50 protein-coding genes (1 of these 50 only partly in view) are annotated in these 56,141 nt (G+C 66.4%); 25 read left to right on the top strand and 25 right to left on the bottom strand.

Annotated features, from left to right (window positions below; genetic code table 11):
- The first annotated feature begins 33 nt into the window (after positions 1–33).
- The 8 genes from AC07WS_RS20515 (at position 34) to AC07WS_RS20550 (ending at position 7,712) form a co-directional block, all read left to right on the top strand.
- Complete coding sequence (locus AC07WS_RS20515) at positions 34–2,223, top strand: 4Fe-4S binding protein (protein WP_494730866.1); 2,190 nt, start codon at positions 34–36, stop codon at positions 2,221–2,223.
- A 32-nt stretch (positions 2,224–2,255) separates the two neighbouring features.
- Entirely contained in the window at positions 2,256–3,497 is a 1,242-nt protein-coding gene (locus tag AC07WS_RS20520; RefSeq protein ID WP_494730961.1) for a nitrous oxide reductase family maturation protein NosD, read from the top strand.
- Positions 3,478–4,431: an ABC transporter ATP-binding protein gene (locus tag AC07WS_RS20525; RefSeq protein ID WP_494730867.1), complete on the top strand. Its 954-nt coding sequence runs from the start codon at positions 3,478–3,480 to the stop codon at positions 4,429–4,431. The genes AC07WS_RS20520 and AC07WS_RS20525 overlap by 20 nt, the downstream gene beginning before the upstream one ends.
- Positions 4,415–5,239, top strand: coding sequence for an ABC transporter permease subunit (locus AC07WS_RS20530; protein ID WP_494730868.1), 825 nt, complete (start codon positions 4,415–4,417; stop codon positions 5,237–5,239). The genes AC07WS_RS20525 and AC07WS_RS20530 overlap by 17 nt, the downstream gene beginning before the upstream one ends.
- Positions 5,236–5,754, top strand: a complete 519-nt coding sequence (locus tag AC07WS_RS20535; protein WP_494730869.1) for a nitrous oxide reductase accessory protein NosL — start codon at positions 5,236–5,238, stop codon at positions 5,752–5,754. Before AC07WS_RS20530 ends, AC07WS_RS20535 begins: the two co-directional genes overlap by 4 nt.
- An 88-nt stretch (positions 5,755–5,842) precedes the next feature.
- Positions 5,843–6,169: a c-type cytochrome gene (locus AC07WS_RS20540; RefSeq protein WP_494730870.1), complete on the top strand. Its 327-nt coding sequence runs from the start codon at positions 5,843–5,845 to the stop codon at positions 6,167–6,169.
- A gap of 44 nt (positions 6,170–6,213) precedes the next feature.
- Positions 6,214–7,239 (top strand): FAD:protein FMN transferase, encoded by a 1,026-nt coding sequence (locus AC07WS_RS20545; protein ID WP_494730871.1) that lies wholly within the window; start codon positions 6,214–6,216, stop codon positions 7,237–7,239.
- Positions 7,240–7,325: 86 nt separating this feature from the next.
- Positions 7,326–7,712, top strand: coding sequence for a VOC family protein (locus tag AC07WS_RS20550; protein WP_494730872.1), 387 nt, complete (start codon positions 7,326–7,328; stop codon positions 7,710–7,712).
- A gap of 12 nt (positions 7,713–7,724) precedes the next feature.
- Here the strand turns inward: AC07WS_RS20550 and AC07WS_RS20555 are convergent, their stop codons facing one another.
- The 3 genes from AC07WS_RS20555 to AC07WS_RS20565 form a co-directional block, all read right to left on the bottom strand.
- A complete protein-coding gene (locus AC07WS_RS20555) occupies positions 7,725–8,558 on the bottom strand; it encodes an AraC family transcriptional regulator (protein WP_494730873.1) in 834 nt (277 codons plus the stop codon).
- Positions 8,555–9,181 (bottom strand): YbhB/YbcL family Raf kinase inhibitor-like protein, encoded by a 627-nt coding sequence (locus AC07WS_RS20560; RefSeq protein ID WP_494730874.1) that lies wholly within the window; start codon positions 9,179–9,181, stop codon positions 8,555–8,557. Before AC07WS_RS20560 ends, AC07WS_RS20555 begins: the two co-directional genes overlap by 4 nt.
- Positions 9,182–9,275: 94 nt before the next feature.
- Positions 9,276–10,484 carry an acyltransferase family protein gene (locus tag AC07WS_RS20565; RefSeq protein WP_494730875.1) on the bottom strand — a complete coding sequence of 403 codons (1,209 nt, stop codon included), beginning with the start codon at positions 10,482–10,484 and terminating at the stop codon, positions 9,276–9,278.
- Between the two features lie 183 nt (positions 10,485–10,667).
- On the opposite strand from AC07WS_RS20565, the gene AC07WS_RS20570 reads away from it, so the two are divergent.
- Positions 10,668–12,899 (top strand): putative bifunctional diguanylate cyclase/phosphodiesterase, encoded by a 2,232-nt coding sequence (locus AC07WS_RS20570; RefSeq protein WP_494730876.1) that lies wholly within the window; start codon positions 10,668–10,670, stop codon positions 12,897–12,899.
- A gap of 107 nt (positions 12,900–13,006) precedes the next feature.
- On the top strand, positions 13,007–13,411 hold the full coding sequence (locus AC07WS_RS20575) for a bacteriohemerythrin (protein WP_494730877.1): 405 nt from the start codon (positions 13,007–13,009) through the stop codon (positions 13,409–13,411).
- 13 nt (positions 13,412–13,424) lie between these two features.
- On the opposite strand, the gene AC07WS_RS20580 is transcribed toward AC07WS_RS20575, so the two are convergent.
- Genes AC07WS_RS20580 through AC07WS_RS20600 form a run of 5 tightly spaced genes read right to left on the bottom strand, consistent with a single transcriptional unit; the run spans position 13,425 to position 17,813 of the window.
- Positions 13,425–13,889 (bottom strand): DUF4405 domain-containing protein, encoded by a 465-nt coding sequence (locus AC07WS_RS20580; RefSeq protein WP_494730878.1) that lies wholly within the window; start codon positions 13,887–13,889, stop codon positions 13,425–13,427.
- Between the two features lie 3 nt (positions 13,890–13,892).
- Positions 13,893–14,717: an FAD:protein FMN transferase gene (locus AC07WS_RS20585; protein ID WP_494730879.1), complete on the bottom strand. Its 825-nt coding sequence runs from the start codon at positions 14,715–14,717 to the stop codon at positions 13,893–13,895.
- Entirely contained in the window at positions 14,714–15,250 is a 537-nt protein-coding gene (locus AC07WS_RS20590; protein ID WP_494730880.1) for an FMN-binding protein, read from the bottom strand. Before AC07WS_RS20590 ends, AC07WS_RS20585 begins: the two co-directional genes overlap by 4 nt.
- A 1-nt stretch (position 15,251) precedes the next feature.
- Positions 15,252–16,574 (bottom strand): putative porin, encoded by a 1,323-nt coding sequence (locus AC07WS_RS20595; protein WP_494730881.1) that lies wholly within the window; start codon positions 16,572–16,574, stop codon positions 15,252–15,254.
- A gap of 15 nt (positions 16,575–16,589) precedes the next feature.
- Entirely contained in the window at positions 16,590–17,813 is a 1,224-nt protein-coding gene (locus AC07WS_RS20600) for a cytochrome-c peroxidase (RefSeq protein WP_494730882.1), read from the bottom strand.
- A gap of 269 nt (positions 17,814–18,082) precedes the next feature.
- Here AC07WS_RS20600 and AC07WS_RS20605 point away from each other — a divergent pair, with 269 nt between their 5' ends.
- The 3 genes from AC07WS_RS20605 (at position 18,083) to AC07WS_RS20615 (ending at position 22,266) form a co-directional block, all read left to right on the top strand.
- On the top strand, positions 18,083–20,302 hold the full coding sequence (locus AC07WS_RS20605) for a TonB-dependent receptor (RefSeq protein ID WP_494730883.1): 2,220 nt from the start codon (positions 18,083–18,085) through the stop codon (positions 20,300–20,302).
- Positions 20,303–20,312: 10 nt separating this feature from the next.
- Positions 20,313–21,398: a metallophosphoesterase family protein gene (locus AC07WS_RS20610; RefSeq protein ID WP_494730884.1), complete on the top strand. Its 1,086-nt coding sequence runs from the start codon at positions 20,313–20,315 to the stop codon at positions 21,396–21,398.
- Positions 21,399–21,525: 127 nt separating this feature from the next.
- On the top strand, positions 21,526–22,266 hold the full coding sequence (locus tag AC07WS_RS20615; RefSeq protein ID WP_494730885.1) for a substrate-binding periplasmic protein: 741 nt from the start codon (positions 21,526–21,528) through the stop codon (positions 22,264–22,266).
- Here AC07WS_RS20615 and AC07WS_RS20620 read toward each other — a convergent pair.
- Both AC07WS_RS20620 and AC07WS_RS20625 read right to left on the bottom strand, forming a co-directional pair.
- Positions 22,250–24,475 carry an ATP-binding protein gene (locus AC07WS_RS20620; RefSeq protein ID WP_494730886.1) on the bottom strand — a complete coding sequence of 742 codons (2,226 nt, stop codon included), beginning with the start codon at positions 24,473–24,475 and terminating at the stop codon, positions 22,250–22,252. The genes AC07WS_RS20615 and AC07WS_RS20620 overlap by 17 nt on opposite strands.
- 9 nt (positions 24,476–24,484) lie before the next feature.
- Complete coding sequence (locus tag AC07WS_RS20625) at positions 24,485–25,636, bottom strand: pyridoxal phosphate-dependent aminotransferase (RefSeq protein WP_494730887.1); 1,152 nt, start codon at positions 25,634–25,636, stop codon at positions 24,485–24,487.
- 134 nt (positions 25,637–25,770) lie between these two features.
- Between AC07WS_RS20625 and AC07WS_RS20630 the strand changes: the two genes are divergently transcribed.
- Entirely contained in the window at positions 25,771–26,925 is a 1,155-nt protein-coding gene (locus AC07WS_RS20630) for a branched-chain amino acid ABC transporter substrate-binding protein (RefSeq protein ID WP_494730888.1), read from the top strand.
- A gap of 109 nt (positions 26,926–27,034) precedes the next feature.
- Here the strand turns inward: AC07WS_RS20630 and AC07WS_RS20635 are convergent, their stop codons facing one another.
- Positions 27,035–29,278 carry a TonB-dependent receptor domain-containing protein gene (locus AC07WS_RS20635; protein ID WP_494730889.1) on the bottom strand — a complete coding sequence of 748 codons (2,244 nt, stop codon included), beginning with the start codon at positions 29,276–29,278 and terminating at the stop codon, positions 27,035–27,037.
- Positions 29,279–29,430: 152 nt separating this feature from the next.
- On the opposite strand from AC07WS_RS20635, the gene AC07WS_RS20640 reads away from it, so the two are divergent.
- From AC07WS_RS20640 to AC07WS_RS20660, 5 genes are all read left to right on the top strand, one after another.
- Complete coding sequence (locus AC07WS_RS20640; protein WP_494730890.1) at positions 29,431–29,820, top strand: OsmC family protein; 390 nt, start codon at positions 29,431–29,433, stop codon at positions 29,818–29,820.
- Positions 29,821–29,990: 170 nt separating this feature from the next.
- The gene (locus AC07WS_RS20645) at positions 29,991–30,410 is read left to right on the top strand and encodes a DUF6036 family nucleotidyltransferase (protein ID WP_494730891.1); all 420 of its coding nucleotides are present in this window, start codon (positions 29,991–29,993) and stop codon (positions 30,408–30,410) included.
- A gap of 4 nt (positions 30,411–30,414) precedes the next feature.
- Positions 30,415–30,801, top strand: a complete 387-nt coding sequence (locus AC07WS_RS20650) for a hypothetical protein (protein WP_494730892.1) — start codon at positions 30,415–30,417, stop codon at positions 30,799–30,801.
- Positions 30,802–30,948: 147 nt separating this feature from the next.
- Positions 30,949–31,989 (top strand): choice-of-anchor J domain-containing protein, encoded by a 1,041-nt coding sequence (locus AC07WS_RS20655; protein WP_494730893.1) that lies wholly within the window; start codon positions 30,949–30,951, stop codon positions 31,987–31,989.
- Positions 31,986–33,398 carry a PA domain-containing protein gene (locus tag AC07WS_RS20660; protein ID WP_494730894.1) on the top strand — a complete coding sequence of 471 codons (1,413 nt, stop codon included), beginning with the start codon at positions 31,986–31,988 and terminating at the stop codon, positions 33,396–33,398. The genes AC07WS_RS20655 and AC07WS_RS20660 overlap by 4 nt, the downstream gene beginning before the upstream one ends.
- Before the next feature lie 12 nt (positions 33,399–33,410).
- Here AC07WS_RS20660 and AC07WS_RS20665 read toward each other — a convergent pair whose 3' ends face one another.
- Positions 33,411–33,749, bottom strand: coding sequence for a PilZ domain-containing protein (locus AC07WS_RS20665; RefSeq protein ID WP_494730895.1), 339 nt, complete (start codon positions 33,747–33,749; stop codon positions 33,411–33,413).
- Between the two features lie 40 nt (positions 33,750–33,789).
- Positions 33,790–35,202: an MFS transporter gene (locus AC07WS_RS20670; RefSeq protein ID WP_494730896.1), complete on the bottom strand. Its 1,413-nt coding sequence runs from the start codon at positions 35,200–35,202 to the stop codon at positions 33,790–33,792.
- Between the two features lie 78 nt (positions 35,203–35,280).
- On the opposite strand from AC07WS_RS20670, the gene AC07WS_RS20675 reads away from it, so the two are divergent.
- Positions 35,281–36,138, top strand: a complete 858-nt coding sequence (locus AC07WS_RS20675) for a LysR family transcriptional regulator (protein WP_494730897.1) — start codon at positions 35,281–35,283, stop codon at positions 36,136–36,138.
- Here AC07WS_RS20675 and AC07WS_RS20680 read toward each other — a convergent pair.
- Positions 36,135–37,049, bottom strand: coding sequence for a LysR family transcriptional regulator (locus AC07WS_RS20680; protein ID WP_494730898.1), 915 nt, complete (start codon positions 37,047–37,049; stop codon positions 36,135–36,137). The two genes, AC07WS_RS20675 and AC07WS_RS20680, sit on opposite strands and share 4 nt — an antisense overlap.
- Positions 37,050–37,181: 132 nt before the next feature.
- Here AC07WS_RS20680 and AC07WS_RS20685 point away from each other — a divergent pair, with 132 nt between their 5' ends.
- From AC07WS_RS20685 to AC07WS_RS20695, 3 genes are all read left to right on the top strand, one after another.
- Entirely contained in the window at positions 37,182–37,913 is a 732-nt protein-coding gene (locus AC07WS_RS20685) for an SDR family NAD(P)-dependent oxidoreductase (protein WP_494730899.1), read from the top strand.
- Between the two features lie 11 nt (positions 37,914–37,924).
- Positions 37,925–38,137, top strand: a complete 213-nt coding sequence (locus AC07WS_RS20690; protein ID WP_494730900.1) for a 2-hydroxymuconate tautomerase family protein — start codon at positions 37,925–37,927, stop codon at positions 38,135–38,137.
- Positions 38,138–38,234: 97 nt separating this feature from the next.
- Positions 38,235–41,171 carry an eCIS core domain-containing protein gene (locus AC07WS_RS20695; RefSeq protein ID WP_494730901.1) on the top strand — a complete coding sequence of 979 codons (2,937 nt, stop codon included), beginning with the start codon at positions 38,235–38,237 and terminating at the stop codon, positions 41,169–41,171.
- Positions 41,172–41,179: 8 nt separating this feature from the next.
- On the opposite strand, the gene AC07WS_RS20700 is transcribed toward AC07WS_RS20695, so the two are convergent.
- Together AC07WS_RS20700 and AC07WS_RS20705 are read right to left on the bottom strand one after the other, a co-directional pair.
- On the bottom strand, positions 41,180–41,845 hold the full coding sequence (locus AC07WS_RS20700; RefSeq protein ID WP_494730902.1) for a Crp/Fnr family transcriptional regulator: 666 nt from the start codon (positions 41,843–41,845) through the stop codon (positions 41,180–41,182).
- Positions 41,842–42,561, bottom strand: a complete 720-nt coding sequence (locus AC07WS_RS20705; RefSeq protein ID WP_494730903.1) for a helix-turn-helix domain-containing protein — start codon at positions 42,559–42,561, stop codon at positions 41,842–41,844. The genes AC07WS_RS20700 and AC07WS_RS20705 overlap by 4 nt, the downstream gene beginning before the upstream one ends.
- Positions 42,562–42,699: 138 nt before the next feature.
- On the opposite strand from AC07WS_RS20705, the gene AC07WS_RS20710 reads away from it, so the two are divergent.
- Positions 42,700–44,433: a putative bifunctional diguanylate cyclase/phosphodiesterase gene (locus AC07WS_RS20710; RefSeq protein ID WP_494730904.1), complete on the top strand. Its 1,734-nt coding sequence runs from the start codon at positions 42,700–42,702 to the stop codon at positions 44,431–44,433.
- On the opposite strand, the gene AC07WS_RS20715 is transcribed toward AC07WS_RS20710, so the two are convergent.
- The 4 genes from AC07WS_RS20715 to AC07WS_RS20730 all read right to left on the bottom strand — a co-directional run bounded on the left by AC07WS_RS20715 (position 44,423) and on the right by AC07WS_RS20730 (position 49,618).
- Entirely contained in the window at positions 44,423–45,586 is a 1,164-nt protein-coding gene (locus AC07WS_RS20715; RefSeq protein WP_494730905.1) for an esterase-like activity of phytase family protein, read from the bottom strand. The genes AC07WS_RS20710 and AC07WS_RS20715 overlap by 11 nt on opposite strands.
- A 35-nt stretch (positions 45,587–45,621) precedes the next feature.
- Positions 45,622–46,803 (bottom strand): NO-inducible flavohemoprotein, encoded by a 1,182-nt coding sequence (gene hmpA / locus AC07WS_RS20720; RefSeq protein WP_494730906.1) that lies wholly within the window; start codon positions 46,801–46,803, stop codon positions 45,622–45,624.
- Between the two features lie 105 nt (positions 46,804–46,908).
- A complete protein-coding gene (locus AC07WS_RS20725) occupies positions 46,909–49,185 on the bottom strand; it encodes a TonB-dependent receptor (protein ID WP_494730907.1) in 2,277 nt (758 codons plus the stop codon).
- Between the two features lie 73 nt (positions 49,186–49,258).
- Complete coding sequence (locus AC07WS_RS20730) at positions 49,259–49,618, bottom strand: DUF2946 domain-containing protein (protein WP_494730908.1); 360 nt, start codon at positions 49,616–49,618, stop codon at positions 49,259–49,261.
- Positions 49,619–49,713: 95 nt separating this feature from the next.
- On the opposite strand from AC07WS_RS20730, the gene AC07WS_RS20735 reads away from it, so the two are divergent.
- Complete coding sequence (locus AC07WS_RS20735) at positions 49,714–51,783, top strand: TonB-dependent receptor family protein (RefSeq protein ID WP_494730909.1); 2,070 nt, start codon at positions 49,714–49,716, stop codon at positions 51,781–51,783.
- A 9-nt stretch (positions 51,784–51,792) separates the two neighbouring features.
- Here the strand turns inward: AC07WS_RS20735 and AC07WS_RS20740 are convergent, their stop codons facing one another.
- The 5 genes from AC07WS_RS20740 to AC07WS_RS20760 form a co-directional block, all read right to left on the bottom strand.
- Entirely contained in the window at positions 51,793–52,020 is a 228-nt protein-coding gene (locus tag AC07WS_RS20740) for a hypothetical protein (protein WP_494730910.1), read from the bottom strand.
- 157 nt (positions 52,021–52,177) lie between these two features.
- On the bottom strand, positions 52,178–52,630 hold the full coding sequence (locus AC07WS_RS20745) for a DUF29 domain-containing protein (RefSeq protein WP_494730911.1): 453 nt from the start codon (positions 52,628–52,630) through the stop codon (positions 52,178–52,180).
- A 57-nt stretch (positions 52,631–52,687) separates the two neighbouring features.
- The gene (locus tag AC07WS_RS20750; protein ID WP_494730912.1) at positions 52,688–55,060 is read right to left on the bottom strand and encodes a hypothetical protein; all 2,373 of its coding nucleotides are present in this window, start codon (positions 55,058–55,060) and stop codon (positions 52,688–52,690) included.
- On the bottom strand, positions 55,057–55,788 hold the full coding sequence (locus AC07WS_RS20755) for a hypothetical protein (protein ID WP_494730913.1): 732 nt from the start codon (positions 55,786–55,788) through the stop codon (positions 55,057–55,059). The genes AC07WS_RS20750 and AC07WS_RS20755 overlap by 4 nt, the downstream gene beginning before the upstream one ends.
- A gap of 48 nt (positions 55,789–55,836) precedes the next feature.
- Positions 55,837–56,141: the final stretch of a catalase gene (locus AC07WS_RS20760; RefSeq protein WP_494730914.1), read on the bottom strand. Its footprint extends 1,147 nt past the window's final position; the window shows 305 of its 1,452 coding nt (coding positions 1,148–1,452); its start codon lies beyond the right edge, outside the window; the stop codon is at positions 55,837–55,839.

Below are 56,141 nucleotides of genomic sequence, written 5' to 3' on the forward strand. Positions count from 1 at the left end.
GCGCCGTTGCGCGCGGCGCGGCCTCCTGAGACTATGATTTCCACGACCTCCCTTAGTCGCATCCTGCTGGCCCTGTTCGCCGCCTTGTTGTGCGGCGCGCCCGCCGGCGCGGCCGTCTACGACGCCGAATTGTCGCCAGGCCTGATGCATGGCCCCGACCTGTGCGCCCATGTCGCCTGCGGCGACGTCATGCCCGAGGCGACCCGCTACTCGCAACGCATGGGATCGCCGCAATATGTGCAAGCCTTCCGCACCAAGCCCGGCAGCGCTGAGCAGCTGATCGGCTATGTCTTCCTGTCGACCGACGTGGTCGATATTCCCGCCTATTCCGGCAAGCCCGTGGTCACGCTGATAGGCATGGACGTGCACGGCATCATCACCGGCGTGCGCGTGCTCAAGCATTCCGAGCCCATCCTGCTGGCCGGCATCCCCGAATCCGCTCTGCTCGATTTCATCCATCAATACGTGGGCCGGCACGGCGACGCCAAGCTGGAGATCGGCCGTGGCGGCGACGGCAGCGCCGGCCTGGACGCCATCAGCGGCGCCACCGTCACGGCGATCGCCGAAAACCAGGTGATCTCGCGCAGCGCCTACGAGATCGGCCGCCAGGTCGGCATCTTCACCACGGCGGCGCGGCCGCCGGCGCACTTCACGCCGATCGACGAGCGCCTGAACTGGCGCAAGCTGGCCGACGAGGGCGCCATCTCGCACTTGCTGATACCGGCTGCCGACGTGGGCGTCGACCCTGCGGCCGGCCCCTACCTGGACCTGTATTTCGGCTACCTGAACACCCCCAGCATCGGCAACAGCCTGCTGGGCGAGGGCGCCTACAAGCGCCTGATGCAAACGCTGGGGCCGGACGAGCACGCCATCTTCATCATCGGCGAGGGCCAGACCTCGTTCAAGGGCTCGGGCTTCGTGCGCGGCGGCATCTACGACCGCATCCAGGTGCGCCAGGAGGCGCAGACCTTCACCTTCCGCGACACCGACTACCTGAACCTGTACCACCTGCAGCCGGCCGACGTGCCGGCGTTCACGGAATCGGCGATCTTCATCGTGCGCTCACCGGGCTTCAACCCGGCCTGGCCGTGGACGCTGGGCGTGCTGGCCAACAAGCGCGACGCCGCCGGCGTCAAGACCTTCGCGCGCTTCGACCAGCAGTACTGGCTGCCGGCGCGCTACCTCGAAGGCGGCCATCCCGAGGTGGTGGTGGCGCGTCCCGCGTGGCAGGCGATCTGGCTGGGCCGCGTGCCGCAGCTCGCGCTGTTCGTGGCGTTGCTCGCCGTCACCGCCGTGCTGTACGCGATACGCGACCGCCTGGTGCGCGCCTCCACCCGCCGCCACAAGCCGTGGATCAGCCGGCCGCGCCTGGTGCTGTGGATGTTCAGCGTCGGCTTCGTCGGCTTCTACCTGAAGGCGCAGCCCAGCGTGACGCAGGTGATGACCTGGGTGCATTCGCTGCTGCACCAGTGGAAGTGGGAGCTGTTCCTGTCCGATCCGTTCATCTTCCTGTTCTGGTGGTTCATGATCATCACCGTGCTGGTGTGGGGACGCGGCCTGTTCTGCGGCTGGCTGTGCCCGTTCGGCTCGCTGCAGCACCTGGCGCTCAAGCTGGGCAGTGTGATCGGGCTCAAGCGTTGGCAGGGGCTGCTGCCCAAGCGCCTGCATGACCGCCTCAAGTGGGTCAAGTATATGATCTTCTTCGGCCTGCTGGCGGTGTCGCTGTGGTCGATGGAGACGGCCGAGCGCCTGGCCGAGATCGAACCGTTCAAGACTACCTTCCTGGTCGGCGTGTGGAACCGCAGCTGGCCGTTCTGGATCTTCATCGGCGGCATCGTCGGCCTGTCGATGTTCAGCGAGCGGCCGTATTGCAAGTACCTGTGCCCGCTGGGCGCAGGGCTTGCGCTGCCAGGCCGCTTCAGGATGTTCGGCCTGAAGCGCAAATCCGAATGCGAGACCTGCCACGCCTGCGCCGCCGGCTGCGGCTCGCACGCGATCGACGCCAAGGGCCGCATCGACCAGACCGAGTGCATGCTGTGCCTGGACTGCATGGTCATGTACTACGACGACCACGCCTGTCCGCCGCTGGTCAAGGAACGCAAGCAGCGCACGGCCAAGGGCCAGGCGCTGACTCGCATCGGCGCGGACGGCTATTTCGTCTCGCTCGAAAGCTTGCGCGGCACCTTGCGCGATGTCTCGGCCTCCGGCAAGGAGCAGCCGTGAACACCGGGCGAAGGCGGCCGTTGCTCGGGCTGATGCTGGCGGCCGGCCTGGCGCTGTGCGTGGGCGCGGACGCGGCCGTGCTGCGGGTGCGCGCCGGCGAGTCGATCGCGGCGGCCATCGCCCAGGCCCGTTCCGGCGACACGGTGCGAGTGGAAGCGGGCCGCTACGTCGAACACCTGCGCATCGACAAGCCGCTGACGCTGCAGGGCGTCGGCCGTCCCGTCATCAGCGGCGCCGGCAGCGGCGACGTGATCCGCGTCAGCGCGCCCGGCGTCACGCTGGCCGGGCTGGTGGTGCGCGACAGCGGCATCGACCTGACGGCGCAGAACGCTGGCATCTACGTACTGCCGGGCAGCCACCGCCTGACCGTCGCCGACTGCGAGCTGGTCGCCGACCTGTTCGGCATCTGGCTGGAACGCTCGGACGACGCGCAACTGCTGCGCAATGTGGTCACCGGCCGCAGCGACCTGCAATCGGCCGCGCGCGGCAACGGCATCCAGGTGTACGACACGCGCGGCGCGCAGGTCATCGGCAACCAGATCAGCTACACGCGCGACGGCATCTACGTGGACGTCTCGCGCGACGCGCTGTTTCGCGGCAACCGCATCCACCACGTGCGCTACGGCACGCACTACATGAACACCAACCACAGCACCTGGGAAGGCAACGAGGTCTACCAGAACCGCGCCGGCCTGGCGCTGATGGAGGTGCGCGACCTGATCGTGCGCCACAACGTCGCCTGGGGCAACGCCGACCACGGCATCATGCTGCGCACCATCCAGGACTCGGTGATCGAGGACAACGTGGTGGCCGGCAACGACCGCGGCTTCTTCATCTACGACGCCGAGTACAACATCGTGCGCCGCAACCTGGTGATCAACAACCGCACCGGCGTGCACCTGTCGGCCGGCTCGTCCAACAACAAGGTCGACGACAACGACTTCATCGGCAACGAGGAGCAGGTGCGCTTCGTGGCCGCGCAGGATGTGCAGTGGGGCCGCAGCGGCGGCAACTACTGGAGCAACTACGGCGGCTGGGACCAGAACGCCGACGGCATCGGCGACCTGCCGTACGAGGCCAACGACGTGGTCGACCGCCTCAGCTGGCAGTACCCGCTGATGAAACTGCTCAGCGCCAGTCCCGCGCTGCAGACGCTGCGCTTCGTCGCGCGCCAGTTCCCGCTGCTGCGGGCGCCGAGCGTGGTCGACCAGCATCCGCGCATGCGGCCCGCCTCCCACGATTGGAAAAAATGGCATGACATCTACCCACATTGAATCTGGCCCCGCCGTGTCGCTGGCCGGCGTCGGCCAGCGCTTCGGCGCGGTGACCGCGCTGCATGACGTCACGCTCGACATCGCGCGCGGCGAAATGTTCGGCCTCATCGGCCACAACGGCGCCGGCAAGAGCACGCTGTTCAAGCTGATGCTCGGGCTGATCGCGCCCAGCAGCGGCACGCTGCATGTGCTCGGCCAGCCCACCGGCGCGCCGGCGTTCCGCCAGGCGCGGCGGCGGATCGGCTACCTGCCGGAGAATTTCGTCACCTACGACAACCTCAGCGGCAGGGAAGTGCTGCACCTGTTCGCCGACCTGAAGCGGGTGGCGCGCGGCGCCTGCCCGGCGTTGCTGGAGCAGGTCGGCCTGTCGGCCGCAGCCGACCGTCCGGTGCATGGCTATTCCAAGGGCATGCGGCAACGGCTGGGCCTGGCGCAAGCGCTGCTGGGCGACCCGGACCTGATCTTCCTCGACGAGCCGACCAACGGCCTCGACCCGCAAGGCATCGCCGACTTCTACGCCATCCTGCGTGCGGTGCGGGCGCGCGGCGCGACCATCGTCATCACCTCGCACATCCTGGCCGAGATCCAGGACCGGGTGGACCGGCTGGTGATCATGCACGGCGGCCGCATCGCCGCGCAGGGCACGCTGGCGCAGCTGCGCAACGGCATGGCGCTGCGCCTGGGCGTGGTGGCGACCGTGCCGGAAGCGGCCCAGACGGCGGCGCTGGCCGCGCTGGCCACGGTGCCGGGCGACCCGTCCGGCGCGCCGACGCTGGAGCAGGAGGGCACGCGCTTCGAGGTGCGCTGCGCCGCCGCCGACAAGCTGGCGGTGCTGGCCGCGCTGCTGCCGCACGCGCGCGACATCGCGCTGCACGAGCCCACGCTGGAACAAGTGTTCCTCGGTTATGGAGGCGCATATGCCAGCTCCCATTGAATGGCGCCAGGTGGGCATCATCGCCGCCAAGGAGTGGCGCGACCGTTTGCGTAACCGCTGGGTGCTGGCGGTGGCGGTGGTGTTCGCCGTGTTCGCGCTGGCGATCGCGTATTTCGGCGCGGTCCAGCAGGGGCAGGTGGGCTTCCACGGCGTCGAGGCGACCATTGCCAGCCTGGCCAGCCTGGTCATCTACCTGGTGCCGCTGATCGCGCTGCTGCTGGGCTACGACGCCATCGTCGGCGAGCGCGAGCGCGGGGCGCTGGAGCTGCTGCTGTCGATGCCGATCAGCCGGCTCGAAGTCCTGTGCGGCAAATACCTCGGCCTGGCCGCGGCGCTGACCACGGCCACCGCGCTCGGTTTCGGCGTCGGCCTGCTGCCGCTGTCGTCCGGGCTGACCGTGGCCGAGGGCGAACGCTACGCGCTGTTCGTCGCCAGCGCGGTGCTGATGGGGATGGCCTTCCTGAGCATCGCCGTGCTGGTCTCGGTCATCGCCAGCGACCGCGTGCGCGCCAGCGGCGCCGCGCTGGCCCTGTGGTTCTTCTTTGTGCTGGTGTTCGACTTGCTGCTGATGGGCGCGCTGGTGTTGAGCCAGGGCGGCTTGAGCAGCGGGGCCTTCGCTGCGCTGCTGATGCTCAACCCGGCCGATGTGTTCCGGCTGCTGAACGTCTTCAGCTCGGACCAGGCGCAGGGTATGTACGGCCTGGCCACCGTCATGCCGCCCGCCTGGACCCAGCCGGCGGTGTTGCTGGCGGTGATGCTGGGCTGGATCGTCATGCCGTTTTATTTTGCTTACAGGAGATTTCGATGAAGCTTACCCGTCGCCCGCGCTGGCGCCTCTGGCTGGTCGCCGCCGCGCTTGCAGGATGCGGCCAGATCGCCCCCTTGCCGCAGGCGCAGGAACCGGGCGCCGACACCGCCTGCGCGCTGGATGGCATGTTGTTGCAGGACTACGCCGGCGCCAAGGGCCAGATCCGCTATGCCGATGGCAAGACCGATTATTTCTGCGACGTGATGGAGCTGCTGGGCGCGATGCTGGCGCCGGAGCAGCATCGCAGCGCCAACGCGCAGTACGTGCAGGACATGGGCGCGGCCGACTGGCAGCACCCGCAAGGCCACTGGATCGCCGCGCGCGACGCGATGTACGTGGTCGGCAGCCGCGCCCGTGGCTCGATGGGGCCGACCATCGTGCCGTTCGCGCGGCAGACCGACGCGGCCTCGTTCGCCAAGCGCGACGGCGGCCAGGTGCTGCGCTTCGCCGACCTCCGCGTGTCGATGCTGGGCTCGTCGCACGCCGCCGCCCCGCATGCAGACATGGCGCAATGACGGCCACCCGAATCCGGCCGGTGTCGGCCGGGATTTACGTCAGCGCGGCATGCCGCGCTGGTTCAACCACCCGCAACAAAGAGGTTTAATGATGAAAGCAATCCATATCTTCGCAGCGCTGCTGATCGGCGGCGCCACTGCCGCCGCCACGGCCGCCAGCGCGCCGGCCGACAGCGCCAAGGGCGAAAAGATCTACAAGGCGACCTGCATGGCTTGCCACGGCGCAGCCGTGCTCGGCGCTCCCAAGTTCGGCGACAAGGCCGCGTGGACGCCGCGCGTCGCCAAGGGCAAGCCGGCGCTGTACACCAACGCCATCAACGGCTTCAAGATGATGCCGCCACGCGGCGGCAATCCGGCCTTGAAGGATGACGAGGTCAAGGCTGTGGTCGATTACATGATCGCGAAGAGTAACTAAACCGGTGGGGCGCCGTCTGCGGCGCCCCGCCAGCGGAGGCTAGCATGTTGTGGAATTTTGTCAGGCGCGCCGCCGTGCTGGCGGCCGTGCTGTGGCTTGCCGCGGGCTGTGCGCGGCAGGAACAGCGTTATGTAACCCAGGGCCATGTGTTCGGCACCACGGTCGAGGTGACGATCTATGGCGGCTCCAAGCAGCACGCCGACGCGGCGGCGGGCAAGGTGCTGGCTGAGTTCGACCGGCTCCACCGCAAGCTGCACGCGTGGGAGCCGAGCATGCTCACCGGCCTGAACGCGAGCATAGAGCGTGGCGAGCCGTTTAAGGGCGATGAGGAAATGGTCGGCCTGCTCAAATCGGCTGCCAGGCTGTCGGCCAGTTCGGACCAGCTGTTCAATCCGGCCATCGGGCATTTGATACGGCTGTGGGGCTTCCAGAGCAGCGACATCTGCGCCCACGCGCCGACGGCCGAGGAGGTGCGGCGCTGGGTCGATGCGCGGCCCAGCCTGGCCGATCTGCGCTTCGACGGCACGACGATTTCCAGCGTCAATCCGGCGGTGATGATCGACCTGGGCGGCTATGCCAAGGGTTATGCGCTCGACCGCGCCGCCGCGATCCTGCGCGCCGAGCATGTCGAGGCGGCGCTGGTCAACATCGGCGGCAATGTGCTGGCGCTCGGCCAGCCGGGCGCGCGTCCGTGGCAGGTGGGCATCCGCGATCCGCGCGGCAAAGGCACGCTGGCCCTGGTGACGCTGCACGACAACGAGGCGATCGGCACCAGCGGCGATTACGAACGCTACTTCATGAAGGACGGCAAGCGCCGTCCGCACATCATCGATCCGCGCACCGGCTATCCGATCGACCTGGTGGCCTCGGTCACCATCATCGCCTCGGGCGGCAGCGACGTCGGCCTGCGTTCGGACGGCAACTCCAAGCCGCTGTTCATCACCGGGCCCGCCGGCTGGGAGGCGATGTCGCGCCGCCTGGGGCTGGACGAGGTGATGATGGTCGACACCTCGCGGCGTGTGCTGCTGACGACGGCGATGCGCAGCCGCCTCGAAGGATCGGTCCAATAATCTTGATCGGGCGCCGACATGAAGGTATTATCGATGAGGCAATAACGGCGCACGACGCGCCGTTTGCCTACCTTGAGGAGTCCTAAATGAAACGTGTCACCGGCATAGGCGGTGTGTTCTTCAAATCGCCGGACCCGAAGGCCCTGGCCGAGTGGTACCGGGTCCACCTTGGCCTCGATATCGGGCCGTGGGGCGGCGCCGCCTTCGACTGGTCCGGCCCGGACAATCCGGGCGGCAAGGGCACCACGGCGTGGAACGCGTTCAAGGCCGACACGGATTATTTTGCGCCGAGCACGGCGAGCTTCATGATCAACTACCGCGTGGCCGACCTGCACGGCCTGCTCGCCGCGCTGCGCGAAGAGGGCTGCCGCGTCGAGGACAAGGTCGACGAATCGGAGTACGGCAAGTTTGGCTGGGTGCTGGATTTGGACGGCAACAAGGTCGAGCTGTGGGAGCCGCCCGAAGGCCAGTAAGCACGCGCCGCTTCAGCGCACGTGGGAGGGCGGGCAACCGTAGCGCTCCCTGAAGCGCGACGAGAAGCGCGCATGCGCCTGATAGCCGCAGGCCTCGGCGACCAGCGGTATGCTCCAGCCCGTTGTCTGCAGCAGCGCCATTGCGTGATGCATGCGCACCTCCAGCAGCAGCGCGTCGAAGCGCAGGTTCTGGGCGGCCAGGCGCCGCCGCAGCGTCGCCTCGCTCATCGCCAGTTCGCGGCCCGCCAGGGCGGCGGTCCAGGGCCGGGCGGGTGCTGCGCTCAACAGGCTGGTCAGCAGGTCGGCGACGTTCTGGCTGCCGGGCCGCGCAAAGCGGATGCCGCGATCGGCCAGCGCCAGCAGCAGGCCGACCAGCCGGTGCATCATCGCGCGTTCGCTGACGGCTTGGTCGCCGATGGCGCGGACGCAGTGGTCCAAGGTTCCGGCCAGGTCGTCATCCAGCGGCACCGGGCTGCAATAGGCCAGCGCCGGTGTGGCGGCTTCGTCCGGTTCGTAGCGCTTGTAGAATTCCTGTATCGCTTCCGGCCCGATGGCGAGCAACTGCGAAGCAAAGCGCTGCTCCGGCCCGCCCGGCAGTTTCCGCAGATCCGCGCAGGCGTTCTTGGCCACGGCCAGCAGCGTGGATGTCCCCTCCAACAGCAGCGGAGTTTCGCCGTTGTCCAGGCTCAGGCTGCCCGACTTGACCAGCAGGACGGTCGCCTCCATGAAACGAAAACCACGCGCGCGTTGCGGTTCCCGCAGGCTCGGTTGCGCCAGCATGCACAGGCCGCGGCGCGCGACCGGCATGCCGGAAGGCAGCGTCCACTGGCCGCCGTCCCGTTTCACAGCAGCTTGGGATTGAGCGTGTAGGTGCCGGTCAGGCTCGCTTCGGCCAGCACGTGGCCGGCGATGGCGTTGCGCACGCTTTGGCCGTCCAGCGCCATGTCCTGCGGCAGCGACGGGATGTCGAGCGCATACAGCGTGAAGACGTAGTGGTGCAGCAGCGTGTCGTTCCACGGCGGGCAGGGACCGTCGTAGCCGTAGTAGTTGCCGCTCATCTGAGCGTCGCCGGCGAACCAGTTGGTGTAGTCGTTGACGCCATGGCGCATGCCGCCGGGCGCCGCCGGTCCCGCCTTGCCGTGCGGCGTGACGCCGTCGCCGTGGCTGCCGGCGGCTATCTCGCGGGTGGCGGCCGGAATGTCCAGCAGCAGCCAGTGGAAGAAGTCGACGCGCGGCAGGCCGGCCGGCACTTCGCGGCCTTCCTGGTTCACGTCGTCACCGCGGCTGGGCACGTCCGGGTCGTGGCAGATCAGCGCGAAGGACTGGGTGGCGGCCGGCGCCCCGTCCCACGCCAGGTGCGGATTGCGATTGCCGGACAGGGCGATGTGGCTGCCGGGGGCGATCACCGCGAAGGCGAACTCGCCGGGAATCGGCTGCTGGTCGGAGAAGCTGTTGCTGGTCAGTTTCATGGTTGGGCCATTTTCTCAAAGTTGGATGGTGAAATTATAGAGGGCCGGCGTCGCCCGTACCGCACCGATCCAGTCAGAAATGGCGCCATTCCAATCAATTTGACGGCTTTGGGGCGGTGGCCGTGCGCGCGGTCATGCGCCGCAGCCAGGCCGTAACCCGCCCCGTCTGCTGCATCGCGGGCGCTTCGATCAAGCGGAACGTGATGTGGCTGACCACCACCACGACCGGGGTCGCGATGAGGATAGTCAGCCAGTGCATCGACGCCGACATGGCCTTGGCCGCCGGCAGGCCGATGACGAAGTTGAACGTGACAAACAGGATCAGGCCATGCAGCAGATAAATGCTGTAGGCGGTCTCGCCCAGCGCGCGCGAGGTGGCGTTGGTGAGCAGGCCGAACAGGCTGTTGCCGCAGGCGATCAGCGCGAACGTGATCGACAACAGGCCCAGCGGCACGATGCCGTGCGCGGAGTTGAAAAAATTGACCGCGACGAAGGTGGCGCCGATGGCGATCAGCGAAGCCGTCCTGGTCCGGGCAAACCGGCGCACGCCGTCGAAGCGGGCCAGCACCGCGCTGGCCATGCCGATCGGGAAGATGATCAGGCTGTTCATCTTGTCGAAGGCCAGGCAGAAGCCGACGATGGCCAGCACCGACAGCAGCAGGTAAAACGCCGAGACGCGCGCCCTGACCAGCAAGGCCAGCAAAGGCAGCGAGAAATAGAACAGCCATTCGTACGGCAGCGACCAGGTCACGCCGGAAATGATGATGAAGGTCGATTCGACGCCGTTGATGTTGGGATTGCCCAGGATCGTGAAGCTCAACCAGGTGAACACTTCGCGCAGCAGCTTGCCATAGCTTTCCGCCAGCACGCCCTTGGTGAGCACGGCGACGATCAGCAGCACCAGCCCGATCGCCACCAGGTAGAGCGGGGTGAGGCGCAGCACGCGGGAAACGTAGAGCTTGCCCCAATCTATGGGCTTGTCCCTGCCGCCCAGCAGCTTGGCGAAGAACAGGAAGCCGGTGATCATGAAAAAGAAGGCGACGCCGCTCTGGCCCAGGTGGGTGTAGAGATTCGACGGCGGCAACTTCCACTGCCCCGTATGCAGGTAGAAATACCAGATCACCGAGTGGTGCAGGAACACGAAAAACGCCAGATAGCCGCGCAGGCCGTCGATGGTGGAGATGCGCTCCGGCTCGGCGGCGACGGCGTAGTGTTTTGCGAGCACATAGGTGGTGATCCACGCCAGTACGATGGCGGCGATGGCGGGTAAGGGGCTGACCGGATTCATGTAGGAAAATGGCAATAAAAAATCATGGACGCATGATAGATGATAAAGACGCTCCGGGGCCGAAATTTATTATTGCCATCCGTCAATCTTGCCGTGGACGCGGCCACGGATGCAGTCGTGGAAAATTGATTTGAATCAAATCTTTTGTTGATTTGAATTAGTATTCTTGCAGAAACAAGATTGAGCCGAGGCGTAGTCATGACCCACCACCAGAGACCACGAGCCACGCCCCGCGCGGAGGACGCGCGTTGCGATTTTTCCAGCCTGCCGCCGGAAGGGAAGCTGTCGAGCGCGTTGCGGCCGGCGGCGCCGGGTCCGGACGGCGGCTGCCTGAACGCCGCCTGCGCCGTGTTCGACGCGCTGCACGAGCAGATCGCCGTGCTGGGCAAGGACGGCGCCATCCTGGCCATCAACGCCGCCTGGCGCCATGCCAGGCAGGTGCGGCCGCTGCCGGGGCAGCCCAAGCTGTCGCCGGACATCGGCAGCGACTACCTGGCCGCCTGCCGCGACGCCGAGGGCCTGGAGGCCGACGGCGGCGCCAAGGCCGAGGCCGGCGTGCGCGAGGTGCTGGCCGGGCGCAGCCGTCAGTTCCAGATGGAGTATCCCTGCCATACGCCGTCCCAGCAGCGCTGGTTCTGCATGACGGTGTCGCCGATGGCGCATAACTGGCAGGGCGCGCTGGTGGTGCACGAGGAGATCACCGAGCGCCACCTGGCCGACACCCATCTGCGCATCGCCGCCATCGCCTTCGAATCGTCCGAGGGCCTGATGGTCACCGACAGCCGCGGCGTCATCCTCAAGGTCAACCAGGCGTTCACCCGCATCACCGGTTACACGATGGGCGAGGCGGTGGGGCGCACGCCGCGCATGCTCAGCTCGGGCCGGCACGATGCCGACTTTTACCGCAACATGTGGCAGGCGATCGCCGACAGCGGCAGCTGGTCGGGCGAGATCTGGAACCGCCGCAAGAGCGGCGAGGTGTATCCCGAGCACCTGAGCATCGCGGCGGTGCGCGACGCCGACGGCCACATCAGCAACTACGTCGCGGCGCTGAGCGACATCACTCTGAGCAAGGCCGCCAGCGACGCCATCCGCAGCCTGGCGTTCTACGATCCGCTGACCCGCCTGCCCAACCGCCGCATGCTGCTGGAGCGGCTGCGGCAGGTGCTGGACGCGAGCAAGCTGCACGACCGCTACGGCGCCCTGATGTTCATCGACCTCGACAACTTCAAGACGCTCAACGACACGCTGGGCCACAACATCGGCGACCTGCTGCTGCAGCAGGTGGGCACGCGCCTGCAGGCCTGCCTGCGGCAGGGCGACACGGTGGCGCGCCTGGGCGGCGACGAGTTTGTCGCGCTGCTGGAGGGCCTGGGCCGCGACGAGCCGGGCGCGGTGGCCCACGCCGAGGCGGTGGGGGCGAAGATACTGGCCGAACTGAACCGGCCCTACACGCTGGGCGCGCACCAGTGCCACAGCACGCCGAGCATGGGCGTGACGCTGTTCCACGACGGCTGGCCGGCCCAGCCGGAGGAGCTGCTGATGCAGGCCGACATCGCCATGTACCAGGCCAAGCAGTCCGGCCGCAACGGCATGCGCTTCTTCGACCAGAAAATGCAGGACAGCATCAGCAGCCGGGCGCGGCTGGAGGAAGCGCTGCGCCACGCGATCCGCGAGCAGCAGTTCGAGCTGTACTACCAGGTGCAGGTCGACAAGACGGGCGAGGCCATCGGCGCCGAGGCGCTGATCCGCTGGCGCCTGGCGGACGACAGCTACATGGCGCCGGACAGCTTCATCCCGGTGGCGGAGGAGACCGGGCTGATCGTGCCGATCGGCCAGTGGGTGATGGAAACGGCCTGCGCCCAGTTGCGCGTCTGGCAGGGCGAGCCGGGCATGGAGCATCTGGTGATGGCGGTCAACGTCAGCGCCGCGCAGTTCCATCAGCGCGACTTCTGCGACCAGGTGTGCGAGACCTTGCGGCGCCACGGCGTCGCCCCGGCCTTCCTGAAGCTGGAGCTGACCGAGGGCATGCTGCTGGAGAATATCGAGGACACCATCAACATCATGCAGCAGCTGCGCCACATCGGCGTGCGCTTCTCGCTGGACGATTTCGGCACCGGCTACTCCTCGCTGCAATACCTGAAGCGCCTGCCGTTGAGCCAGTTGAAGATCGACCGTTCCTTCGTGCGCGACCTGGCCAGCGACAGCAGCGACCAGGCCATCGTGCTGACCATCATCGCCATTTCCCTCAGCCTGGGCCTGGACGTCATCGCCGAGGGGGTGGAGACCACCGAGCAGGCCGCCTTGCTGGAGCAGCTGGGCTGCCACCGCTACCAGGGCTATCTGTACGGCCGCCCCCTGCCCGCCGACCAGTTCCGCCTGTGGCTGGCCGAGCGCGCCAGCATCGAGGAGCGCACCGCAACCCAGTGAGCGAGCGGGATTTATTTGATCTGCATCATGGATTTGGCCGCGCCATCCGCCCATAGTCATGCTTGGCCGCGCAGCGTGCGCCGGCCCGAACCACAAAGAGGGTAATCATGGAAGAAGAAGGCTGGAGCCCGGACATGGCGCTGGGCATACCGTTGTTCGACGAGGCGCACGAGGCGCTGGCGGAGCAGATCAAGACGCTGATGCACAGCAGGGACGAAGACTTCGCAGCCGGACTGGAACAATTGGTGGACTGCCTGGAGGCCGATTTCCGCCACGAGGAAACGCTGATGGAGGCGATCGAGTATCTCGCGCTGCACAGCCACCGCGAGCAGCATGCGCGCGTGTTGAGCAAGCTGAGCCAACTGGATTTGAACGACCTGAAGAGTTGCCGCACGGCCGTCGGGTTGGTGCTGCCGTGGTTCCATGCCCATCTGGCCACGGCCGACACGGCGCTGGCGATCGCGTTGCAGATGAGCGGCCTCGATCTCGACGAGGCGGCCAAGGCCGGCTAGCGGCCTGCCGGAATCAGGGCCGGTGCGCGGCGCGGCGGCCGAGCACCACGTGCAGCACGAACAGCAGGGCGGCGGCCAGGCCGATGGCCCAATGGATCGCCGACCACGCGGGACGGTCGCTCTCGCCCGCCAGATAGTACAGGCCGAAGCCGCTGGCGGTCAGCAGCGCCATCGCGCCTATCATGCCCCATCCGGTTTGCAGATTGCGCCCGGCCTTGAGCGCGCGGCGGATGTGCGCGTTCATCAGGCTGCCGAGGAAGAACAGCATCGCCATCGCCGCTGCGCCATGCAGCTTCATCGACCATGGCTCCAGCGGATTGACGCTCTCGCCGAATTGTCCGACCGTGCGGAAGAAGTAGCGCGCCAGCAGCCACGCGGCGCCGCTCAGCAGAAGCGCGGCGAAGCTGGCGTAGATACAGCGGCGGTGCCAGCGCTCGACGCGCAGGTTGACGTGGGGGCGGGATCGGTGAGTATGCATCGGCTAGATTATAAACGCTGCCGCCTGAAAACCGGCCAGCGCCGGATGCCGGGCGTCGCCGCTGGCCAGCACCACCTTGGTCAGCGCGTCGGCGGCGGCGCAGCGCGGCGCCCGCACCGACACGCTGGTGGGCGTCACCAGCGGCTCGCCGCTGCGGCCGTCCACCAGCGCGCTCACTTGCCGGCCGTCGTGGCGGCGCGCCGAAAAATAGGACGCCGACGTCGCCAGCGCTTCGTCGCGCAATGCCACTTGCATGGCGGTGCGCTGCGGCGCCTGCGGATCGCGCACGGCGACCGGCCAGTCACGCTGGCCGAACGCGCGCAGGTCGCCGCCGGCGTTGACGCAGCCGCTGTCCACGCCGGCGCGCCGCAAGGCCTCGACCGCGAGATCGACCGCATAGCCCTTGGCGATGCCGCCCAGGTCCACCCATCCCGGCGCCAGCTTGCGCACCAGCGCTTGCTGCTCGCAGTGAAACACCGTCAACGCCGGCTGATATGGCGGGCAGTCCGCGCCGTCGGGGCGCGGCAGGCATTGCCAGTCCACCAGGCGCGGCGCGCAGGCGATGTTGAACAGGCCTTGCGACAGCTCCGTCATGCGCGCCGCCAGCGCCAGCACCTGCCATGTGTGCGGATGCAGTTCCAGCAGCTCGCCCGGCGCCGCGCGGTTCAGGCGCGAGATGTCGCTGGCGGCGTCGTGAAAACTCATCAGGCGATGCACCAGCGCGACCTCGGCGAAGGCCAGCGTGATCGCCTGCGACTCCGCCTGCGGATCGCCGTCCGCCGTGATGTCGACCAGGGTGCCCAGCCAGGGCTGGGCGCGGCGCATCATTTTTTCAGCGCCACCTGGGCGACGGCGGCGATGCGCCGCACGCCGTCGGTCAGGTGGGTGCAGGAGAGGGTGGCGCCGCTGATGTTGGCGATGCCGTCGCCCACCGCCAGCCCGCCCGAGCGTGCCGACTTGCCGACGAACTGGTGGCGCCAGGCCGGCAGGCGGATTTCGCCGCCGTGGCTTTCGCGGTAGGTGAGGATCTCGATCTGGCGCACCGTGGCGTCGGGATTGAGGCCGACCGCGTACGAGATCAGCTCGAACTTGCCGATCACGTCGTCGAGCACCATGTAGCCCAGCAGCTGGTCGCCGCTGTAGGCGCCGACCACGCGCCAGTTGACCGAACGCGCGGTGAGGCCCGCCAGCTTCTCGACCTGCTGCATCTGCGGCAGCGACAGCGCCACGTCCTGCTGGCGGAACGCGGTCGCCTCCGGGAACATCAGCTTCTGCGCCTGTTCCGCGTTCAGGTACTGCGCCGCGAAGGCCGGCGCGCCGGCGGCGCATGCCGCCAGGGGGATCCAGTGCCGGTAGCGCATATCAGTACGAGAAGCCCATGCCCAGGTTCAGGCGGTCGCGCGACTTGTCCTCCTTGAACTTCTGGTAGTCCGCCTTGAGCACCACGCCTTCGCCCACCTTCAGGTTGGCGCCGACGGTGGTGACTTTTTCGTCGGGCGAGGCGGCCACGCCCAAGCCCTGCGGCACGGCGGCGTAGCTCTTGGCGGTGTTGAACTGCTCGTAGCGCACGAAGGGGCTGAGCGTGTAGTCGCCCACTTCCATCAGGCGGTACGCGGCCTGGGTGTACCAGCCGGCGAAGCTCTTTGGCACCGGCGTCGGATTGCCGACCAGCGTTTCGTTGAGCGCCTCGGTGTTGCTGATCTGGCCGCGCGCGTACAGCGCCGACAGGTCCCAGCGGCCCGGCGTGTAGCGGGTGTGCAGGTCGACCATCGTGATGCGCGCGTCGTTGGCGGTGAAGCCGTCGGCCTTGTGGCCGGCCTTGCCGGTGAAGACCGAGCCGCCCACCAGCAGGCCGGGCACGCCGCGCCAGTTCAGCGCCGCGTGCACGCTCAGGTCGCGCGACTTGGCCTGCTGGCCTTCCTGGTGGATGGAGCCCAGAGGCGATTCGCGGCCATCGGTGCCGGCGGCGTTCCATTTGCCCAGGTCGAAGCCGGTGGTGATGCCGGTGTCCCAGGTCAGGCCGCCGGCGGTGTCGCCGGACAGGCTCACGCCCACTTCGCGCCAGGTCGACGGGATGATCGCCGTCTCGACGAAGTTGCGCTCGACGCCGTAGTAGGCGGTCGGTTCGTGGTTGGTGTTCAGCAGGCCCATGGGGATCAGGTACAAACCGACCTTGCTGCGCAAGCCGTTGCCGAACTCGCGCTCGACGTACAGCTGTTCGACTTCGCTCTCGCCCTTGTCGTCGGCGGAGACCACGGCGTGCTCCCATTCGAATTCGGCGACCATCTTGGTCTTCTGGTCGAAGCGGTGCTCGATGCCGATCACGGCGCGGCGCACGTCGGCCTGCGCGCCGCTGGCGTTCTTGGTCGGACGGTTGTAGTTGATTTCGCCGTAGGCGCCGAAGATGGTGGATGGCGCGGAGGCTGCAACGGCGGTCTCCGTTGCCGGCGCCGTGGCACCGACCGGCGCGGCCACCGGCGCTGGCGCGGCAGCGGCGATGGCTTGCTGGCGTTGTTCGACTGCTTCGGTTTTCTTAACGCTGGCTTTCAGTTCGGCCTTCAGCTGTTCCAGCTCGGCGGCCATTTTTTCGATGCGGGCCATCAGTTCGGCCTCGCCTGCGGTGGCGGCGAGAGGCGCGGCGAGGAAGGCGGTGGCGAGGGCGGTGGCGATCAGGTGTTTGTTCATGTCGGTTCTCTACGATTAAGGGTTGGATTTGTAGCCGTCGGTCAGCGTGCCGAGGAAGGTCACGACATCGTCGATCTCGCTGGGCGACAGCGCCGGCGCCATGCCGGGCTGGCGGTTGTAGGGCACTTCGGTGGTGTTGACGTTCTTGCGGAACTGCGGCGGCAGGTCGTTAAACTTCTGCACCACGCCGTCGGCGCCGGTCGGATACCACTCTTCCGGATTGGTGTCGCGCCGCACGTAGAACGCCACCACGTCCTTCAGGTTGTCGAAGGCGCCGTTGTGGAAGAAGGTCTGGCGCGTGGCCACGTTGCGCAGCGTCGGCACCTTGAAGGCGCCGCACAAGTCGGTGCGCGTGGCCAGGTCGGTGCGGTCGGGGCCGCACAGGCCCAGGTCGAAGTAGGCCGGATCGGCGGTCGCCGCCAGCTTCTTATTGCGCGGCACGCCGAGGTTATCGAAGGTGAAGTCGGTGAACAGCGGCGATGCGCCATCGGCCCCGCGCGCGCTGGTGTGGCAGCCGATGCAATTACCTTTGCCTGGATCGTTGAACAGCGCCAGGCCGCGCAGCTCCTGGGCGGACAGCTTCACTTTACCGGCCAGGAACTGGTCGTACTTGGAGTCGAAGGGATGGAACTCCGTGTCCTCCAGCTGGTATTGTTGCAGCGCGAAGGTCATGCGGCTGAAGGCCTGCTCGGCGTTGTCGAGGATGGCGGCGCCGAACTGCGCGCGGAACTGCTCGACGTACGGGGCTTTCTTCAGCTTGTCGACCACATCCTGCTTGCTGGCGTTGGCCATTTCGTGCGGCGCCAGGAAGGGGCGCTCGGCCTGTTCCGCCAGGCTTTGCGCGCGGCCGTCGCGGTCGATGCCGCCGGTCGGCGTGCCGTCCTTGGCGAAGAAGAAGGCCGGGTTCTGGTTCAGGTAGCGCAGCGACGGCGCGGCGCGGAAGCCCTGCACGTCGCCGTTGGCGCCGCCCAGCTGCGCGGACAGGTTGTTGGTCGGGCCGTGGGCGTGGTCCGGGCTGTGGCAGGTCGCGCACGACTGCTTGCCGGAGGCGGACAGCGATTGGTCTTTGAAAATCAGTTCGCCCAGTTTGGCGGCCTGGCTGAGGCCTGCGTCAACCACGGGCGGCGTTGGTGGCGGAGACGGGGCGGCGGAGGAGCCGCCGCCGCCGCTGCACGCCGCCAGGCTGGCCAGCAGCAGTGCCGCTGGAAGAAGGAGGGCGCGGGAATAATGTGTACGCATGCGTTTTTAGGTAAATGGGAATGACAACAATTCGCATTATCGCCGATGCCTTGGTTTTATGCCAATCGATCGAGGGCGGGTGTGGTATATTTTTCCTACAGGATAGTAAATATGTATTAATTTTATTCATGTTGGAGGCTTTAATTCAGCGTTAATGAATGCTCTGCTAGGTCGCGCCGCCGTGCGGAGTTATCAATGCGATTCATACTGTTGTCACAAAAGGTTCTTAGACTTTCCGGTTTTTACACCTCCGCAAACTGGAAAGCCAAATGAAGAATCCGAAGCAGCACTTGATCTTGTCGACCATGTCGGCCCATGTTCTGGCCGCGCTGACCTTGATGTCCGGCGGCGCGCACGCGCAAACCGCGGCGCCCACCAGCGACGACGTGCCGGTATCGAACACCGCGCTGGATTCGGAGGCGATCAAGAGCCGCGTGGTGATCACCGGTTCGCATGCGGCCAACCGCGCGCCGGTGCAGGCGTCGCTGCAGGCCACCCAGCCGCAGTCCATCATCACCGCCACCTTCATCGAGCAGGCTGTGACGCCGCTGGCGGACTTCAACGCCGTCGCGCGCATCGCGCCCAGCGTCGGCTCCGGGTTGTCGTCGAACGGCCCTGGGCTGGGCGAGTCGAAGGTCACGCTGCGTGGCTTCCAGGACGGCGAGTACAACATCACCTACGACGGCATCCCGTTCGGCGATACCAACAATCCGACCCACCATTCGACGTCCTACTTCCCGGCCCGTATCATCGGCGGCATGGTGATCGAGCGCGGCCCGGGCAACGCCAGCAACCTGGGACAGGCCACCTTCGGTGGTTCGATCAATCTGTTTTCGAAGGAGCTGTCGACCGAATTCCGCTTTTCGCCTTATGCCACCTACGGTTCCTGGAACACCAAGATCCTCGGTGCGGAGATCGACTCCGGCCAGCTGGAGCGGTTCGGCGACGCGCGCATGATGTTCAACGCCTCGCGCCTGACCAGCGACGGTTACCAGACCTACAGCAGCGTCAAGGAAGACAACTACCAGTTCAAGCTCCAGAAGCCGCTCGGCAAGGACACCATGCTGACGCTGTTCTCGACCTATAACAAGATCCACAGCTACGTGCCGGACAAGGCGGGCGTCACGCTGGCCCAGGTCGCGCTGTACGGCAAGAACTACTCGCTCAACAACGACAAGACCAGCCAGAACTACTTCGGTTACAACTACAACGACAAGCGCACGGACTTCGAGTACGTCCGCCTGCAATCGAACCTGGACGGCGGCTGGGGCATCGACAACACGCTCTACACCTACGCCTACGACAACAACACCTTCTCCGGCCAGGACGCCAGCGGCGCCACGGCCAACGGCACCAAGTCCGGCGCGGCCGGCAACAAGAACGTCCCCGGCTACAACAAGCTCAATTCCTACCGCGTCAACGGCGACATCTTCAAGCTGACCAAGCGACTGGACGCGGGCCTGCTGCGCACCGGCGTCTGGCTGGAGAACTCGGACACCGAGCGCCACACCTTCGACCTGGATTGGACGCTGAACCTGCCCAATCCGAAGGAGGCGAGCGCGCCGAAGGACGTTTCATACAACCAGAATTCGTCGTGGAAGCAGTATCAACCCTTCGTTGAATTCGAATGGGCGGTGGCGCCGCAGTGGACGGTGACGCCGGGGATCAAGTACGTCAACTTCAAGCGCTCGCTGGACGCGGTGGTCAACCAGGGTACGCGCATCGCGACCAAGGCCGACCAGACCTACGACACCACCTTGCCGTTCCTGACCGCGAACTACGCCGTCAACAAGGAGTGGTCGGCCTACGCCCAGGTGGCGCGCGGCTTCCTGGTGCCGGACCTGTCGATGTTCTACGTGAACAATCCGAACCTGAGCACGCCCAAGCCGCAGACCTCCACCAACTACCAACTGGGCACCGTGCATCAATCGGGCCGCCTGACCTTCGACGCGGACGTCTACTACATCGACTTTAACAACAAGATCGCCTCGACCGGCACCGGCAATGACCTGGTCTACTACAACCAGGGCGGCGTGGTCTACAAGGGCATCGAGGGCGCGGCGACCTTGTATGTCGGCAGCGGCTTCTCGCTGCATGCCAACGGCTCGGTCAACAAGGCCGAGGCCAAGGACACCGGCCTGCAAATCGCCAAGGCGCCCAAATCGACCGCCGCACTGGGCCTGCTGTACAAGGACCACGGCCTGTATGGCTCGCTGATCGCCAAGACCAACGGCAGCCAGTACGCCAAGGACGGCGAACCGGCCGCCTACCAGATCGGCGCCTACACCGTGACCGATTTCACGGCCGGCTACCGCTGGCGCGTGAACGCCGGCGGGGTCAAGATGCTCAAGCTGCAGGTCGGCGTCAACAATGTCTTCAACAAGCAGGACGTGACGTCGATTTCGGCCAGCAGCAAGGGCGCGGCGTTCGACCAGTACACCTTCGTGCCGGAGCGCAGCTGGACGGTCTCGCTCAATGCCGACTTCTAAGGCGGCTCGCATGCGCATATCCACAATGCTGTGCTGCGCGGCGCTGGTGCTGAACCAGGGCGCCGCGCTGGCCGCCAAGCCCGATCCTGTGGTGATGTCGTTCGCCACCGTGGGCGACTCGCGCGCCGATCCAGTCAGCGCCGCGACGGCGCAGGACAAGGTCTACCTGCAGAACACGCGGGCGCTGTCGCGCATCCTGGGCGAGATCCAGGCGGCGCGGCCGAAGGCCTTGTTCTTCAACGGCGACATGATCATGGGTTACACCGCCGACAAGGCCGTGATCGCGCGCCAGTACGCCTACTGGCGCGGCATGACGGCGGGCCTGATGGAAAGCGGCACCTACGTGGTGCCGGTGACCGGCAACCACGAAATGCAGTTCAAGGACAAGGACGCCGAGGGCAAGGTCACGAAGACGGCGCGCCTTGAAAACGAGGAGCTGTGGCGCGAAAGCATGGGCGACCTGATACTGGACACGGCCCGCTGGAAAGCCGTCACCGGCGTCGAGGCCACCGCCTTCGACGCCGCCAACGCACCTGCGGCGGGCGGGCCGGATGGCAACCGCACCAGCCAATCGCAGCTCACGTTTTCCTTCGACGCGGGCGGCAGCCACTTCGCCGTCATCGACACCGACCCGGTGGGCAACGACGGCCACGGCCCGGCCCATTGGCTGGCCGAGGACTTCCGCCAGGCCAGGGCGCGCGGAGCGAAGCGCTTCTTCGTGTTCGGCCACAAGCCGGCCTACACCTATTACTTCAAGGACGGCGTGGAAGCGGACGGCATGGACATCTATCCCGACAATGCCAAGGCGTTCTGGCAGGTGATGGAGGAATACGGCGGCGCCTACTTCTGCGGCCACCAGCACATCTTCAACGCGCAGCAGCCGGCGCGCGCCGGCGGCGGCAAGGCGTGGCAGGTGATGGTCGGCTCGGGCGGCTCGCCGTTCAGCGCCAAGCCGGGAGACAGCCGCAATCCGCAGGACAGGGCGTATGCGTGGGCGCTGGTGCAGGTGCGCGCCAGCGGCAAGGTGCGCATCGAGGTGCGTGGCTTCGATGAGCACTACGGCAAAACGCGGCGGCTGAAAACCATCGACTTCTGAACCGGGCCGCCGCCAATGAGTGACGATCCTGCAACGCCGCGCTACAATGGGCCGATCGCAGCCACCGCCGCCTGCCAGCGGGCCTATTGTGTTACGCATACCGACCGGGGTTTATGTACTCAGTGCGATGCTGTCCTTGCTGTCGACAGCGGGGGACGGTATCGCCGCCACGGAGATACGCACGGCGGCGCAGCAGGGCACCGAGCCTAAGTTCCAGAGCGCCGGAGCGGGAAGCGGCCGCGTGGTCGGCATCTGCATCGACATCATGCGCGCCATCGAACGACTCGATCCCGGTTTGAAATTCACCGGCGACCAGAGTTGGCAGCCTTTGCCTCGAATTTACTCCTCCCTCGACCGTGGCATGCAAGATGCATCCTGCGGCCTGTCGCATTCGCCGGAGCGGGACAGGAAATACCTGTTCGTCGGGCCGGCGTTGTTCACCATCCGCTACTACCTGGTGGCGCGCATCGACGATCCGGCGGTGGTCGGCAGCTGGGAAGACCTGCGCAAGCTGGAACCGGACAACGTGGTGCTGGCCAATCGCGGCTTTGCCGCCGTGGGGGTGCTGGAGCAGGCAGGCGTCGCCCAGATCGATGCCGGCGCCGGCGACCCGAAACTCAATCTGCAAAAACTGCTGGCGCACCGGGGCCGCTTCTACTTTCACCGGACGCCGGGTTTGCAGGCGTTGCTGGAGCGCGTAGGCGTGGTGGCCAAGGTCAGGATAATGCCGACGGTGATGGCCAGCAGTCCCTTGTACTTCATGCTGTCCAGGCAGGCCGACCCCGCGCTGGTCGAGCGCCTGCGCGCCGCCTTGCACACGCTGGAGAAAAGCGGCGAGCTGGAACGGATCGCTAAGGCTTGGGAATAGCCGAGGCCAGTCCGGCGATCAAATGCAGCAGGGCCTCGACATCGACCGGCTTGACGAAGTAATGGTCGAAGCCCGCTTCGCTGGCCAGGTCGCGGTCCTCGCGGCGGCCGTAGCCGGTCACCGCCACCAGCGTGGACTTGGCCGTCTGCGGCAGCGCGCGCAGGCCGCGCGCCAGTTCGTTGCCGCTGATGTCGGGCAGGCCGATATCGAGCAGGCACAGTTCCGGCGCCAGGCGCTGGGCGATCTCCAGTGCTTCCAGCGCGGTGTGCGCGACCAGCACTTCGTGCCCCGATGCGTCGAGCAGCAGCTGCAGCGTTTGCGCCGCGTCGACGTTGTCGTCCACCACCAGCACGCGCAGCCTGGCGCCGCCGCCCTTGGCCGGTGGCTTGGCCGCCGCCGGCGCATGCTGCCCCGGCCCGCCGGGCAGGGTGATGGTGAAGGTGCTGCCTTGCATTTCGCCTGCGCTGTCGGCGGCCACGCTGCCGCCATGCAGCTCCACCAGCGATTTGACCAGCGCCAGTCCCAGACCCAGCCCGCCTTGCGAGCGATCCGGATTGCGGTCGGCCTGGGCGAACAGTTCGAACACGCGGGCGCGCAGCTCGGGCGCCATGCCGATGCCTGAATCGCTGACCACCAGCCGCACCAGGCCCGGTTCGGCGCGCACCGCCAGTTTGACCTTGCCGCCCACCGGCGTGTACTTGGCGGCGTTATTGAGCACGTTGACCAGCACCTGCACCAGCCGTTTGTGGTCGCCGTCGATCCGCTGCGGCGTCTCGGGCAGCGACAGTTCGAAGTGCTGCTGCTTGGCCTGGAACAGCGGCTCCGCCTGTTCGACGGCGTCGGCGACGACATCGGCCACGTTCAGCGGCATGCGCGTGAGCGTCACCAGCCCGCGCGTGACGCGCGAGACGTCGAGCAGGTCGTCGACCAGGCGCGTCATGTGGTGCACCTGGCGCACGATGATGCCGGCGGTGCGGGCGACGGCCGCCTCGGTGGCGTGGCCGCTTTGCAGCAGCTGCGCGCCGGCGCTGATCGGCGCCAGCGGGTTGCGCAGCTCGTGGGCCAGCATCGCCAGGAATTCGTCCTTGCGCTGGTCGGCCAGGCGCAGCTGGCTTTCCGCGTTCAGGTGCTGCTGTTCCTTGGCCTGCAGGGCCTCGGCCATCGCGTCCAGCGCGCGCGCCAGTTCCGAGATCTCCTCGTTGCCGTAGACGATGCCGCTGCGCGCGCCCAGCGAGCCGGAGGCGATGTTGTTGGCGGTGGTGGCCAGGCGCTTGACCCGGCGCAGCACCAGCACGTCGCCGACGAACCACGCCGCCAGCAGCGCCAACAGCACGGTGATGGCCAGCGCCACCATGTCGAGCATCTGATCGTGGCGGGCGGAGGCCGTGATGTCGGCGGCCGGAATGCCGATGGTGACGGTGTAGTCGGACAGGCCGTTGTTGCCGACGCGGGCAAAGCGGTGCAGGCGCTCGACGCCGTCCGGGCCGGTCAGCAGCACCGGCTTGCCCGGCTCGCCGGACATGGCGGTGCGCATCTCGGGCCAGACCATCTGGCCGTACCACTGCTCGGGATTGGGCTTGCGCGAAATGATCCTGCCTTCGGAATCGGTGGTCAGCAGCAGCGATCCTGGCGGCAGCTTGATGTCGGCCACGAAGCGATCGAGCTTGGTCAGGTCCAGCGCGGCGAACACCACCGCCTTGACCTGGTCGTGTTCGCCCAGCAGCGGGTAGGTGAGGTTGACGGTGTGCTTGCGGATCACGCGGCCGAACACGTAGCCGCCGGCCACGAAGCGGCGCAGGTGCACGGCGCGGCGGAAGTGCGCGCGGTCGGCCAGGTTGACCGGCCCGTCCGACGGCACCGCGCTGCAGGTGACGTCGCCGTTCAGCTGTATCAGCCCGAGGTTGGCGTAGTCCGGATTCTGGTACTGGATGTTGGCCAGCAGGCGGCTGCAATGGGCCTGGTCGCCGTTCAGGTCGGGGATGCTGGCCAGGTCGCGCAGGATCTGGCGCGCGCCTTCGATGGACTGCGCCTCGTTGGCGGCGGCCAGGTTGGTCAGGCGCTGCAGGTTGTCTTCCGCCACTTCGACCGCGTGCTCGCGTTCGCGCACGCCGCTGACGAGGGTCATCACCGCGATCGGGGCGATCGCCAGCGCCACCAGCAGGATCAGGCGGCTGCGCAGACTGTTAAGCTGAAAGAGAAGAAAGGCCATGCTCGGTGTTTACCGGCTCCGATAGCGTGCGTTGCCAAAGCGGATGATCGCTTGCACACCGCGCCTCAGCGTGGCGATGTCGTCCGAAATATAGCCGATGCGGATAAATCCCGGCGCACCCAAGGCTTCGCCCGGCATCAGCGCCACCGACTCTTCGCTCAGCAGCTGTTCGGCGAACTGGTTGCTGTCCATGGTCAGGGCCGAGATGTCGCCCCACAGGTAGGGGCCGGAGGCCGGGCAGTGCATGGTCAGCCATGGCAGGCCGTGCAGCAGGTCCAGCACCAGGTCGCGGCGCTGGCGGTATTCGGCCAGCATGTCGGCCGGTTCGCCCGATTCGAAGGCCGCGGCCAGCGCCAGCTGGATCAGCATCGGCGCGGCGGCGGTGATCGGGCCTTGCAGCGTCTCCATGGCGGTGACGAGCCTGGCCGGCGCCACCGCGAAGCCGGCGCGCCAGCCCATCATCGCGTAGCTCTGCGAGGCCGAATACAGGGTGACGATGCCGATGTCCCGCCAGTCCGGGCGCGCGGCCAGGCTGATGTGGGCGCCGTCGAAGATCAGCTTTTCGTAGCTCTCGTCGACGATGGCGCGGGTGCCGGTGCGCTTGAGCCAGGCGGCGATGCGTTCGAGTTCGTCGCCGCCCAGCACGCCGCCGGTGGGATTGTGCGGATTGTTGATGATCAGGATTTTGGCCGGCGGCAGGCCGGCCAGGAATTCGGCGCTGACGGTGTCGGGCAGGTCGACCAGCACCGGCACCAGCTGCAGCAGCTTGCAGGTGGCGACGTAGGCCGGCCAGTGCGGCTTGAAGATGATGACGGCGTCGCCCGGATCGGCCATCACGTACAGCGCCTGGTACAGGGCCTGCTTGGCGCCGTTGGTGACGAGGATCTCGTCGGGCCCGGCGGCGATGCCGTTCTCGCGCACCACCTTGGCGGCCAGGCGGGCGCGGATGCCGGCGTCGCCGCCGACCGTGGTGTAGGGCAGCGCCGGTTGCAGCAGGGCGTCGCGCGCGGCCCGCAGCACCGGCTCGGGCGCCTGGAAATGGGAGATCGCGATGGAGAAGTCGATGACGTCCTCGCCGCGCGCCTTCAGCGCGTCGACGCGGCCGTGCATGGCGGTGGTTGCCAGCGGCTTGGAGCGGGCGATTCGTTGTGAAAGTTCCATACTAATGTCTCTATGGCAAATGTTCTGTTTTGCCATTCTACTTCAGATAGAGAAGTCAGTACGCACGGATGGCGTCGTTTTTTGCCGGATGGTATCCTCGGTGAATTAACCAACGAGGGCACTTCGGTAATCTTATGCAGCTGACAATGAACAGACTGGCCCGGGCGCTCGCGCTGGGTCTCGCGGCGGCCGGCGCCGCCCAGGCGCAGGACGTGATCCGGATCGGCCACGTGGCGGCCACGTCGGGACCGATCGCCCATCTGGGCAAGGACAACGAAAACGGCGCGCGCATGGCCGTGGACGAGCTCAACGCCAAGGGCGTGGTGATCGGCGGGAAGAAATACAAGATCGTGCTGCAGGCCGAGGACGACGCCGCCGATCCGAAGCAGGGCACGGTGGTGGCGCAAAAGCTGGTGGACGCCAGGGTCAACGGCGTGATCGGCCACGAGACGTCGGGCACGACGATCCCGGCCTCGCGCATCTATCACGACGCCGGGATACCGCAGATCTCGCCGTCGGCCAGCAATCCGCAGTACACGCGCCAGCACTTCAACACCGCCTTCCGCAACATCGCCAACGACGAGCAGCTGGGCGCCGCGCTGGCGCGCTATGCGATGCAGAGCGTCAAGGCCAGGCGCATCGCTGTCATCGACGACCGCACGGCCTACGGCAAGGGGCTGGTCGACGAATTCGTCAAGAACATCAAGCGTGGTGGCGGCGCTAGCGGGACCAGCGTGGTGTCGACCCAGTTCACCAACGACAAGGCCACCGACTTCAGCGCCATCCTCACCGCCATCAAGGCGACCAAGCCGGACATGGTGTTCTTCGGCGGCATGGACGCGGTGGCCGGGCCGATGTTGCGGCAGATGAAGCAGCTGGCGATGCCGGTCAAGTTCATGGGGGGCGACGGCATGTGTTCGGATTCGGTGCCGCGGCTGGCGGGCGACGGCATGAGCGATGGCCAGGTGATCTGCGCCGAGGCGGGCGGGGTCGAGCCGTCGCAGGAAAAGGGCATGGCCGATTTCCGGGTGGCATACCGGAAGAAGTTCGGCATCGACGTGCAGACCTACTCGCCCTACACCTACGACGCGCTGATGACGATGGTGGAGGCGATGCAGAAGGCCGGTTCGCCGGACCCGGCCAAGTACCTGCCTGTGCTAGCCAGGATCACCCACAAGGGCGTCACCGGCAACATCACCTTCGACGAGCGCGGCGACGTGCAGGACGGCGTGCTCACCATCTTCACCTTCCGCAACGCCAAGCGCGAAAAACTCGCAGTAGTCAAATAAACAACTTGGGGTCAAGTCTGACATTCGGACACGGCCTCTTCCGTAGCAGGCCGCTACGGAAGAGGCCGTGTCCGAATGTCAGACTTGACCCCAATTTTATTTGGCGGGCTCAGCCTTCGGATGGGCCGCGGCCGGGGCCGCCCGGGCCGGGGCCTTGCGGCGGGCCGAAGCGCGGTTCGTTGCGTGTGTCGGCGGCGCTCGCCGGGCCGCCCAGGCGGTACGACAGGCCCAGGTAGAACACCCGGCCGTCGAAGCGCCGCGTGCTGGTCTCGCGCAGCGTGGCGCTGTTGATGACGGTCTCCATCTTGTTGGTGCTGAACAGGTCGGTGACCGTGCCGACCAGGCTCAAACGCGGCGTCACCGCCTGGCGCACGCTCAGGTTGAGGGTGTTGTTCGGCGAACGGTAGCCCTGGCCCGACAGTGTCTTGCCCTGCATTTGCAGGGCCATCTGCACTTGCGTGGCGGCGCTGTAGGCGTAGTTCAGACGCACGCGGCCGCTCAGCGAGTTGGCCGTGCGCGTGACCAGCGCGCCGCTGTCGTCCTGCGTGGTCTGCTCGCTGCGCGCCAGGTTGCCGCTGGAGTTGAGCGTCAGCGACGGCGTCAGCTTGCCGCTGACCGTGAACTCCAGCCCGCTCGCATGGCTGCCTTCGCCGTTCTGGCGCGTGGTCAGCAGCACGTTGTTGCCGATGAAGGTGCGGTAGTCAACGATGGCGTCGGTGTCCTTGCGGTAGTAGCCGCGCAGATTGGTCTCCAGCGCGCCGAACTTGGTCTCGTAGCCCACTTCGAAGGAGTCGGTCTTGGTCGGCTTGAGCATCGGATTGCCGGACGAGACGTTGAACTCGTCGCGGTACACCACGTACGGGTTGAGGTCGTTGGCGTTCGGCCGGCGTAGGCGGCGCGCGTAGGCGAAGCGCATGTTGGCCGTCTCGGTCGCCTTGTAGGTGGCGAACAAGCTCGGGATCAGGTTGGTGTAGCTGTTCCTGGCCTCGACGCCGCTGGTGATCTGGTGGATGTCCAGGTCGGTGTGCTCGGTGCGCAGGCCGGCCAGCGCGCCCCAGCGCTCGTTGAGCTTGAGCTGGTAGGAGCCGTACAGCGCCACCACGGTCTCCTCCAGGTCGAAGCGGTTGCTGCGCGCAGGATTGACCACGGCGGCCGAGGTCAGCGGATTGATGTCGGTGTACAGCGTGTCGAAGTTGTTCTTGTTGGTGGCCACCTTGTAGCCCGCCTTGAGGCTGCCGCCGGCCAGCGGCCGTTCGTAGTCGCCGGTAAAGTCGACGATGTGGGTGCTGCTGTCGTTGCGCTGGTTGGCGCGCGTGTTCGGCAGGCCGCCGGCCGCGTAGTCGTTGGCGTAGGCGCTGTTGCTGTCGTTCTCGGAGGCCGACACGCGCAGGTCGATCTTGAGCGTCTCGTTGGGCAGCGCGCCCTTGTGGTCGTAGCGCCCGCCCCAGCTGTAGTTCTTGGCCTCGCCGTCGCGCGCGGTGGTGCGCACGTAGTCGGTGGCCGGGAAGCCGGCGGTGGCGCCGTTGACGTAGCGGTCGATGCCGCGCTGGTCGTTGCCGCGCCCCATGTAGTTCGCGCTGGCGGTCAGGGTGTCGTTCTGGTCCAGGTTGTAGCTGACGGTGCCGTTGACGCCGCCCATGTCGTTCAGGCCGGCGCCCGACGAGTTCTGGCTGCTGTGGACGAAGGCGCCGCTGGCCGGATCGAGCCGGTCGCGGCTGACGACGGCGGTGGAGTTGCGGCCGTCGTGGCGCACGTTGACGCCGCCCTGGAAACCCCACGGCCCCTCGTTGTAGCTGCCCGACGCGGCGCTGTTGTAGCGGCCGGCGTAGCCGCCGTTGGCGTTGACGTTGGCGAAGCCGCCCGGCTTGCGGTTGCGGCGCATCACCAGGTTGAGGATGGGGCCGCCGCCGGCCTCGTTGCCGAACTGCGCGCCGGGGTTGTTGATGACCTCGACCGATTCGATGTCGTCGGCGTTCATCGCCTGCAGCGTGGCGCCGCGGTTGTCGCCCTGCAGCATGGCGGACGGCTTGCCGTCGACCAGGATCTGCACATTGCTGCTGCCGCGCAGCGTGACCGTGCCGTCCGGGTCCACCGCCACCGACGGCACGTTGTTGAGCGCATCGGCGGCGGTGCCGTTGGTGCTGCTGATGTCGGACTTGACGTCGTACACCTGGCGGTCGATGCGGTTGGTCGGCCGCTCGCCGGCCACGGTGACCGACGGCACCACCGGCGCCGCTTCCTTGGGCTTGGCCGAGGTGGCCGCCTTGGCGTCCGCCTTGGCGGGCGTGGCCTGGGACTGGGCGAGGGCGGTCAGCGGGGCGGCGAGGCAGGCGGTCAGGAAGATCTTGTGCATGGTGAATCGGGCCCGTGCAATGGCGCCGTCGAGTTCGTCGTTAAAGGGTAGCTATTTTAGTTGCAACTCAAGCGGTAATAATTGCCATTTACAATACTTTACTTGGGCCCCGGGGGGAGCGGCTAAAATAGCGCCTCACACAGGAGAATCACATGGCACGCGGCACCGCCCACATCGGCAAGGACAGTTACCGAACCACCATAGAAGTCGGCGGCCACGCGCTGGTCGGCGACGAGCCGGAGCGCAACGGCGGCCGCGACGCGGGGCCGGCGCCTTACGACTTCGTGCTGGCCGGCCTGGGCGCATGCACCGCGATCACACTGCGCATGTACGCCGACCGCAAGCAGTGGCCGCTGGACGCGGTCGACGTCGCGCTGCAGCTGACCCGCGACGAGAACGGCGCGATGATGGTCAAGCGCACGCTGTCCTTCAGCGGGGCATTGGATGCCGAGCAAAAATCCCGCATGGCCGAAATCGCCGAGAAGACGCCGGTGACGTTGACGCTGAAGGCCGGCATGGTGATCGACACCACGGTCGGCTGACGATCCGCCGCGCCAACGCGCGACCTGCTGTACCTCGCACCTGACTTATATCAGAGCGCCCGGCGCTGAACGTAAAAAAATGTGCTTGAACTTCAGCGAGCGTGACATGAAGCAGACACCTCTGCGCACGGCGATACTTCGACTGTTTGGCGATTACGAGTGATGTGGATGTGGAATTTAACTATCAGCTTTTACACAGAGGCGATCTGGATCTTGCGCTTCGGGAGCTGCCTTTTTTGGAGTATGACGACCCCGAGCATGGATCGTCACAGCTGGTCTATGACCGTAGATTCAACACTACTCTGTGCCCGTTGCATGAGGACTATCGGGAACAAGCTATAAGACTGGACAGTGGATTCGCGCCGGACTCGCCCTTGTCGGTTTGGATACCTTGCCCCGAAGATCTGGCAATAACGAAACTTGGCCGCCTCGCTCCTCTGGATATAGATGACATTTTCCTCTTGCTGCAACAACCCGGCGCTTCCATAGAGCGATTTGAACAATTGGCGAGAGAGGCGATTAGCTATTATGTTGGCCCTGACTTGGGTAGCCATATCGACTATATTAAGAAGAAATGGTCGACGAGGTGACGTCATGATGCTGAATCGCGAAGAGTTTGACGGGGCGCTGGCTGCCTTGTGCAGCGATGGGTTGGCGCGGATGGATACCGAGCTGTTGCTTAGGGTCGCTGTGACGGTTTGGTATACCTCGTTGATTCCCGATATGGGTAAGGTGCCGGAAGCGTTCCGTGCGGATATTGGATATCTGCTGGACCGGCTGTCGAGGTTTAACATCAGGTCCAAGCAACGTAAATTGGATTTGCTCGCATCCTTGGAGCCGTACAGGCCAGCCTCACCTCCGGTCACGGACAGCCAATGCAAAGACGTTCGCGCAATCGAATGGGGCGCCTCCGCCGATCTGATGCCGTTCGTCGAAGAATTGCTTCCCTACCAAACACGCCACTACGCCGCGACCATCTGAGCGGCTGGCATCCCCACCATCCGGCCCACGTGCCGGATTTTTTTTCGCCGGCGCGGGAACCGCCGAGTCGCGCATCGGTCTAAACAAGGCAAGTTGAGCCGTGCCAATGAGCTTACCCGATTCGACCTTCTCTTCGTGGGGATAGATATGGACTTGATTAAACGCTGGGCGGGGCTGCTTGCAGTTGCCGCTGGTTGTACCGTCGCCGCATCGGCAGCGCCGTTGTTGAACGAGGGCTTCAACGACGTCGCCGCCTTGACCGCCAACGGCTGGGTGTTCGTGAACAACAGCTCACCGCCCGGCAGCACCTCTTGGTTCCAGGGCGTCCCCACCGTGTTCGCGGCGGCGGCCGGACCTGGCGATTCGTATATCGCGGCCAACCTCAACAACGCGGCGTTCGGCGGCGCCATCAGCAACTGGATGCTGACGCCGGAACTGGCCCTGTCCAACGGCGAGTCGCTGAACTTCTCTCTGCGCCTGCTCGGCGAAGGCTTTCTCGACACGGTCGAGGTCTATCTCAGCACCAACGGCGCCAGCACCGGCCTCGGCGGGTTCAATCTGCTGACCTCGTTCGACTCGGCCGCGGACACCGGCTGGCTCGACCACTCGCTCATGCTCGGCGGCCTGACGGCGCCGGCCAGCGGACGGTTTGCCTTCCGTTACGTGGTGGACGACACCAGCCTCAACGGCGACTACATCGGCATCGACAGCGTCAGCGTCAACCCGGCCCCGGTACCCGCGCCCGGCACCATCGCGCTGATCGTGATTGGCCTGAGCGCGCTGGCCGGCGTGTCCCGCAAGCGTAAGCCGGCCAGCTGGCTGGCGCTGTCCGGCCTGGCGCTGGCGGCAACAACGGTGCAGGCGCTGCCGGACGACGGAGTGATGAGCTTCCCCCATGTGCAGCTGGCCACGCAAGCGGCCGCGCCGCAGCCGGCGGCAGGGCGGGACACCGGCGGGCTCAAGGCCTACAAGGACCCCGTGACCGGCAAGCTGGCCGATCCCACACCGGAACAGGCCGCCGCGCTGGACGCGGCCATCCGCGCCAGCGGGGCGGCGCCGAAGGCGCGCGCCGCCCCGCCCAGGATGATCCACCCGCCGCACGGCGGCGTCGGCATGGTGCTGGACGGTACGCAAACCCCATACTCGGCCGCGCCCAAAGAGCTCAATGCCAAAGGAGAACAAAAATGAAGCGCACCGTGACGGCCCTCATCGCGGCAGCGGCGCTGCTGTGCTCCTCGACGGCCTGGGCGGCCGCGACCATCACCATCGTCAACGGCGATGCCGCCGGCGTCGGCTTCAACGACGCCACCCCCACGGCCCCGGTCGGCGGCAACGCCGGCACCACGCTGGGCGCCCAGCGCCTGAACGCCTTCCAGGCCGCCGCCAGCAAATGGGGCGCCACCTTGACCAGCGCGGTGCCGATCAGCATCCTCGCCACCTGGGAGGCGCTGCCGTGTAACGACGGCGGCGCGGTGCTCGGCTCGGCCGGTGCGCTGGAGGTGTTCTCGGACTTCGCCGGCGCGCCGGTCGCCCACGCCTGGTTCAGCAAGGCGGAGACCAATAAATACCTCGGCGTGGACGCCGACCCCGCATCGCCGGACATCCGCGCCCGCTTCAACGTCAACCTGGGACAGCCGGGCTGTTTCACCGGCGTGCCTTTCTATCTCGGGCTGGACGACAATCACGGCAGCCTGGTCGACCTGGTTACCGTGCTGGAGCATGAATTCGCCCACGGCTTCGGCTTCCAGACCTATACCGATACGGGCACCGGCGAACAACTGGGCGGCATCCCCAGCATCTGGGACTACTTCCTGCTGGACGCCGGCACCGGCAAGCTGTGGAAGGATATGAGCGACGCCGAGCGCGCCGCCTCGGCCCTCAAGTCCGGCAAGCTGGTGTGGAACGGCGCCATCGTCAACCAGGCCGCGCAGACGGCGCTGCAGCAAGGCACGCCGGTATTGACGATGCTGGCGCCGGCCGCCATCGCCGGCGTCATCCAGGTGGGCACGGCCAGCTTCGGGCCGCCGCTGGCCAGTCCCGGCATCACGGGCGAGGTGATGCCGGTGATCGACACGCCGCCCGACCGCGGCCTGGCCTGCGATCCGCTATCGCCGGCCAACGCGCTGGCCGTCAGCGGCAGGATCGCGTTGATCGACCGTGGCGCCTGCACCTTCGTGCTCAAGGTCCGGCACGCGCAGGATGCCGGCGCCGTTGCCGTCATCATCGTCGACAACGTGGCCGGCGCGCCGCCGCCCGGCCTGGGCGGCACCGACCCCGGCATCGTGATCCCGGCCGTGCGCATCACGCTGGATGACGGCAACCGGCTCAAGTCCGCGCTGGCGACGCGCTCGCGCACGCACTCCGGTGTGTTCGCCAATCTCGGCGTGAACCTGGCGATACGCGCCGGTGCCGACGCGGCCGGACGCGTGCTGATGTACGCGCCCGATCCCAACCAGCCCGGATCGTCGGTGTCGCATTACGACGTCAGTGCGTTCCCGAACCAGCTGATGGAACCGTCCATCAACGGCGACCTGACGCACGACGTGGCGCCGCCGCGCGATTTGACGTTCCCGCTGCTCAGGGATATCGGCTGGTAGCGATGAGGGGAATCAGGGGAGGGTGGGCGCGCTGGTGACGTAATCGACGATCAGGTCGGCCGCTTCGTCGGGGATGGTCAGGAAGCGCGCGCCATTGCGGTAGCGGCCGTGCGTGCCGATCAGGGAGCTGTGCAGCACGGTCAGCGTGACCTTGTTCTGGACTGGGCTGCCGGGGAAGCTGAAAGTCATCACATAACTGCTGTCTATCGGCAGCGGGTGGTCGCTGAGGAAGGCGACGCCCATGCGCGAGATGTCGATGATCTGGGCGATGACGTAGTTTCGGCCATCCATGTCGCTGATGTGGGCGTCCACTTGTAGCAATCGGCGTACATGTTCTCTTCTCGGGTCCATCTATTCATGCCAGCTAAAAAACGCCAGTATGACAGATACTTCAGCGCGTGGGCACTCCGGTGCGCCCGTTTGCCTGCGCCGTGGCGCGCGGCAGGATGCAAGTCAGCGCAAGTACCGCCGCCAGCATCAGCAGGGCGCTCGATATCGCCATCGCCAGCCGGATGCCGCCGAGGATATGCGCGTCGACGCCGCCCGCCACCAGCGCGCCGAATATCGCCACCCCCAGGGCGCCGCCGACCTGGCGCGCCGTGTTCAGCACCGCCGACGCGGTGCCGGCCTGGTGGCGCGCCACGCCGGACAGGATGGAGGTGGTCATCGCCGGCACCGCCAGGCCCATGCCGGCCGGGATCAGCGCCAGTCCGGGCAGCATTTGCGGGAAGGTGGCGTCGCTGGAGATGCCCCACCAACCCAGCAGCGCATAGCCGCTGGCGCCTATCAGGGCGCCCAGCACCATCGGCGTGCGCAGCCCGGTGCGCGACGCCGTCCAGCCGCTGGCGACATTGGACAGGATGAAGGTGGCCGTCAACGGCAGGAACACCAGCCCCGCATGCAGCACGCTGAAGCCGCGCACCTTTTGCAGGTAGAAGCTGAGCACAAAGATCACGCCGTAGTATGAAAAATTCATCAGCACGCCGAACAGCACCGCGCCGGAGAAGGGCGCGCCGCGGAACAAGGCCAGGGGCAGCATGGGCGAGCGGCTGCGGGCCTCGACGCGGATGAACAGCGCCCCGGCCACCACGGCGGCGGCCAGCCCGGCCCGCACCATCCAGTGCGACCAGCCCAGCGACTCGAACTCGATCACGGCGCCGATAAAGCCGGTCAGCGCCACGACCGCCAGCAGCTGTCCGGCCAGGTCCAGCGCGCGATGCGGGTCGCGCCCGGCCATGGCCGGCACCACGCGCCTGGTCAGCCAGAAGCCTGCCACGCAGATCGGGACATTGACCCAGAAGACGCTGCGCCACCCCGCCAGCGACAGCAGCAGCCCGCCCAGCACCGGCCCGGCCGCGATCGACACGCCGCCGGCGGCGGTCCAGCAGGCGATGGCTTTGGCCAGCATGGCCTTGTCGTCGGCGTAGGTGGCGTTGAGGATGGCGAGTGAACTGGGCACCAGCAGCGCCGCGCCGACTCCCTGCAGCGCCCGCGCCAGATTGAGGGCGGCGGCGGTGGGCGCCAGCGCGCACGCCAGCGAGGCCGCCGTGAACAGCGCGAAGCCGGTCAGGAAGGTGCGGCGCGAGCCGAACTTGTCGCCCAGCGCGCCGGCGGAAAGCAGGAACACGGCAAAGCCCAGCGTGTAGGCGTCCACCACCCATTGCAGCGCCGCCACGTCCGCGCCCAGCTCGCGGCCGATCTGCGGCAGCGCGACGTTGACGATGGTGACGTCCAGCTGGACGATGATGAAGGCAAAGCTGCATGCGAGCAGGATGGCCAGCGGGGGTGTGCGGTCGGTTTTCATGCCTGCACTATAGGATGGTTTGACTATTTAAAAAAATGAATAATAATGAAGCCATCTATCTCATTTTAAGAATCGATCATGGAACTGTCAGCGCTGCGGATTTTCAAGGCGGTAGCCGAGGAGGGCAGCGTGACGCTGGCCGCCTCCCGGCTGAACCGCGTGCAGTCCAACGTGTCGGCGCGCTTGACGCAGCTGGAGGAGTCGCTGGGCGTGCCGTTGTTCCATCGCTCCGGCCGCAAGCTGCAGATCACGGTCGAGGGCACCCGGCTGCTGGCCTACGCCGACCGCCTGCTGCAGCTGGCCGACGAAGCGCAGGCCGCCGTGCAGCCAGACCAGCGGCCTTCCGGCCAGCTGCGCATCGGCTCGATGGAGACCACGGCCGCCGCGCGCCTGCCGCAGGTGCTGGCCGCCTTCAACCGCAGGCATCCGCAGGTGGACCTGATCCTGGACACCGCGCCCACCGACCAGCTGCTGGACGGCGTGTTGAAGCACCGGCTGGACGTGGCGCTGGTGGCCGGCCCGGTGTCGCACGCCGAACTGGCGCAGCAGGCTGTATTCGAAGAGGAACTGGTGCTGATCACCTGCCACGGCCATGCGCCGGTGACGTCGCCGCAGGATCTGGCGCGGCGCAACCTGCTGGTGTTCCGCACCGGCTGTACCTACAGGCGCCGTCTGGAGGCGTGGTGCGCGGAGGGCGGCGTGGCGCCGGCGCGCGTGTCGGAATTCGGCACCTTCGAGGCCATCCTCGGCTGCGTGGCCGCCGGCATGGGCGTGGCGCTGATGCCCAGGGAGGTGCTCAACCAGCGCAAGCTGGCCAGGACCATACGCCAGCACGAACTGCCGCCGGAAACCGCCCACGTCGAAACGCTGCTGGTCTGGCGCAGGGACGTGCTGCATCACCCGGCCCGCAGCGCATTTGCGGAGAGCCTGGGCTAAAGGCGCTTGACCTTCTCCACCAGGAAGTCGACAAAGGTGCGCACCCGCAGCGACAGGTGGCGCGCGTGTGGATACAGCAGGATGAAGGGCCGCGACGTGCCCCCGTGCTGCGGCAGCAGTTCGACCAGGTCGCCGCGCTCCAGGTCCTGCTCGACGATGTAGCGGTAGGTCTGCACCAGTCCCGCCCCCGCGCGCGCCAGCGTGGCGATGCCCAGCACGTCCTCCAGGCAGCACAAGCCGCCGCTGGTGGGCATGTCGATCGCCGCCCCGTCCTGCATGAACGTCCATGGAATCCGCTTGCCGGTGCTGGGCAGCTCGAACTGGATGCACTCGTGCTGGTGCAGGTCTTCCAGCTTGCGCGGCTTGCCGTGGCGTTTCAGGTAGGCCGGCGAGGCGACCAGCACCAGTTCCGCATCCTCCAGTTTGCGCGCGATGAGGTTGGAGTCGGCCGGCGCGCGCCCGCGTATCGCCAGGTCGTAGCCCTCGTCGGCGAAGTCGATGTTGCGGTTGCTGACGTGGATGTCCAGCGTGACGTCCGGGTACTTCCTGCGGAATTCGCCCAGCAACGGCAGCAGGCGGTAATGCGCGTACGGCGTCGGTGCGCTGATGCGCAGCGCGCCGGCCGGCTTGGCCTGGGAGCCCGTGACCTGACGTTCCGCGTCCGTCAGTTGCGACAGCGCCTGCCGGCATTGTTCGAAGTAGATGCGGCCGCCGTCCGTCAAGCGGATCTGGCGCGTGGTGCGCACGAACAGGCGCACGCCCAGCCTCTCCTCCAGCCTGGCGATGGAGCGGCTGACCGCAGCCGGCGTCACGCCGGCCGCCGTGGCGGCAGCGGTAAAGCTGCCCAATTCCGCCGCAAAGCAAAACAGCTCGATGCTGCCCAGCAGGACGTCGTCGAAATAGCGCTTCATATGGGTCTCATTGATTACATGGTGTATCAATTATCTTGCATGGCGACGCATTTATCAACGCCGAAGTCATAAGTATAGTGGTCTGCATGGCGTCGCTGAACGCCACAACCTGAACCCAGAAGGAGCACCACCATGAAAACAGTAATCGTCACCGGCGCATCGAGCGGCATCGGCTTCGCCATCGCCGAGGCTTACCTTAAACGCGGCTACAATGTGGTCGGCAACGCCCGCACGCTGGACCGGCTGCAAACGGCGGCCGCGCAATGGGGCAATCCGGCGAACTTCCTGCCGGTAGCTGGCGATATCGCCGATCCCGCCACCGCCGCCGAATTGTTTGCCCGCGCAGTCGCCGCCTTCGGCAAGGTGGATGTGCTGATCAACAACGCCGGCATCTTCATCGCCAAAGGCGTCGCCGACTACACGCAGGAGGATGTGCGGACCATCGTCGACACCAACCTGATGGGATTCTTCTATCCAACGCAGGAAGCGGCGCGGCACATGAGCGCCAACCGTTCCGGCCATATCGTCACCATCACCGCCAGCCTGGCGCTGCAGCCCACCGCCAAGGTGCCGGCGCTGCTGCCCATCCTCATCAAGGGCGGCTTGAACAGCGCCACGCGCGGCCTGGCGCTGGAGTTGGCCGCGTCCAACGTCAAGGTCAACGCGGTGGCTCCCGGCGTTATCGATACGCCGATGCACGGCAAGGACGAGGGCACCCGTGCCTTCCTGAAGGCGTTGTCGCCGAGCGGTGAGATGGGCGGCGTGCGGGACGTGGTGGAGGCGGTGCTGTACCTGACCGAATCGGGCTTCACCAGCGGCGCCGTGCTGCCGGTCGACGGCGGCGCCACCGCCGGCACCTGGTAAGGAGGCGCGCCATGCCCTACGTGAATATCCGCGTGACCAACGAAGGCGTATCGGCGGCCCAGAAGCTGGAGCTGATCGAAGGCGTCACCGATCTGCTCAGCCGCGTGCTGGGCAAGGACCCGGCCACCACCTTCGTCATCATCGACGAAGTGGAAACCGACAACTGGGGACTGAACCGCGAAAGCATCACTATGCGCAGACGGCGTCCCAAGTCCGCCGTGTGAACGGAGCTTGATTCCGCTCGGCGGGGCGTGGATTTTAGAGAGATTTTGCCGGCTAAAACCGGTCCAAAATGGCCTCTCCACCTTCAAGGAGAGGGCCATGATGCGAGCGTCGGTTTCACCCGCGGCCAAGGGCGCCGCTCCGGCTTCGGGCCGTGGCGTGCTGCAGCGTAAATGCTCGTGCGAAGCAGCCGGTACCAGTTGCGCGCGCTGCGAGGGTTCGCAGCCGCCGTTGCAGCGCAAGCCGAACGGCCCGCCGTCCGGCGCGGGCATGCCGCCAGCGGTCGGGCGGGTGCTGTCCTCGCCCGGCCGCGCGCTCGACCCCGCCAGCCGCGCGAGCATGGAGCGCGGCTTCGGGCGCGATTTTTCCCACGTCCGCATCCACAGCGGCGAGGCGGCTGCCGAGTCGGCGCGGGCGGTGCAGGCGCATGCCTACACGGTGGGCGACCATATCGTGCTCGGCGACGGCGTCGGTTCCTTGCACGGTGGCAGCGGCCGCGATCTGCTGGCGCACGAACTGGCACACGTGGTGCAGCAATCGGGCGGTGGCGCTGGCGCGCACCCGGCGGCGCTGGAGCAGGAGGCTGACCGTGCCGCCCAATCGATCGGCGGCGGCGTGCCGTTCGAGGTGCGGGGCAGCGCCGCGCCGTCCGTGCAGCGCATGTCCGATGGATCGGTCGGCGAATTTCTCAAGCAGAAGGCCATTGAAGGCGCCATGTCCGCACTGGGCCTGAACTCCACCTCCTTGAAGTTGGTGGGGGCCGGCATCGGCGGCGCCATCGAAGGCTTCCGCACCCAGTGGACCGACGGCGGCACCGGGCAGCGCCTGGGGAAGCATCTGTCGGAATTTTCGCTGAGCGATGTGCCGGCCTTGTTGAGCGGCTATGTCCAGGGCGTGATCCAGGGAGTGGTCAGTCCGATTACCGACCTGTTCTCGCTGTTCGTGATGTTGGAGCAGGGCCGGGATTTTGCCGCCAGGCTGGCGGAGAGTGCGCTGCTCGGCAAGAGCGGCCAGCAGGGGGAGCTGGATGCGATCCTGCAATCGCTGGCCGAACTGGCCGCGCCGCTGCGGGCCGTGGTGCACGATATGAAGAGCCACCCGCTGGCCACCCTCAAGTCGCTGCTGGAATTCGCCGCGTCGCAAGGCCCGATGATGACCAAGATGGAAGAGATGGCCACCTCCGCCGGCTTGAGCGGCGGCAAGGCCATCGCCAAGTCGCTGGAGGAACCTTGGGAAAAGAAGGAGAAAAAAGAAGAGCCCAAATTCAGCATCTGGAAGCAGCCGGCGCAGTGGGCCAATCAGAAACTGGAGCAGGCGGGCGAGGCTTTGCTTTCAGGGCCGTGGGGGCGGGTCGGCAACAAGGCTGGGTACGCGCTGGGCTTCGCGGTGGTGCAGATCGTGCTGCTGGTGTTCTCGGAAGGCATCGGCAATCTGATCACGTCCATCGGCAGAGGCATGGGCACCATCGCCAAGGCCGGGACTTTGCTCGGCAAGACGCTGGAAGGCGTGGGCAAGTTTGTCCAGGCTGCCGGCGCCGGCATTCGCGCGGTTGAGGAGGCGGTGGCTGCGGTGTTGGCCTTTCTGTCCAAGCCCATCCTGCCGGTGCTGGAACCGCTGCTCAAACCGTTTGGCAAGGTCATGGACCGGCTGTCGAAGTTCCTGCGCAAGCTGTTTGGCGTGGCGGAGAAGGAGAGTGCCCATCTGGCCGCCACCGCCGTCGCCAAGACCGAAGGTGCGCTGTCCCATGCGCCTGCGCCGCCCGCGCCGCCGCACGCGGCCCCGCCCAAGCCGGCGCCGCACGCAGTCGACGTACATGCCGGCAAAACCACGCCGCCGGCCGATGCCGGGGCAAGCAAGGCAGCCGCGCATGTGGACGCGCCGCCGGCGCCCAAGCCGCATGTGGATGCGCCGCCCGCCGCCACGCCGCATGCGGATGGGCCGCCAGCCGCCGCGCCGCATCGGGAACCGCCGCCAGCCGCCTCCAAGCCGGCCGATACGCCACATGCCGACGCGGATCCCGCCGTCCGACCCAAACCCGGCCCCGCCGACGGCCGTGGCAGGATCATGGCCGACGAACCGGTGGACGGCCATCACCTGCGCGTGCGCGAAGGCGGCGAAATCGAGCTGTGCAGCCCCGAGCCATGCCCGCTGTTGGAGCACATCTACGGCGACATCATCGGCGGCAGCGAGCCGATGAAGGCCGAGATGAAGGCGATCCAGGCGCTGCGCAAGTCCAAGCCCAAGCTGGCGGCCAAGCGCACGGCCGCGCTGAAGAAACAGCTCGACGCCATCGCCAGCCAGAACGTGCCGAACCGGAAGGCGGCGGACAAGGAATTTGAAGCGTTCAAGGACTGGGTCAGGCAGGAAGGCGGCGATCCCTCCAGCATGGTGAAGCGCCGCCCCGGCAAGACCTCCGGCTCGACCGCGCCGGCTGGCGATCCGCTGGCGCAGGACATCGGCTTCGATATCGACGAGATCAAACCGGTGGGCGGAAAGTTCGACCTGCAGGGCAAACCGGTTCCGTTCGACGAGCGCATGAAGGCCGCCACCTCGCTGGAGAACCGCGAGATCAAGGATTCGCTGACGAACCAGCGCACCAAGGGCGTGCGCCGCGATCCGCGCGACGCGGCGCGCCTGGCGCGGGAGCCGAAAGTGGTGTCGCTGAAGCCCGGTTCCGGCGGCGGCAAAGCCGGCGGCAACGAACACCTGGCATTCTTCGACCGGCGGCTGGACGAAATCGAAGAGTTCCGCGCGGTGCACGACAAGGTGCTGCGCAAGGTGCAGAAGGACAGCTCGCTATCTCCCGGCGAGGTCAAGGAGAGGCTGAACGCCGGCATACGGGAGGAGTTCAAACACCCCACCACGCCGGAAGGCGAGATCATCGCCGGCGCCATCGAGCGCGGCGGCTTCGGCTACGTGGAAGTGACCGCGCCGAACGGCAAGAAGATGACGGTGCTGCGCGCCTTGACGGAGCAGGAACTGATCAGCCGCGGCTTCGTGTTCAGCAAGCGGGGCGGCTGGATCAAGGCGAAGTAATACGCCGGTCACTCCGCATGCGAGGCGATGGCCAGCGGCTCGCCCGCCGCCAGCTGCTCCAGCGCTTGCCGCGACTGCACCACAAAACCGCGCTGTCCCAGCGATATCCAGCCGTTGCGTTTGAGCGCGCTGAGCGTGCGGCTGACCGTGGCCGGCGTCAGGCCCAGGTAGTCGCTGATGTCCTGGCGCGACATCGGCAGCGGCGAGTGCATTTCCTGCGACGGCGCCTGCGGCGCAGGCCCGGCGCGCTGCAGCAGGAACATCACGATACGCTGGCAGGCGCCGGCGCTGCGCAGGATGGCGGCGGCCAGTTGCTGGCGGTCGATCTCGCGGCTGAGCATCGCGCTGAACAGGTCGCAGCTATAGGGTTCCTCGTCCATCAGCTCGGCCAGATGGCGATACTCCACCACATCGACCTGGCACTCGGTGAGCGCGACCGCCGATGCGTGCCGGTATTGCTCGCCTATGGTGTCGACGCCCAGCCAGTCCCCCGGCCGCGCGAACTCGATGATGCGCTGCATGCCGTCGTCGCAGGTCTGGTACAGCTTCAAGTGGCCGCTGCGGACGAAGTGCAGCGCGCCGCCCACTTCCTCCCCCTGGCGGAACAATTGTTCGCCGCGCCCCAGTTGCTGCTGGCTGCCGAGCGCCCACTGGGTCAGCTCCAGCGCTGTCATGACGTCACCAGCGCTGGCGAAGCTGCCTGGCCGAGCGCCAGATGGTGCAGCGCGTCCATGTCCAGCAGCTTGATATCGCGCCGGCGCAGTTCGAACAGGGCGCGCTTCTTGAACAGCAGCAGCAGGCGGCTGACGCATTCGGCGGTCACGCCCAGGTAGCTGGCGATATCGCAGCGCGACATCGGCAGGCGGAACTGCTCCGGCATGTGGCCGTATTCGGCGCGCCGCTGCGACAGCGACAGCAGCAGGTCGGCCATGCGCTGCTCGGCGTGGGTGTTGCGCAGCATGAGGGCGGCGCGTTGTTCGCGGCGGATCTCACGGCTCAGCAGGGCATGCAGGCTGGCGCGCATCACCGGGCGGCGGCGGCCCTCGAAGGCGTGGCGGTTCCAGTTGATGCTGCACACCTCGCTGTCCTCCAGCGCGATCACGGTGTTGGCGTGCGCGCGGCGGTCCAGCGCGTCCAGGCCGAGGAAATCCGGCGCCAGCGCGAAGCCGATGATCTGTTCCGGCCCCTTGGTGGCGGCCCGCAAGACCTTGAAACTGCCCGAACGGATGTTGAAGATATGGTCGCTGACCGGGTCGCCCGCCTGGTACAGGCTGGCGTGGCGCTCGATGCGGATGCGCTGGCTGGCGTCGCGGTTGCCAGCTGCGGCGCCGACGCACATCATGCGGTGTTCGCACTCGCTGCAATTGTTGCGCTCGATGGAGGTGCTCATGGTTTCCTACTTCTACTTTTTGTACGATGAGTTCATGGTAGAGATGTGTAACTGGCGTTTCCTTGATCCAGATCAATTAATTTCTTGATTAGGATCAGTAACCTTCGCTAACTTGATGGCTCGTACCAAAGGCACTACATGACTCTTACCTTGAGCGCGCGCGCACCAGCGCAGATCGCCGCTCCCCATAGCGATGTGGCGTTGCGCCTCGCCGCCACAGTATTCGAAGCGGCTCAGGGCATGATGGTGACCGACGCGCGCGGCCGCATCGTGCGGGTCAACCAGGCCTTTGTGCGCATCACGGGCTACAGCGCGGAGGAGGTGCTGGGGCAGACGCCCAGCCTGCTGAGCTCCGGCCGCCACGTGCCCGGCTTCTATAAGTCGATGTGGGAAGCCATCGTCCGCGAGGGAAAATGGGAAGGCGAGATATGGAACCGCCGGAAGAATGGCGAGGTCTATCCCGAGCACCTGAGCATCACCGCCGTGTACGACGAGGACGGCGCCATCACCAACTACGTCGCGGCGCTGACCGACATCACCTTGAGCAAGGCGGCCAACGATGAAATCCGCAGCCTGGCCTTCTACGATCCGCTGACGCAATTGCCCAACCGTCGGCTGCTGCTGGACCGCTTGCATCAGGTGCTATCGGCCAGCAATCACCACGACCGCTATTGCGCGTTGATGTTCATCGATCTGGACAACTTCAAGACCTTGAACGACACGCTGGGCCACAATGTCGGCGACCAGCTGCTGTTGCAGGTGGCCGAGCGCCTGCAATCGAGCCTGCGCAAAGGCGACACCGTGGCGCGCCTGGGCGGCGACGAGTTCGTGGTGCTGGTGGAAGGGCTGAGCAGCGGCGCGGTGGAGGCGGCCGGCGAAATCGAATCGCTGGGCGCCAAGATACTGGCCGCGTTGAACCGCCCCTACGAACTGGGGAACCACAACTGCCGCAGCACGCCGAGCATCGGCGCGACCCTGTTCCACAACGGCCAGCCGCCGCAACCGGACGATTTGCTGATGCAGGCCGATATCGCCATGTACCAGGCCAAGCAGGCTGGCCGCAACGGCATGCGCTTCTTCGACCGGCAGATGCAGGACCGCATCAGCGAGCGGGCGAAGATGGAAAACGATCTGCGGCACGCGATGGAACGCCACCAGTTCGCGCTGCACTACCAGGTGCAGGTGGATGCGCACGGCAAGGCGCGCGGCGCCGAGGCACTGCTGCGCTGGCGCCGTTCGGACGGCGCATACGTACCGCCGGCGAGCTTCATTCCGCTGGCCGAGGAAACCGGCTTGATACTGGCGATCGGCCATTGGGTGCTGAACGCGGCGTGCGCGCAGCTCAAGGACTGGCAGTCGGTTCCCGAAATGGCGCAGCTTATCCTGGCGATCAACGTCAGCGCGCAGCAATTCCATCAGCCGGACTTCGGCGACGTGGTGCGCGCCGCGGTGGAGCGCCATGGCGTCGATCCGCGCTTGCTGAAGCTGGAGCTGACCGAGGGCGTGCTGCTGGAGAAGATCGAGGAAACCATCTCCTGCATGCACGCGCTCAAGGCGGTAGGCGTGCGCTTCGCGCTGGACGATTTCGGCACCGGCTATTCGTCGCTGCAGTACCTGAAGCGTTTGCCGTTGAACCAGCTGAAGATAGACCAGTCCTTTGTCCGCGACCTGGCCAGCGACAGCAGCGACCAGGTGATCGTGCGGACCATCATCGCGATGGCGCGCAGCCTGCAGCTGGACGTGATCGCGGAAGGCGTCGAAACCGCAGCGCAGCGCGCGCTGCTGGAGGAACTGGGCTGCAGCCGCTATCAGGGCTACCTGTACAGTCGCCCGGTGCCGGAGCCGCAGTTGCGGGCGCTGATCATGGAATGACTTCGAACAGCAGCAGCTGCATGACCTGGTTCTTGCCGAAGTTATCGTCGGAGATCAGCACCAGGCTGGCGTGGCCGTTGGCCAGCGCGGGACCGAAGGACATGCCTTCCAGGTTGTCCACGATGGGCAGCTTGAGCTGGTTCACGTCCAGCACCAGCCGCTTGCGCACCGGTTGATAGCTCGCGCCTTGCAGCGCCGGCAGATGCTGGATGTCGGACGCGCCGTCGGTGTCGACTTCGAACAGGCGCACGTAGTCCTTGTATTTTCCATCCGCGCTTTGCACGCCGGAGCGCTCCATCGCCAGCAGGCGCGTATCGCTCAGCGCGACGATTTCGGAGATGCCGTTGTCGGCGAACTTGCCCTTGCCCGGCGTGGCGGGAATGGCGCTGAGCGGGTAGGCGAACTGTCCCAGGACCTTGCCGTCGCGGGCGAAATGCGTGATGCGGTTGATCGCGCCCTGTTCGGGCGTCGGCGCGTCGCCGTCCTGGTACATCGGGCCCTCCATCGATACCCACAGCGTGCGGCCGTCCGGCGCGAAGCTCAGTCCTTCGAAACTCAGGTTGTTGCGCGGCCCGGTCTTGTGGTCCGCCGCGACGCTGAACAGGGCCGGCAGCGGCAGCGTCGAGAGATAGCGGCCGTCCGGCGTCGCATGGCGCACGAAGGGATCGAGGCCCAGGCCGACGTCGCCCTCGCTGGCGTACCAGATGCTGCCGTCCTGCGGATCGACGCGGATGGTCTCAAGGTCCGGCACGACGCCGCCGCGAACCTTGTATTCTTCCTTGGAGGGATAGGTGCTGCCGTCCGGCTGCAGCAGGAACGATACGCCTGTCAGTTGGACGGATTGGAATGCGTGTACGTCGTAAGACAGGCGCGCGCGGTAGTAGCGGGCAGGGTTGTTGGCGGAGCGGTCGTCGCTGATGATTACCCATTCGTCGCTGGCCGCATCGTAGTCGATGCCGGACAGGCCGCCGACCATGGTGTTCTGGAATTGCTGGCGCCAGGGCAGCCGCTGTTCGCCGATAAAGCGCAAGCTTGATATCGACGTCGGCGGCGTACTGGTCGCGGTCAGCGGCGCGCAGGCGGCCAGGAAAAAAGTGCAGGCGATGAGCGATGCGGCGCGGCGCCACATCGGGAAGGAATTATTCTCGTTCATCGCCGCAGTATAACGCGGCCGGTGCGCTCAGACGATCAAGCCAGTGCTTCGGCGGGGCCGAAAAATTCGTAGTAGGTCTGCGATTGCGGCACGCCCAGCTCCAGCAGGTGCGACTTGATCGCCTTCATGAACGGCGTCGGGCCGAGGAAGTAGGCTTCCACGTCGCGCGTCTCCGGCAGCCATGCCTTTAAGCGCTGCTGGTCGATGTAGCCGGTGGCGTGCGGCTGCGGGCCGCTGTCGTTGGCCGCTTCGTAGCAGTAGAAACGCTGTAGTTGCGGGTGCTGCGCCGCCAGCGCGTCGACCTGGTCGCGGAAGGCGTGCACCTTGGCGTGGCGCGCCGCGTGGATGAAGTGGACGCGGCGGCCGGTGGCCAGCGCTTCCGTCAGCATCGCCAGCGTTGGCGTGATGCCTACGCCGCCGCTGATCAGCACCAGCGGCTTGTCGCTGTCGGCCAGCGTGAACTCGCCGGCAGGCGGCACCAGTTGCAGGCGGTCGCCAACGCCGACATGATCGTGCAGGTGGTTGGACACCGCGCCGCCCGGCTCGCGCTTGACGCTGATGCGGTAGGTGCTGCCGTTGGCCGCCGCGGACAGCGAATACTGGCGGCGTTGCTCTTCGCCGTTCACGTCCACCACCAGGCCAATGTACTGGCCGGGCGCATGCGCCACGACCTTGCCGCCATCGGCCGGCTGCAGGACGAAGGAAGTGACTTCGTCGCTTTCCGCCGTCTTCGAGACAACCTTGAACTCGCGCGTGCCGCTCCAGCCACCTTCCGCCGCCGCGTTCTTGTCGTAGATGCTTTGCTCGGCGCCGGCCAGGATATCGGCCAGCTGTCCGTAGGCTGCGCCCCATGCGTCGATCACCGCATCGGTGGCGACGTCGGCGCCCAGCACTTCTCGGATCGCCTTCAGCAGCGAGGCGCCCACCATCGGATAGTGTTCGCGCTGGATCTGCAGCGACACGTGCTTGTTGATGATGGTCGATACCAGCGGCCCCAGTTGTTCCAGCCGGTCGATATTCTTCGCGTACATCAGCACCGCGTTGGCGAGGGCCCGCTGCTGGTTGCCGTCGGCCTGGTTGGCCTGGTTGAAGATAGGCTTCACCTGCGGGAAGTCGCGGAACAGCGTCATGTAGAAATGACGGGTCAGGGTTTCGCCGCCTTGTTCGAGTATGGGTACGGTGGCGCTGATGATGGCTTTCTGTTCGGTGCTGAGCATTTTTCTGTCCATGTGTGGTTTCGACGTAAAGAAGTATATCACATGAATCTTTAAAGTGTCAGCGCAGGCGCAACCGGAAGCCGGCCGCGCCTGCGAGGGACTGGCTTAGAGATCGAACTTCAGTTCCGCCACATAGGTCCGTTGCGGATAGGGGTGGAAGTTCCAGTACTTGTAGTTGTTGAGGTTATCGATGCCAACCGCCGCGCTCCACTGCCGGTTGATGCGGTAGTGAACGCGCATATCGGTAGTGAAGTATTTGCTGGCGCCCATGTAGGCGAAGCCGTTGGGGTCCGTGTTATCGAGCGTCGAATACTGGCTGCCGCTGTAGCGCGCGGCCAGCGTCAGCGCCAGCTGGTCGTTCACCGCGTAGGTGGCCACGCCGGTGGCGCGCCACTCGGGGATGCGCGGCTGCCACTTGCCCACGCTGGCGGGGAATTTGTCGTTGCGGTCTATCTTCGAATCGGTCCACGTTGCGCTGGAATTCAAGGTCAGGCCGCGCACCCAGACGTCGTCCGCCGTGTAGGCCACTTCCAGGCCCTTGGTGTTGATGCGGTCCACGTTCTGCACGGTGCTGACCACCGAGCCGGCCAGCGTATTGGTCTGCGAGTACAGCGCGTCCTTGGTGCGTTCGCCGAACGCGGTCAGGCGCAGCAGGCCGGTGGCGAGCTTGCGTTCCGCCGTCAGTTCGGTGGTCCACGATTTTTCGGGCTTGAGGTTCGGATCGTTGTTGATCAAATCGCCGGCGGCGTTGATGCCGCCTTGGTAAAGCTCGGACACCGTTGGCATACGCACGGCGCGGCCCAGCGATGCTTTCAACACCCAGTCGTCGCTGGCCTGGTATGCCAGCGCGGCTTTCGGCGACACGAAGTTCTCGCTGCGCTCCGGATGCGCTGCGGTCGCGGCGCGGTTGGAGGTGGCGCCATCGTGTGCGGTCCAGCGTTCGACGCGCACGCCCAGCACCGTCTTCCACAACGACGCAAAGCGCCAGCAGTCCTGCGCGTACAAGCTATTGATTTCGGTCTTGCCGGTGAAGGCCGCATTGAGTTTGCCCGGCGCGCCGTCGATCCAGTTGCTGGCGGTTTCGTTCTCGATGCTGGATAGCTTGTAGGCCTGCCGCTGGTAGCCGAATTCCGCCACGTGTTCCACGTTCGGGCGCCATACACCCTTGCCGGACAAGGTGTTCCAGCCAGTGCCGCCCTGATTGACGATGCGTCCCGCGCCGCCGGTCAACGCCGCCGGCAGCGCGGCGGTGGTCGGGGCGCGCAGCACGTCCTTGTCGTAGTCGTACAGGCTGGCGGCGATCTCCCAGTCGAACACGCCCTTGGTGTTGGACTTGACGGTCAGGCCGTGCATGATGTGCTGAATATCTTCGTTCGACTGGTTGAAGTCAGTCGGCGCCAGCGTGTAGCTGCGGCCTTCGATGTTGACGGTGCCGCTGTAGACCGGGTTGCCGGCGGCGTCGCGCAGATAGGTTTGCGGACGGCCTTTCGAATCGTTGCGCCACACGCCGAAGGTGTAGGAGGCGCGCACCGTCGGCGAAATATCGTAGGCCAGCTTGGCCTTGAACTGGTCCTGCACGGTGTGGTATTGCGTGGCCGTGCCGAGGATGAGCCAGGGGCTGTTGCTGCGGTCCAGGCCCGCGACCGCGCCGGTGACGGGAATGCCCGCGCTGCTTGGCTTGCCGGCGCCGGGCGCCTTGGTGGGGAAGGTCAGCGGCTGGCCGTCGCTGTCGGTGTGGCCGACGTCCACGTACCACGACCAGCCGCCTTGGCGGTCGCCCAGCGAGATGCTGGCTTGCTTGCCCTGGTAGCTGTCGTTGGTGTTATACAGCTTGAACGGCTGGTGTGTCAGCGCCAGCTTGGCGTGGGCCTCGAACTTGGCCGGCATGCGGGTCATGTAGTCGACCACCGCGCCGACCGAGTTGCCGCCGTAGGCTGCGGAGAAGGGGCCGTACAGCACGTCGACACGCTCGACCTGCTCGGGGCTGACCATGCCCCAGCGCGGCGCGAACGAGGCGCCGTTGCCGAGATAGTTGGACAGCAAAATGCCGTCGGCGTACACCATCGAGCGGGCGCTGTTGCCGGTGCCCGAGGCGCGGGTGGACAGCACGGCGTGGTTGTAGTCGCCGATGTAGCGCTTGCGCACCAGAAGGCTGGGCAGGTATTTCAACGCGTCTTCGGCGTCGGTGGCGTTGATGGACTGTTCGATTTCGTGGTGCGTGATGCCTTCGATGGTGGTCGGGATCTGCGCCGGCAGCGACGTCGGGCGGTTGCCGGTGATGGTCACGGTGCCCAGCATGTGCATGGGCGCCTCCTCGGCGCAGGCGAGGGTGGAGAAGGCGGCAAGCAGCGCCAGCGCCATTGGCGATATGGTCGTTTTCATGATGTTCCTGATGTGGGGATGATGACCGCCTGCGCGGCGCGGAGCGGCGGGCGGCGGCGGTTACGGCTGGCGATCAGGAACGGGTGGGTGGTCCGCGCGGCTTGGCGGCGGTCCAGCTGTGCAGCGGACTCGGTGCGCTGTAGAACAGCGGCGGGTAGTAGTCATGGCCGCCGATGACGGCGAAGCTGGCCACGGCTTGCGGCAGCAGCGCGTAGGTGCCGCCGTGCGTGGCGCAATACGGGCAATGCTCCATCGCGTGATCGGCGGCCGGGGCGGGGGATTTCTTGATGGTGTCGGTGGAGCAGATCTCGGCATAGCCGAACGGCGAGGCCGGGCTCATCGCCCTGGAGATCGACGGAGCGAGCGCACTGAACAGGACAGCCAGCAGGGCGATCCAGATATGCAGCGTTCGACGGCGCGCGAAATTGAACATGGAGAAATTATAGCAAATCCTCAAATCCGCGTACTTACATTTGAGAATGAGAAGTGTTATCATTTAGATTGTTGAAACGCACACTCACTCACATCATGCCGCTGACTGCCATTCCCTACAAACGTTCCCTTATTGCCGTTGCCGTCGCCTTGCTGGCGCTCCCCACCCATGCGCAGGAGGCCGCCGGGCCGATCGAATCGATCCAGGTTTCGGGCAGCTGGCTGGGTTCGGGTTTGCAGAACAGCGTCAAGAACTTCGCCGGCGCCCGCACCGTGATGAAGAAGGAAGACATCGACAACACCGGCGCCGCCGACATCGGCGACGTGATGCGCCGCATTCCAGGCGTGCAGGCCACCGACAATTCCGGCTCGGCCGGCAGCGCGATCTCGCTCAACATCGGCGTGCGCGGCCTGTCCGGCCGCTACTCGCCGCGCTCGACCGTGCTGCTGGACGGGGTACCGCTGGCGGTCGCGCCTTACGGCCAGCCGCAACTGTCGTTCGCGCCGGTCAGCCTCAACAACATTGAATCGATCGACGTGGTGCGCGGCGGCGGCGCGGTGCGCTACGGCCCGCAGAACGTTGGCGGCATCATCAACTTCCGCAGCCGCTCGATTCCGGACGTGCCGGGCGTCAGCGGCGACGCCACGTTCCGCTACAACGACTTCGGCCAGGGCGGCCAGAACCGCCAGTACAGCGCCTTCGTCGGCAGCCAGCAGGACAACGGCCTGGGCGTGGCGGTGCTGTACTCGGGCATGGCCGGCAGCGAGTGGCGCGACGGCAGCACAGAAAAGGTCAACGATCTGGCGCTGAAGTTCCGCTATCAGCTCACGCCGCACAGCGAGTTGAACGCCAAGCTGTCCTACTACGAGGTCAACTCGCGCACGCCGGGCGGGCTGACGGTGGCGCAGTACAACGCCGATCCATTCCAGAACACCCGGCCCACCGATTTCTGGAGCGGCGACCGCCGCAGCGCGGACGTCGGCTACCTGAACACCTTGTCGGCCACGCAGGAATTCGAGGTCAAGGCCTATTACAGCGACAGCTTCCGTCAAAGTTCGCTGATCAACGCGGCCAAGACCCAGCTGACCTGGCAGCCGCGCAACTACGAGGTGCTGGGCCTGGAGCCGCGCTACACGCAACGCTTCGCCACCGGCGGCCTGACGCACGACGTCACCGTCGGCTACCGCTTCCTGCGCGAGCGCGGCGACGACAACAACTACGTCCAGACCGTGTCGACCGGCGCCAGAGGCGCGACCTCCACCTTCGTCAACAGCACCGACGCGCACGCGGTCTACATCGACGACCGCATCGCCGTGGGCGCGTGGCGCATCACGCCGGGCCTGCGCTACGAGCACATCAAATCCGAGCGCAACGACCTCAGCGCGAAATCGGTGTTCGAGAGCGACAACAACAAGGCGCTGCCGTCGCTGAACGTGGCCTATCTGCTGACCCGTTCGCTGACCGTGTTCGCCAACTACACGACCTCGTTCGGCCCGGTGCAGAACACCCAGCTCAATTCACAGACCCCGGCCAATCCGCTCAAGCCGGAACTGGCGAAGACGGCCGAACTGGGCGCGCGCTGGAAGACCGGCGCGGCCAGCGCCGAAGTCACCGCCTTCAAGCTGAAGTTCGATAACCAGATCCTGCAAGTGCCCGGCACCACGCCGGCCGTGTTCCGCAACATCGGCGCCACCAATCACGACGGCATCGAAACGGCGGCCGACTACAGCTTCGACGACGCCGGCGCGCTGGCCGGCCTGAACGTGTACGCGAACTACACCTACACCAGGGCGATCCAGGATTCGGGCGTGTCGTCGGGGCTGGATGTGCCGTTCTACTCGCGCAACACGGACACGCTGGGCGCGCGCTATCGCGTCGGCGCGTGGACGGCCAATCTGTCGACCACGCACCAAAGCAAGCAGTATTCGGATACCGCCAACACGGTGGCGGAGGCGGCGAACGGCAGCAACGGCACCGTGCCGGGCTTCCGCCTGTGGAATGCGCAATTGACCTGGAAGATGCCGGGCAAGCCGGGCTATGAGGTGATGGCCGGCGTCAACAACATCGCCGACCATCGTTATTACACCCGCAACGTCGACGGCAACGCCGGGCGCATGGTGGGCGCGCCGCGCACGGCTTACGTGCAGCTGCGCGCCACGTTCTGACGGGGGAGTTTAGTGCAGCACCCGCGGCGCGGGTTGCATGCTGAAGCCGGTGTAGTCCAGGAATGGTGCGGCGGCCATGGCTTCGGCCTGGTCCAGTTTGCGCTGGACCAACTTGTGCCAGGCGCCGGCCCAGCGGGCCGCCAGCAGGGATTCTTCCGCAGAACGCGCACACAGCGTTCTTTCCACGGCGATTTTCTGTCTGTGCAGGGCGTAGGTGGCGGTTATCAGAGTAGTCATGGTGGCGGCGAGACTGGCAAGGGTTAAGTAGTATGCAGCCCTATTTTGCCCGGCTCGCCCGCGTTTGAATGTGCGCCATTTCACCCAAGGCGATCAGAAACCCGGTTTAGATGCCAAAAAAACAGATTCTGTTGCGTTTTTACATCATTTGTCGCCGCTAGGGCATGAAGTTTTGATCGAGTATCTGTTTGACGGAATATGGATTGTCGGCCGGGAAGGCACCGACCGGTAGTCCGGTTTCGGCGGCCGCCATTTTGACGGCAACCGCGTAGCTCTCGCTTACATATTCCGGCAACGCAGGGCGCAGGCTCGGGCTGTCATCCAGCAATTGCGCCAAACGGGTGCGTTGCTCGATAAGCGTGGCGCGCCACTTATTGTGCGGGTGTTCTGGCTGGAACTGGCATTTGAGCAGGTGCATGATCAACACCCGCAGCCGATTTTTCAGCGTTCTGGTTTCTCTCTTTTTCATGCCGTCGAGCTCCGCGACCAGGTTGTCCACGTCCAGCTCGGAGAACCTGTGATCCAGCAGCAGTTGGATTTGTGCGTCTATCCACAGCGCCAGATCGTCGTCATAGCTCGGGTGATTGCGGGATTGGAGCAGGGTATGCATGTCGCACCTCCGGAGTCGTCAGGCTAATCCTATGCCTGTTCCCGCGTTTGACGCCACTCAATAGAAATACGGTGTCTTGCGCGTCCATTCGTTGTTCTTGTAGCGCTTGTGCAGCAGCGTGAAGGCGCTTTTCGACAGCGTCTTGGCATCGGCGTCCAGGCAGCCGCCGCGCGTCGATTGCACCGTCACGTACAGCAGCCACGGCAGCTCCGGGTCAGCCGGCACGGTGGCGGCGCGCTGCATGACGTAATCGCCGATGTAGCCGGTGGCCGTCTTCAGGCTGGCCAGCTGCGCCAGTTCCTTGTCGCGCGCGGCGCCGTTGCCCAGGTCCGGCATCGGCAGCGTGTGTTCGGCTTCGGTATTTTCGCCGTAGTTGGCGCCAGCCTTCGACGGCAGCTTGCACCACAGGTCGGCCAGCGTGTCGTCCGGCGCGCGCAGCGCGATGTCGGCGGTGGCGCTGCTGTACATCGGCGACAGGCCGTACTTCAAGGCGTTCAGCAGCATCCAGTAGCGGTGCTCCGGCGTGCCCGCCAGCTTGCGGTACTTCTGCATGACGGGCGCCAGCGCCGGTGCGTTCTGCTCGATCTGCTGGGCCGCGCTCAACGCGGCTTCGTCCTGTCCCAGCAGGTCGGAGCGCATCCACGCGGCGACGGCGATCTGCGTGCGCAAAGGCTTGGACAGCTTGCTGTTCGCGGCCAGCGCCGACAGGTCGGCCACGGACAGGCCGCTGTTCAGCCATCGCGTGCCATCTGCCGCGATGTCCACGCGGACCTTGTCGGCGCCGCCTTCCTCGCCGGACTTGGCTAGTTCGCCGGTGTCGGGATCGAGATCGCGGCTGGCGGCGCGCAGCAGATAGTTGGCCGCATCCGCCGGTGACGACGCCACCGCGAAGCGCTCCTGCAGGAACTGGTTGCGCGTGCTGCTCGAATTGCTGGCCGCCAGCGCGGGGCTGCTCAGCACCGCATCGCCAACCGCGCGCGCCTTGTCGGCCTGGTTGTTCAAGCGGTAGTGGCGGGCCAGCGCGTGGCGCATGGTCAGGTACTCGGGCGTGCCGGACGCCACCTGCTGCGCGGCCTTCTCCAGTTCCGGCGTCAGCTTCTCGGACAGCATGACGGTGGCCAGCAGCCACACACGCGCCTGCGCCTTGTTGCCTTCCTTGGCGTAGCGGTTCCACAGGTCGATGGCGTGCGCACGCTCCACCGCGCAGCTGCGCTTGGCCTGGTACTCCTGGCATTGCTGGACGGTCTGCAGCCAGTCGATGAAGCCCGCGCTGGCGCGCAGGGCGGGGCGGGCGTCGGGCTGGTCGGCAACCGGCGCTTGCAGCAGCTCGTTGGCCAGCACGCGCCAGTCGCCCAGGTGATCGTCCTGATAAGGATTGGCGCGCGGATCGTCCAGCAGCTTGCTCAGCTCCGCGAAGCGCAGCGTTGGCGTCAGCCGCACCTGCATGCTGCGCACGATGGCGCGGGTGGCTTCATGCAGCGATGCCAGCTCCGGGTTGGCGAGGATATGATCGGCGCTGGCCTGTATCGTCGCCAGCTTCTTCTGCGCCGCCGCCAGCCGTGCCGCCGCCGCGGCGGGACCTTCGCGTTTGGCGTCGAGGCGCTCCTGCCAGATCGCCTGCTCGGCGTTCGGGCCGGGCACAAACGTGGCGGCGCGCGCCTGCGAGCGCAGGCTCAGATACTCGCCCCACTGGCGCAGCGGATGCTTGTCGGTGGCGCCGATCCTGGCGAACAGGCTGCTGCTCAAGGCGTAGTTCTCACCGTAGAAAGCGGCGGAAGCCAGCTGATATTGCTGCATCTGGCGCCAGTACGGCGCTTCCGTCGCCGGCAGTTCGGCCGGCGACGGAATCGCGCGTTTGGTTTCGTCGAAGCGGTTGCGCGGCGCGTCCGCATCGTCGCCGCAGAATTTGAAGACCTGCCGCTGCGTCGCCACCCATGTGTTGAGTCGCGCCGGCGTCGCATCGGGACGCCGCGCCAGATCGTTCAGCGTGGCGGTGGCGAAGGTGTAGCCGCCGAGCGGACAATTCAGATAGCCGTTGGCCATGCTGTCGTCGCTCTTGGGCGCGGCGGGCGCCTGCTTCAAGGCCGCGCCGACGGCGGCCTGCCAGGCGCCATAGACCTTCTTGCCCTCGGACGCATCGACCCAACCGCCGTTATGGCTGCCGATGGCGCGCAGCAGGCCGCCCTGCGGATTGGGCACGGTCTTCAAACCGTCGGCGCCCAGCTGCACGGTGCGCCAGGCGGTGTACAGGTACATCCGGTCATAACTTGGCAGCAGCACGCCCAGTTCCCCGGATTGATAGCGGCCCAGCGCGATATCCGGCCCGCTGCGGCTGACGTAGGAATCCCAAGCGCCGCCACCGCTGGCGGCGGCGTGGGCGCAGGCCAGCAGCGCCGAAGCGATGACGAGTGGACGAAGAGATTTGATCATGGTGTGCTCCTTGAAAGCGGCGGCAGGTCCGCACCGTCGCGCTTCCACGCGTAGCGGTCGAACCAGTAGGTTTTACGATAGCGCGCCGCCACCTGCGGCGCGAAGGGTTCTTGCGGTGAGAAGCCCGCACTGCCCGCGCGGCAGCTGGCGTGCAGCGTGGCGGGCGATTGTTCTACGATGTCGCGCATGGTGGCGCTGTCCCTGCCCATGCGAAAGAACATCGGCACCACTTCGTCGGCGGCCAGTCCGTCCAGCCAGGCCGGCGAACGGCACCACCACGCCAGCGCGGTCACGCTCAACTTGATCTGCGGCGGCAGCGCGCCGCGCAGCTGCCGCACCAGCGAACGATAGAACTCGCGCTGCGACGGCTTGGCTTCCATGTCCAGCTGCACCCAGCCGGAGGTGCTGGCGGCGGCCGCGTCGAGCACCGCCTGCACGATGATCGCGCGGCTGGCCTCAATATCCTGCGGCGGATTGACGGTGCTGACTTCGACGTGCAGCACCGGCGTCACCCGCGTGGCGGCGGGCATCGCGGGCTGGCGCATGCGCGGACGCGTGCGCACGGCGTCGCCGGTCAGCAGGACGTGGCGTTGCAGGACCGCCGCCTCGGTGGTGGACCACGAAGGCAGCAGAGCCTCGTCCCACAGCCAGGCGACTGTCTGCGCGCGGGCGGCGCAGTGGCAAAGCAGCAGGGTACTGAGGACAAGGCGAAGAAGAAGGGAAGGCATCGGAAAACGGGGCGACAAGGTGCCCCATTTTACCGATGTTTACTGTTTTTACAAGATTGATTGTGTGCTTTCCAATGCGGCGATCGCCGCCGCCACGCCAGCGCCGTAGGCAGGATCGGCCTGGGTGCAGTGGTGGATGTGCCGCTGCTGCACGGCCTTCGATACGCCGTGGATGGCGCGCGCCGTGTTCTCGAACAGCAGCTGCTTCTTCTCGGCCGTCAGGAGGCGGAACAGATTGCCCGGCTGCGAATAGTAGTCCGTATCGACCCGATGATCCCAGTGCCCGGCCGCGCCTTCCAGCGACAGCGGCGGTTCGGCGAACTGCGGCTGCTGCTGCCATTCGCCATGGCTGT

This window comes from Duganella sp. GW821-FHT01E12 (assembly GCF_059422325.1).

Excerpts from the sequence above, each read along its gene's own strand:
- AC07WS_RS20515 (WP_494730866.1), top strand. The coding sequence starts at position 34 with ATGATTTCCACGACCTCCCTTAGTCGCATCCTGCTGGCCCTGTTCGCC.
- AC07WS_RS20520 (WP_494730961.1), top strand. The coding sequence starts at position 2,256 with ATGCTGGCGGCCGGCCTGGCGCTGTGCGTGGGCGCGGACGCGGCCGTG.
- AC07WS_RS20525 (WP_494730867.1), top strand. The coding sequence starts at position 3,478 with ATGACATCTACCCACATTGAATCTGGCCCCGCCGTGTCGCTGGCCGGC.
- AC07WS_RS20530 (WP_494730868.1), top strand. The coding sequence starts at position 4,415 with ATGCCAGCTCCCATTGAATGGCGCCAGGTGGGCATCATCGCCGCCAAG.
- AC07WS_RS20535 (WP_494730869.1), top strand. The coding sequence starts at position 5,236 with ATGAAGCTTACCCGTCGCCCGCGCTGGCGCCTCTGGCTGGTCGCCGCC.
- AC07WS_RS20540 (WP_494730870.1), top strand. The coding sequence starts at position 5,843 with ATGATGAAAGCAATCCATATCTTCGCAGCGCTGCTGATCGGCGGCGCC.
- AC07WS_RS20545 (WP_494730871.1), top strand. The coding sequence starts at position 6,214 with ATGTTGTGGAATTTTGTCAGGCGCGCCGCCGTGCTGGCGGCCGTGCTG.
- AC07WS_RS20550 (WP_494730872.1), top strand. The coding sequence starts at position 7,326 with ATGAAACGTGTCACCGGCATAGGCGGTGTGTTCTTCAAATCGCCGGAC.
- AC07WS_RS20560 (WP_494730874.1), bottom strand. The coding sequence starts at position 9,181 with ATGAAACTGACCAGCAACAGCTTCTCCGACCAGCAGCCGATTCCCGGC.
- AC07WS_RS20570 (WP_494730876.1), top strand. The coding sequence starts at position 10,668 with ATGACCCACCACCAGAGACCACGAGCCACGCCCCGCGCGGAGGACGCG.
- AC07WS_RS20575 (WP_494730877.1), top strand. The coding sequence starts at position 13,007 with ATGGAAGAAGAAGGCTGGAGCCCGGACATGGCGCTGGGCATACCGTTG.
- AC07WS_RS20580 (WP_494730878.1), bottom strand. The coding sequence starts at position 13,889 with ATGCATACTCACCGATCCCGCCCCCACGTCAACCTGCGCGTCGAGCGC.
- AC07WS_RS20585 (WP_494730879.1), bottom strand. The coding sequence starts at position 14,717 with ATGATGCGCCGCGCCCAGCCCTGGCTGGGCACCCTGGTCGACATCACG.
- AC07WS_RS20590 (WP_494730880.1), bottom strand. The coding sequence starts at position 15,250 with ATGCGCTACCGGCACTGGATCCCCCTGGCGGCATGCGCCGCCGGCGCG.
- AC07WS_RS20595 (WP_494730881.1), bottom strand. The coding sequence starts at position 16,574 with ATGAACAAACACCTGATCGCCACCGCCCTCGCCACCGCCTTCCTCGCC.
- AC07WS_RS20600 (WP_494730882.1), bottom strand. The coding sequence starts at position 17,813 with ATGCGTACACATTATTCCCGCGCCCTCCTTCTTCCAGCGGCACTGCTG.
- AC07WS_RS20605 (WP_494730883.1), top strand. The coding sequence starts at position 18,083 with ATGAAGAATCCGAAGCAGCACTTGATCTTGTCGACCATGTCGGCCCAT.
- AC07WS_RS20610 (WP_494730884.1), top strand. The coding sequence starts at position 20,313 with ATGCGCATATCCACAATGCTGTGCTGCGCGGCGCTGGTGCTGAACCAG.
- AC07WS_RS20615 (WP_494730885.1), top strand. The coding sequence starts at position 21,526 with ATGCTGTCCTTGCTGTCGACAGCGGGGGACGGTATCGCCGCCACGGAG.
- AC07WS_RS20620 (WP_494730886.1), bottom strand. The coding sequence starts at position 24,475 with ATGGCCTTTCTTCTCTTTCAGCTTAACAGTCTGCGCAGCCGCCTGATC.
- AC07WS_RS20625 (WP_494730887.1), bottom strand. The coding sequence starts at position 25,636 with ATGGAACTTTCACAACGAATCGCCCGCTCCAAGCCGCTGGCAACCACC.
- AC07WS_RS20630 (WP_494730888.1), top strand. The coding sequence starts at position 25,771 with ATGCAGCTGACAATGAACAGACTGGCCCGGGCGCTCGCGCTGGGTCTC.
- AC07WS_RS20635 (WP_494730889.1), bottom strand. The coding sequence starts at position 29,278 with ATGCACAAGATCTTCCTGACCGCCTGCCTCGCCGCCCCGCTGACCGCC.
- AC07WS_RS20640 (WP_494730890.1), top strand. The coding sequence starts at position 29,431 with ATGGCACGCGGCACCGCCCACATCGGCAAGGACAGTTACCGAACCACC.
- AC07WS_RS20650 (WP_494730892.1), top strand. The coding sequence starts at position 30,415 with ATGATGCTGAATCGCGAAGAGTTTGACGGGGCGCTGGCTGCCTTGTGC.
- AC07WS_RS20655 (WP_494730893.1), top strand. The coding sequence starts at position 30,949 with ATGGACTTGATTAAACGCTGGGCGGGGCTGCTTGCAGTTGCCGCTGGT.
- AC07WS_RS20660 (WP_494730894.1), top strand. The coding sequence starts at position 31,986 with ATGAAGCGCACCGTGACGGCCCTCATCGCGGCAGCGGCGCTGCTGTGC.
- AC07WS_RS20665 (WP_494730895.1), bottom strand. The coding sequence starts at position 33,749 with ATGGACCCGAGAAGAGAACATGTACGCCGATTGCTACAAGTGGACGCC.
- AC07WS_RS20670 (WP_494730896.1), bottom strand. The coding sequence starts at position 35,202 with ATGAAAACCGACCGCACACCCCCGCTGGCCATCCTGCTCGCATGCAGC.
- AC07WS_RS20675 (WP_494730897.1), top strand. The coding sequence starts at position 35,281 with ATGGAACTGTCAGCGCTGCGGATTTTCAAGGCGGTAGCCGAGGAGGGC.
- AC07WS_RS20680 (WP_494730898.1), bottom strand. The coding sequence starts at position 37,049 with ATGAAGCGCTATTTCGACGACGTCCTGCTGGGCAGCATCGAGCTGTTT.
- AC07WS_RS20685 (WP_494730899.1), top strand. The coding sequence starts at position 37,182 with ATGAAAACAGTAATCGTCACCGGCGCATCGAGCGGCATCGGCTTCGCC.
- AC07WS_RS20690 (WP_494730900.1), top strand. The coding sequence starts at position 37,925 with ATGCCCTACGTGAATATCCGCGTGACCAACGAAGGCGTATCGGCGGCC.
- AC07WS_RS20695 (WP_494730901.1), top strand. The coding sequence starts at position 38,235 with ATGATGCGAGCGTCGGTTTCACCCGCGGCCAAGGGCGCCGCTCCGGCT.
- AC07WS_RS20700 (WP_494730902.1), bottom strand. The coding sequence starts at position 41,845 with ATGACAGCGCTGGAGCTGACCCAGTGGGCGCTCGGCAGCCAGCAGCAA.
- AC07WS_RS20705 (WP_494730903.1), bottom strand. The coding sequence starts at position 42,561 with ATGAGCACCTCCATCGAGCGCAACAATTGCAGCGAGTGCGAACACCGC.
- AC07WS_RS20710 (WP_494730904.1), top strand. The coding sequence starts at position 42,700 with ATGACTCTTACCTTGAGCGCGCGCGCACCAGCGCAGATCGCCGCTCCC.
- AC07WS_RS20715 (WP_494730905.1), bottom strand. The coding sequence starts at position 45,586 with ATGAACGAGAATAATTCCTTCCCGATGTGGCGCCGCGCCGCATCGCTC.
- hmpA (WP_494730906.1), bottom strand. The coding sequence starts at position 46,803 with ATGCTCAGCACCGAACAGAAAGCCATCATCAGCGCCACCGTACCCATA.
- AC07WS_RS20725 (WP_494730907.1), bottom strand. The coding sequence starts at position 49,185 with ATGAAAACGACCATATCGCCAATGGCGCTGGCGCTGCTTGCCGCCTTC.
- AC07WS_RS20730 (WP_494730908.1), bottom strand. The coding sequence starts at position 49,618 with ATGTTCAATTTCGCGCGCCGTCGAACGCTGCATATCTGGATCGCCCTG.
- AC07WS_RS20735 (WP_494730909.1), top strand. The coding sequence starts at position 49,714 with ATGCCGCTGACTGCCATTCCCTACAAACGTTCCCTTATTGCCGTTGCC.
- AC07WS_RS20740 (WP_494730910.1), bottom strand. The coding sequence starts at position 52,020 with ATGACTACTCTGATAACCGCCACCTACGCCCTGCACAGACAGAAAATC.
- AC07WS_RS20745 (WP_494730911.1), bottom strand. The coding sequence starts at position 52,630 with ATGCATACCCTGCTCCAATCCCGCAATCACCCGAGCTATGACGACGAT.
- AC07WS_RS20750 (WP_494730912.1), bottom strand. The coding sequence starts at position 55,060 with ATGATCAAATCTCTTCGTCCACTCGTCATCGCTTCGGCGCTGCTGGCC.
- AC07WS_RS20755 (WP_494730913.1), bottom strand. The coding sequence starts at position 55,788 with ATGCCTTCCCTTCTTCTTCGCCTTGTCCTCAGTACCCTGCTGCTTTGC.